The organism is Flavobacterium sp. Root935 (genome assembly GCF_001429295.1).
In the GTDB taxonomy this organism is placed as follows: domain Bacteria; phylum Bacteroidota; class Bacteroidia; order Flavobacteriales; family Flavobacteriaceae; genus Flavobacterium.
Window position 1 is genome coordinate 58,135 of record NZ_LMJL01000011.1, and the last position, 57,671, is coordinate 115,805.

57 protein-coding genes and 1 tRNA gene (2 of these 58 only partly in view) are annotated in these 57,671 nt (G+C 32.7%); 24 read left to right on the plus strand and 34 right to left on the minus strand.

What is annotated here, in order from left to right; all coding sequences use genetic code 11:
• The 7 genes from ASE40_RS14065 to ASE40_RS14095 all read right to left on the minus strand — a co-directional run.
• Window positions 1-1,651, minus strand: partial view of a TonB-dependent receptor gene (locus ASE40_RS14065; RefSeq protein ID WP_057117727.1) — the 5' portion only. 971 nt of this gene lie to the left of the window's left edge; the window shows 1,651 of its 2,622 coding nt (coding positions 1-1,651); its start codon is at window positions 1,649-1,651; the stop codon falls past the left edge of the window.
• 100 nt (window positions 1,652-1,751) lie between these two features.
• On the minus strand, window positions 1,752-2,591 hold the full coding sequence (locus tag ASE40_RS14070; protein WP_057117837.1) for a FecR family protein: 840 nt from the start codon (window positions 2,589-2,591) through the stop codon (window positions 1,752-1,754).
• Between the two features lie 11 nt (window positions 2,592-2,602).
• Window positions 2,603-2,812, minus strand: coding sequence for a hypothetical protein (locus ASE40_RS14075; protein ID WP_057117728.1), 210 nt, complete (start codon window positions 2,810-2,812; stop codon window positions 2,603-2,605).
• Between the two features lie 46 nt (window positions 2,813-2,858).
• A complete protein-coding gene (locus ASE40_RS14080; protein ID WP_057117729.1) occupies window positions 2,859-3,383 on the minus strand; it encodes an RNA polymerase sigma factor in 525 nt (174 codons plus the stop codon).
• Between the two features lie 212 nt (window positions 3,384-3,595).
• Window positions 3,596-3,853 (minus strand): hypothetical protein, encoded by a 258-nt coding sequence (locus tag ASE40_RS14085; protein WP_057117730.1) that lies wholly within the window; start codon window positions 3,851-3,853, stop codon window positions 3,596-3,598.
• Between the two features lie 71 nt (window positions 3,854-3,924).
• A complete protein-coding gene (locus tag ASE40_RS14090; protein ID WP_057117731.1) occupies window positions 3,925-4,335 on the minus strand; it encodes an ACT domain-containing protein in 411 nt (136 codons plus the stop codon).
• 76 nt (window positions 4,336-4,411) lie between these two features.
• Window positions 4,412-4,485: transfer RNA gene (locus ASE40_RS14095), tRNA-Met, on the minus strand.
• A gap of 150 nt (window positions 4,486-4,635) precedes the next feature.
• Here ASE40_RS14095 and ASE40_RS14100 point away from each other — a divergent pair.
• Both ASE40_RS14100 and ASE40_RS14105 read left to right on the plus strand, forming a co-directional pair.
• Window positions 4,636-5,028: an START-like domain-containing protein gene (locus ASE40_RS14100; protein WP_057117732.1), complete on the plus strand. Its 393-nt coding sequence runs from the start codon at window positions 4,636-4,638 to the stop codon at window positions 5,026-5,028.
• A gap of 54 nt (window positions 5,029-5,082) precedes the next feature.
• Entirely contained in the window at window positions 5,083-5,922 is an 840-nt protein-coding gene (locus tag ASE40_RS14105) for an aminotransferase class IV (RefSeq protein WP_057117733.1), read from the plus strand.
• Here the strand turns inward: ASE40_RS14105 and ASE40_RS14110 are convergent.
• The 7 genes from ASE40_RS14110 to ASE40_RS14140 all read right to left on the minus strand — a co-directional run bounded on the left by ASE40_RS14110 (window position 5,919) and on the right by ASE40_RS14140 (window position 12,405).
• On the minus strand, window positions 5,919-6,479 hold the full coding sequence (locus ASE40_RS14110) for a YqgE/AlgH family protein (protein WP_057117838.1): 561 nt from the start codon (window positions 6,477-6,479) through the stop codon (window positions 5,919-5,921). The genes ASE40_RS14105 and ASE40_RS14110 overlap by 4 nt on opposite strands.
• 128 nt (window positions 6,480-6,607) lie before the next feature.
• Window positions 6,608-6,880 (minus strand): HU family DNA-binding protein, encoded by a 273-nt coding sequence (locus ASE40_RS14115; protein ID WP_008464760.1) that lies wholly within the window; start codon window positions 6,878-6,880, stop codon window positions 6,608-6,610.
• A gap of 180 nt (window positions 6,881-7,060) precedes the next feature.
• The gene (gene fmt, locus ASE40_RS14120) at window positions 7,061-8,008 is read right to left on the minus strand and encodes a methionyl-tRNA formyltransferase (protein WP_057117734.1); all 948 of its coding nucleotides are present in this window, start codon (window positions 8,006-8,008) and stop codon (window positions 7,061-7,063) included.
• Window positions 8,008-9,903 carry an ATP-dependent DNA helicase RecQ gene (locus ASE40_RS14125; protein ID WP_057117735.1) on the minus strand — a complete coding sequence of 632 codons (1,896 nt, stop codon included), beginning with the start codon at window positions 9,901-9,903 and terminating at the stop codon, window positions 8,008-8,010. The genes fmt and ASE40_RS14125 overlap by 1 nt, the downstream gene beginning before the upstream one ends.
• A 64-nt stretch (window positions 9,904-9,967) precedes the next feature.
• Complete coding sequence (locus tag ASE40_RS14130) at window positions 9,968-10,501, minus strand: AAA family ATPase (protein WP_057117736.1); 534 nt, start codon at window positions 10,499-10,501, stop codon at window positions 9,968-9,970.
• A 347-nt stretch (window positions 10,502-10,848) separates the two neighbouring features.
• Entirely contained in the window at window positions 10,849-11,472 is a 624-nt protein-coding gene (locus ASE40_RS14135; protein ID WP_057117737.1) for a hypothetical protein, read from the minus strand.
• Between the two features lie 18 nt (window positions 11,473-11,490).
• Complete coding sequence (locus tag ASE40_RS14140; protein ID WP_057117738.1) at window positions 11,491-12,405, minus strand: alpha/beta hydrolase family protein; 915 nt, start codon at window positions 12,403-12,405, stop codon at window positions 11,491-11,493.
• Between the two features lie 272 nt (window positions 12,406-12,677).
• On the opposite strand from ASE40_RS14140, the gene ASE40_RS14145 reads away from it, so the two are divergent.
• From ASE40_RS14145 to ASE40_RS14160, 4 genes are all read left to right on the plus strand, one after another.
• Window positions 12,678-12,974 (plus strand): DUF493 family protein, encoded by a 297-nt coding sequence (locus tag ASE40_RS14145; RefSeq protein ID WP_026727611.1) that lies wholly within the window; start codon window positions 12,678-12,680, stop codon window positions 12,972-12,974.
• A 3-nt stretch (window positions 12,975-12,977) separates the two neighbouring features.
• On the plus strand, window positions 12,978-13,697 hold the full coding sequence (locus ASE40_RS14150) for a DUF4290 domain-containing protein (protein ID WP_057117739.1): 720 nt from the start codon (window positions 12,978-12,980) through the stop codon (window positions 13,695-13,697).
• Between the two features lie 97 nt (window positions 13,698-13,794).
• Window positions 13,795-15,108 carry a UDP-N-acetylglucosamine 1-carboxyvinyltransferase gene (murA, locus tag ASE40_RS14155; RefSeq protein ID WP_057117740.1) on the plus strand — a complete coding sequence of 438 codons (1,314 nt, stop codon included), beginning with the start codon at window positions 13,795-13,797 and terminating at the stop codon, window positions 15,106-15,108.
• An 87-nt stretch (window positions 15,109-15,195) separates the two neighbouring features.
• On the plus strand, window positions 15,196-16,074 hold the full coding sequence (locus ASE40_RS14160) for a cation diffusion facilitator family transporter (protein WP_057117741.1): 879 nt from the start codon (window positions 15,196-15,198) through the stop codon (window positions 16,072-16,074).
• Window positions 16,075-16,370: 296 nt separating this feature from the next.
• Here the strand turns inward: ASE40_RS14160 and ASE40_RS14165 are convergent, their stop codons facing one another.
• The 3 genes from ASE40_RS14165 to ASE40_RS14175 form a co-directional block, all read right to left on the minus strand.
• Entirely contained in the window at window positions 16,371-18,857 is a 2,487-nt protein-coding gene (locus ASE40_RS14165) for a DUF5686 and carboxypeptidase regulatory-like domain-containing protein (RefSeq protein WP_057117742.1), read from the minus strand.
• 155 nt (window positions 18,858-19,012) lie between these two features.
• Complete coding sequence (gene aroQ, locus ASE40_RS14170) at window positions 19,013-19,426, minus strand: type II 3-dehydroquinate dehydratase (RefSeq protein WP_057117743.1); 414 nt, start codon at window positions 19,424-19,426, stop codon at window positions 19,013-19,015.
• 124 nt (window positions 19,427-19,550) lie between these two features.
• Window positions 19,551-20,111, minus strand: coding sequence for a porin family protein (locus tag ASE40_RS14175; RefSeq protein WP_057117744.1), 561 nt, complete (start codon window positions 20,109-20,111; stop codon window positions 19,551-19,553).
• Window positions 20,112-20,395: 284 nt separating this feature from the next.
• On the opposite strand from ASE40_RS14175, the gene ASE40_RS14180 reads away from it, so the two are divergent.
• The 5 genes from ASE40_RS14180 (at window position 20,396) to ASE40_RS14200 (ending at window position 25,201) form a co-directional block, all read left to right on the plus strand.
• Window positions 20,396-20,995, plus strand: coding sequence for an outer membrane beta-barrel protein (locus tag ASE40_RS14180; RefSeq protein ID WP_057117745.1), 600 nt, complete (start codon window positions 20,396-20,398; stop codon window positions 20,993-20,995).
• 219 nt (window positions 20,996-21,214) lie between these two features.
• Complete coding sequence (locus ASE40_RS14185; RefSeq protein WP_057117746.1) at window positions 21,215-21,832, plus strand: porin family protein; 618 nt, start codon at window positions 21,215-21,217, stop codon at window positions 21,830-21,832.
• 143 nt (window positions 21,833-21,975) lie between these two features.
• Complete coding sequence (locus ASE40_RS14190; protein ID WP_057117747.1) at window positions 21,976-22,551, plus strand: porin family protein; 576 nt, start codon at window positions 21,976-21,978, stop codon at window positions 22,549-22,551.
• An 81-nt stretch (window positions 22,552-22,632) separates the two neighbouring features.
• A complete protein-coding gene (gene xerD / locus ASE40_RS14195; protein ID WP_057117748.1) occupies window positions 22,633-23,529 on the plus strand; it encodes a site-specific tyrosine recombinase XerD in 897 nt (298 codons plus the stop codon).
• Window positions 23,530-23,680: 151 nt separating this feature from the next.
• Entirely contained in the window at window positions 23,681-25,201 is a 1,521-nt protein-coding gene (locus tag ASE40_RS14200) for a sensor histidine kinase (RefSeq protein WP_057117749.1), read from the plus strand.
• 75 nt (window positions 25,202-25,276) lie between these two features.
• On the opposite strand, the gene rny is transcribed toward ASE40_RS14200, so the two are convergent.
• From rny to ASE40_RS14215, 3 genes are all read right to left on the minus strand, one after another.
• Window positions 25,277-26,836 (minus strand): ribonuclease Y, encoded by a 1,560-nt coding sequence (gene rny / locus ASE40_RS14205; RefSeq protein WP_057117750.1) that lies wholly within the window; start codon window positions 26,834-26,836, stop codon window positions 25,277-25,279.
• Between the two features lie 208 nt (window positions 26,837-27,044).
• Window positions 27,045-27,338 (minus strand): cell division protein ZapA, encoded by a 294-nt coding sequence (locus ASE40_RS14210; RefSeq protein WP_057117751.1) that lies wholly within the window; start codon window positions 27,336-27,338, stop codon window positions 27,045-27,047.
• A 5-nt stretch (window positions 27,339-27,343) separates the two neighbouring features.
• On the minus strand, window positions 27,344-27,634 hold the full coding sequence (locus ASE40_RS14215) for a hypothetical protein (RefSeq protein ID WP_057117752.1): 291 nt from the start codon (window positions 27,632-27,634) through the stop codon (window positions 27,344-27,346).
• A gap of 180 nt (window positions 27,635-27,814) precedes the next feature.
• On the opposite strand from ASE40_RS14215, the gene ASE40_RS14220 reads away from it, so the two are divergent.
• From ASE40_RS14220 to ASE40_RS14230, 3 genes are all read left to right on the plus strand, one after another.
• Entirely contained in the window at window positions 27,815-29,494 is a 1,680-nt protein-coding gene (locus ASE40_RS14220) for a M23 family metallopeptidase (protein ID WP_057117753.1), read from the plus strand.
• A gap of 11 nt (window positions 29,495-29,505) precedes the next feature.
• Window positions 29,506-31,971 carry a carboxypeptidase-like regulatory domain-containing protein gene (locus ASE40_RS14225; RefSeq protein WP_057117754.1) on the plus strand — a complete coding sequence of 822 codons (2,466 nt, stop codon included), beginning with the start codon at window positions 29,506-29,508 and terminating at the stop codon, window positions 31,969-31,971.
• An 89-nt stretch (window positions 31,972-32,060) separates the two neighbouring features.
• Window positions 32,061-32,780 (plus strand): hypothetical protein, encoded by a 720-nt coding sequence (locus ASE40_RS14230; protein ID WP_057117755.1) that lies wholly within the window; start codon window positions 32,061-32,063, stop codon window positions 32,778-32,780.
• Window positions 32,781-32,919: 139 nt separating this feature from the next.
• Here ASE40_RS14230 and ASE40_RS14235 read toward each other — a convergent pair whose 3' ends face one another.
• From ASE40_RS14235 to ASE40_RS14255, 5 genes are all read right to left on the minus strand, one after another.
• On the minus strand, window positions 32,920-33,621 hold the full coding sequence (locus tag ASE40_RS14235; protein ID WP_057117756.1) for a DUF2971 domain-containing protein: 702 nt from the start codon (window positions 33,619-33,621) through the stop codon (window positions 32,920-32,922).
• A 125-nt stretch (window positions 33,622-33,746) separates the two neighbouring features.
• Window positions 33,747-35,576, minus strand: coding sequence for an ABC transporter ATP-binding protein (locus ASE40_RS14240; protein ID WP_057117757.1), 1,830 nt, complete (start codon window positions 35,574-35,576; stop codon window positions 33,747-33,749).
• A 265-nt stretch (window positions 35,577-35,841) separates the two neighbouring features.
• The gene (locus ASE40_RS14245) at window positions 35,842-37,569 is read right to left on the minus strand and encodes a phospho-sugar mutase (protein WP_057117758.1); all 1,728 of its coding nucleotides are present in this window, start codon (window positions 37,567-37,569) and stop codon (window positions 35,842-35,844) included.
• Between the two features lie 86 nt (window positions 37,570-37,655).
• Entirely contained in the window at window positions 37,656-38,612 is a 957-nt protein-coding gene (locus tag ASE40_RS14250) for a glycosyltransferase family 2 protein (protein WP_057117759.1), read from the minus strand.
• An 8-nt stretch (window positions 38,613-38,620) separates the two neighbouring features.
• On the minus strand, window positions 38,621-39,151 hold the full coding sequence (locus ASE40_RS14255) for a DUF4199 domain-containing protein (RefSeq protein WP_057117760.1): 531 nt from the start codon (window positions 39,149-39,151) through the stop codon (window positions 38,621-38,623).
• A 251-nt stretch (window positions 39,152-39,402) separates the two neighbouring features.
• Here ASE40_RS14255 and ASE40_RS14260 point away from each other — a divergent pair, with 251 nt between their 5' ends.
• The 5 genes from ASE40_RS14260 (at window position 39,403) to ASE40_RS14280 (ending at window position 45,726) form a co-directional block, all read left to right on the plus strand.
• Window positions 39,403-39,657, plus strand: coding sequence for a type B 50S ribosomal protein L31 (locus tag ASE40_RS14260; protein ID WP_011921626.1), 255 nt, complete (start codon window positions 39,403-39,405; stop codon window positions 39,655-39,657).
• A gap of 160 nt (window positions 39,658-39,817) precedes the next feature.
• Window positions 39,818-40,993: a GlmU family protein gene (locus ASE40_RS14265; RefSeq protein ID WP_057117761.1), complete on the plus strand. Its 1,176-nt coding sequence runs from the start codon at window positions 39,818-39,820 to the stop codon at window positions 40,991-40,993.
• Window positions 40,994-41,255: 262 nt separating this feature from the next.
• Window positions 41,256-42,890, plus strand: a complete 1,635-nt coding sequence (gene abc-f, locus ASE40_RS14270; protein ID WP_057117762.1) for a ribosomal protection-like ABC-F family protein — start codon at window positions 41,256-41,258, stop codon at window positions 42,888-42,890.
• A gap of 226 nt (window positions 42,891-43,116) precedes the next feature.
• Entirely contained in the window at window positions 43,117-44,274 is a 1,158-nt protein-coding gene (locus ASE40_RS14275) for a porin (protein WP_057117763.1), read from the plus strand.
• Between the two features lie 21 nt (window positions 44,275-44,295).
• Window positions 44,296-45,726 carry an anion permease gene (locus tag ASE40_RS14280; protein WP_057117764.1) on the plus strand — a complete coding sequence of 477 codons (1,431 nt, stop codon included), beginning with the start codon at window positions 44,296-44,298 and terminating at the stop codon, window positions 45,724-45,726.
• On the opposite strand, the gene ASE40_RS14285 is transcribed toward ASE40_RS14280, so the two are convergent.
• A complete protein-coding gene (locus ASE40_RS14285; RefSeq protein ID WP_230406408.1) occupies window positions 45,723-46,025 on the minus strand; it encodes a GNAT family N-acetyltransferase in 303 nt (100 codons plus the stop codon). The two genes, ASE40_RS14280 and ASE40_RS14285, sit on opposite strands and share 4 nt — an antisense overlap.
• Before the next feature lie 290 nt (window positions 46,026-46,315).
• Here ASE40_RS14285 and ASE40_RS14290 point away from each other — a divergent pair, with 290 nt between their 5' ends.
• Together ASE40_RS14290 and ASE40_RS14295 are read left to right on the plus strand one after the other, a co-directional pair.
• Complete coding sequence (locus ASE40_RS14290; protein ID WP_057117765.1) at window positions 46,316-46,975, plus strand: hypothetical protein; 660 nt, start codon at window positions 46,316-46,318, stop codon at window positions 46,973-46,975.
• 166 nt (window positions 46,976-47,141) lie between these two features.
• A complete protein-coding gene (locus ASE40_RS14295) occupies window positions 47,142-47,639 on the plus strand; it encodes a hypothetical protein (RefSeq protein ID WP_057117766.1) in 498 nt (165 codons plus the stop codon).
• A gap of 62 nt (window positions 47,640-47,701) precedes the next feature.
• Here ASE40_RS14295 and ASE40_RS14300 read toward each other — a convergent pair whose 3' ends face one another.
• Window positions 47,702-48,217 carry a hypothetical protein gene (locus ASE40_RS14300; protein ID WP_057117767.1) on the minus strand — a complete coding sequence of 172 codons (516 nt, stop codon included), beginning with the start codon at window positions 48,215-48,217 and terminating at the stop codon, window positions 47,702-47,704.
• Between the two features lie 167 nt (window positions 48,218-48,384).
• Here ASE40_RS14300 and rpmH point away from each other — a divergent pair, with 167 nt between their 5' ends.
• Both rpmH and carB read left to right on the plus strand, forming a co-directional pair.
• Entirely contained in the window at window positions 48,385-48,546 is a 162-nt protein-coding gene (rpmH, locus tag ASE40_RS14305) for a 50S ribosomal protein L34 (protein WP_008464848.1), read from the plus strand.
• A 148-nt stretch (window positions 48,547-48,694) separates the two neighbouring features.
• Window positions 48,695-51,550 carry a carbamoyl-phosphate synthase large subunit gene (carB, locus tag ASE40_RS14310; protein WP_057117768.1) on the plus strand — a complete coding sequence of 952 codons (2,856 nt, stop codon included), beginning with the start codon at window positions 48,695-48,697 and terminating at the stop codon, window positions 51,548-51,550.
• Window positions 51,551-51,611: 61 nt separating this feature from the next.
• Here the strand turns inward: carB and ASE40_RS14315 are convergent, their stop codons facing one another.
• The 5 genes from ASE40_RS14315 to ASE40_RS14335 all read right to left on the minus strand — a co-directional run bounded on the left by ASE40_RS14315 (window position 51,612) and on the right by ASE40_RS14335 (window position 54,340).
• Entirely contained in the window at window positions 51,612-52,154 is a 543-nt protein-coding gene (locus tag ASE40_RS14315; protein WP_057117769.1) for a hypothetical protein, read from the minus strand.
• Between the two features lie 141 nt (window positions 52,155-52,295).
• A complete protein-coding gene (locus tag ASE40_RS14320; RefSeq protein ID WP_057117770.1) occupies window positions 52,296-52,835 on the minus strand; it encodes a DUF4252 domain-containing protein in 540 nt (179 codons plus the stop codon).
• Between the two features lies 1 nt (window position 52,836).
• Window positions 52,837-53,364 (minus strand): DUF4252 domain-containing protein, encoded by a 528-nt coding sequence (locus ASE40_RS14325; RefSeq protein WP_057117771.1) that lies wholly within the window; start codon window positions 53,362-53,364, stop codon window positions 52,837-52,839.
• 15 nt (window positions 53,365-53,379) lie between these two features.
• Window positions 53,380-53,844: a hypothetical protein gene (locus ASE40_RS14330; RefSeq protein ID WP_057117772.1), complete on the minus strand. Its 465-nt coding sequence runs from the start codon at window positions 53,842-53,844 to the stop codon at window positions 53,380-53,382.
• Window positions 53,831-54,340 carry an RNA polymerase sigma factor gene (locus ASE40_RS14335; RefSeq protein ID WP_057117773.1) on the minus strand — a complete coding sequence of 170 codons (510 nt, stop codon included), beginning with the start codon at window positions 54,338-54,340 and terminating at the stop codon, window positions 53,831-53,833. Before ASE40_RS14335 ends, ASE40_RS14330 begins: the two co-directional genes overlap by 14 nt.
• A gap of 167 nt (window positions 54,341-54,507) precedes the next feature.
• On the opposite strand from ASE40_RS14335, the gene ASE40_RS14340 reads away from it, so the two are divergent.
• Entirely contained in the window at window positions 54,508-55,965 is a 1,458-nt protein-coding gene (locus tag ASE40_RS14340; RefSeq protein WP_057117774.1) for a S41 family peptidase, read from the plus strand.
• A 79-nt stretch (window positions 55,966-56,044) separates the two neighbouring features.
• Here ASE40_RS14340 and ASE40_RS14345 read toward each other — a convergent pair whose 3' ends face one another.
• A complete protein-coding gene (locus ASE40_RS14345) occupies window positions 56,045-57,079 on the minus strand; it encodes a YncE family protein (RefSeq protein WP_057117775.1) in 1,035 nt (344 codons plus the stop codon).
• Window positions 57,080-57,082: 3 nt separating this feature from the next.
• Window positions 57,083-57,671, minus strand: partial view of a TonB-dependent receptor plug domain-containing protein gene (locus ASE40_RS14350; RefSeq protein ID WP_057117776.1) — the final stretch only. Its footprint extends 1,265 nt past the window's final position; the window shows 589 of its 1,854 coding nt (coding positions 1,266-1,854); the start codon falls outside the window, past its right edge; its stop codon occupies window positions 57,083-57,085.

Sequence of the window (57,671 nt, forward strand, 5' to 3'; positions counted from 1 at the left end):
CCTGACCATTTTCATAAGTACTGATTTCTTCGCCGCCTAAACGATAAAATGAGCTGTAACGAAGTCCGTAACGGAAATTCAGCTTTTCGGTAATTTGATTTTCAAAATCGATATAAGCAGAAGTTTCTAATGCATATTTTTTATCCAGCTGTTTGTAATTGAACTGAGAATCTGAACTTGTTGGCTGAACAACTCCTGGATTGAAGTTATAATACAAACCATCAATTCCGTAATTAATTTTGAATTTTTCTGATGTTTGGTAATTCCAAGCATATTTTAGTCCGTAACTGCTGATGCTGCTGTCCCATTCGAAATTCTCTGTAGAAAGTCCCAAATTGAATTTGTAATCGCTGTAAAAAGCAGATAAATTAGAATTTAAGTTATCTGAAAATTTATGTTTCCAGCTTAAAATGCCCATTGTACTTCCGTAAGTACTAGAAAAACGTTCATTGATATCGAATAAATCATTTCCTAAATAACCAGAAAAAGAAAGCGTATTATTTGGGTTAAAACGGTAATTGAATTTAGCATTCAAATCATAAAACATGGCAGAGTTTTTATTATCTGCCAGTTTCATGAACAAATGCGCATACGAAGCACGTCCGGAAAGGATGAACGAACTTTTCTCTTTTTGTATTGGTCCTTGAACCAAAAGGCGGCTGGAAATAATTCCGATTCCTCCGTTAACTTTATAATTTTCAAAATCGCCGGTTTGCTGTGTAACGTCTAAAACAGAAGAAACACGACCTCCAAATTTCGATGGAATTCCGCCTTTATATAAATCTAAGCCATTAACAATGTCAGCATTAAAAATCGAGAAGAATCCAAACATATGCGAATCAGCATAAACAGGAGCGCCATCTAAAAGAATCAAATTCTGATCGGCTGCACCACCGCGGACATTAAAACCCGAAGAAGCTTCTCCGGCATTCGTTACTCCAGGCAAAGTTAAGATTGACTTTAAAGGATCTGGTTCGCCCATTGCCACAGGAATCTTTTTAATTTCCTGCATCGAAAGTCTGTTCACACTCATTTGAGTGGTTTTAACGTCAACAGCTTTATTATTCATTACAATCACTTCACCTAATTGCTGGCTGTCTGATTCTATATTGAAATTTAGCGTAGTATCATCATTAATATTTATCTGTCTTTCCTTATTCTGAAAACCAACATAACTAATCGAAACGGTGTAAGTTCCATTCGGAACTTCGATGCTGTATTTTCCATTGATATCTGTTACAGTGCCGGTCTGTAATTCTGTGATATAAACGTTGGCGCCAATAACAGGTTGTTTTTCATCATCAAGAATCTGACCTTTTAGCCTGCTTTTTTTTTTGGTCGTCGCTTTAGGAGTTTGGTTTCTCTGCTTCACAAAAATATTATTGCCTGCTATAGAAAATTGTAAAGTGGCAGTTTTATTTAATTCTGCAATAAGTTTTTCGATAGTAGTCTGCTTAAAAGTATTTTTTTGAGTAAAATATTTTTTACCAGTATCGATTTGATCTGTAAAAGCAAATTTATAATCTGTTTGATTTTCAATTTGCTTGAAGAATTCTTTTAAAGTGACATTTTGATCTACAGTTATCGTAACGCTTTGAGCGAACATACATAAGCTGAATAAAAAAAAGCATGCTGAAATTATATGCTTCATGAAATTTTGTATTTTTGAATATTATTAAATGGAATAACTTCGTGTTATCCTGACTAAGAGGAGGATGTGTAGTTTCGCGGCTTACATCCTTTTTCGTTTATTATTGAAAAGTAATCTGTTTTAGATCTTCATTTATTTCAAAGTTTAGGTTATACATTTCTGCTATTAATTGTACAATTGTATTTAAATCTTCTTTTTTGTTGATTCGAATGGTAATTTTTTGATTAGAATATTCGTGGGGAATATTTACTTTATACCCATAATTTTCTTCAATATAAGTTCCTACAGCGGTTAATTTAGAATTGTCAAAATCTATGAAACGACTAAACTCGGCAACTGCAGCAATATGATTTCCGTAAGTAAATTTCTCGCCAGGTTTTAGAATCCATTTTTGGTTTTCACCGTTTACATTCATCTGGACACTTCCTTCATACAATTCAACCGTTACTTCTTTTTGATTCGATTCTTTCACTATAAAAGAAGTTCCTAAAACCGTTGTTGTCGTTTCGTTACAAAAAACCTGAAAAGGATGCTGTTTGTCTTTTTTAACTTTAAAATAAGCTTCACCATCAATTTCAATTTTTCTGTTTAAAGCAAAATTGTCTCCATAAGAAATTTTAGAATTCGGACTTAATTCTACTTTTGAATTATCTGGTAAGACTACATATTTTATTTTCTGCGTAGTATTCTCAATTACATTTCCTGCCAGAACAGCTGTTTCTGTTACAGAGTCATTATTAAAATAAATTCCAGTTCCGATAAGAACAAAAAGTAAAACAGATGCCGCTGCATAATAGCGCCAAGGTTTAATCTTTCGTTTTTTAGGAAAAGCTTTTGCTTGAAATTCTTCCCAAGAAGCTTCTTTTGTGCTTTCTGAATGAGAAGCAGGAGTTTCATTCCATAACTTTTTAAACTCTTCGTCTAAATTTTCCTTGTCCATTTTTTTTGGTGTTAGAGTTTTTGGCAATAAAATCCTTGTTTATTAAAAACACCATAAACCATTTCCTTAATGTCTCTGTTGGTTTCGATTCTTAGAATTCTTTCGCGATTTTTGAAATCAAAATATATAATACAATCGGAAATAATGAACTGCAAAAGCACCACAATTAAACTGGCATCTTTTTTAGTTCTAACATTTGTTTTATACGCTTCAATGTGCATTTTTTGTTCTTGTTTTTATATATAACAAACGAGAACAGAAAAGTTCCTAATGGTTTTCGATTTTTTTTCGAATAAATTTACTGGCGAGATAAATATGATTGGCAATGGTCTTTTCAGAAAGATCCGTGATTGCTGCAATCTCCTTATAGCTAAGGTTTTCCAGTTTGTGTAAAGTAAATATTTTTTGTTGCTGCTCCGGAAGCTGATTGATGAAGTTTTGTAGTTTTTCTTGTCTTTCTTCAAAAATTCCAGAATCGGAATCTTGTTCTTCCAAGATATCAGCTTGAAAAGTGTCAAGCTGAACTATTTTATTTTCTCTGTTAATGTGATTGAGAATAATGTTTTTGCAGATAGTGTACAATTGCTTGTCCAATAGAATATCTTCATTGAGCAGTTCTCTTTTATTGTAGAGTCGTAAAAAACTTTCTTGAACAAAGTCCTCGGGAGTAAGAACTGTCAGATTAAAACGTTTGGCAATGTTTATCAGTTTATCGTAGTAAGTGAAGTAAACCTCTTTAAAAGCGGCTTCATTCCCTTTTTTCAAACTAAGAATAAACTTTTTATTGTCCATAACGAAAATATCGCGACTTGTTTAACTAATAACAACTCATTGGTCTTACTATTATTGCATTCAAAAAACACGAATTTGATATCAAGAATGTAATAAGTTACAAAGAACCGTAATTTAATTTTATATTTTGACGCTGTTATTGGAAAATGTTACAGAAAATCGAGTTCTTTTTTATTTCTAATAAAAAGTATTGGCAGCAAGTTATTGATTACTTATTTCTCACCATCAATATCTTCGACAGCAGAAATTTGGTCCAGTATATTGGTCTGGTTAGGCGAAATGTAGTTTTTTACTTCAGCGGGAGTTTCTTTCTTAAAAAGAAGATCCAATGCATTGTAAAGTTTTAATAAAACATCTTTGTCTTCTTTTGCAATATCTAAGGCAGTATTAAAATTAAAAACATAATTATTCGAATTGCGTACTTCTACTTTGATTGTTTTAGATGTGATCTTAAATTTTACTATGTCCATATGTTATAAAATTACCTCTGCAAAATAACTATTTTAATAGCAGTTTTTATGGTTATTTTTTGATTTTTTAATTACAAAGAATTTTTATTTTTTTGTTTTAATTTTAGCAATACTTCCATTGCTTTTAGAGCGTCATTTTTATCAATAAATATATGGTCGTGTAAATAGGCAGCAACTACATTGCAGCTAATATTGGCATTTCCTAGTGCCTGAGAAAATGCAGCGGTCAAACCTACAGCAGCTAAAGAAGAATGAACTTCTAAAGTAATCCAAGAAGCGATGTAGGAGAAAGTAAGATTAAGCTCTTCTGCAAAACGCTTTTCTAGGACAACAGTAATTCCTTCTTTCTCTTTAAATAGAAACAAAATTTTTGAAAAGGCGATATGGTCTATAGAATCTACTTTTGTAAAAACATATTCTCCTGCATTAAGAACAGGATTAAGATTCTCTAGAATAGTGTTTAAATTTATTTCGCCTTCCATAAAATTAAGACTCTTTTTTTTTATAAAATAATAAAAAACCCTTAAACATTTCTGTTTAAGGGTTTTGCCTTTTTTGTAGCGAGGACGGGAGTTGAACCCGTGACCTCAGGGTTATGAATCCTGCGCTCTAACCAACTGAGCTACCTCGCCTGGACTGCTATCATGAATTCCTGATTGCGGGTGCAAAGATAGAAATAATATTAAAGCGTACAAGAATATTTTGAAGAAAAAAAAATATTTTTAAAAACGCATTGTTTTTGGACATATATTCTTATATTTCGAAAAAATTAAAAGTAGCACATGGATTCAAAAATACGTTACGAAATCGAGTTTCCGATCAATTCTTCGCCGCAATTATTGTATCAATATATATCAACTCCGTCAGGTTTATCAGAATGGTTTGCTGACAATGTTAATTCAAGAGGTGAATTTTTTACTTTCATCTGGAATGATTCGCAGGAAAAAGCACGCTTGGCTTCAAAAAAAACAGGAGAAAAAGTTAAGTTTAAATGGGTAGATGAGAGCAGTAAGGATACTGAATACTTTTTCGAACTTCATATTTTAGTCGATGAATTGACTAAAGACGTATCGCTTATGGTAGTTGATTTTGCTGATAAAGAAGAAATTGGCGAAGCTAAACAATTGTGGGAGAATCAAATCTCAGATCTAAAACATCTTATAGGATCTGTTTAGTAAAAGTCTATTTTATACCTTATATTTGCCCTGAACAAAATTCAGGGTTTTTTTATGATTAATTTTAACGGAAATATAGCGCAGGAAGATAGTAATATATTAACTCAAAACCGCGCTTTTCTATACGGTGACGGCATTTTTGAAACAGTAAAAATAATCAATGGAAAAATCTTGTTTCTTGAAGATCATTACTTTAGGTTGATGGCTTCAATGCGCGTGGTTAGAATGATGATTCCAATGAATTTTACAATGGAATATTTTGAAGAGCAAATCCTTAATTTAGTAAAAGAGCAAGGTATTTCCTCTTCGGCTAGAGCAAGAATAACTGTTTTTAGAAATGACGGAGGTTTATATCTTCCAAAAACCAATGAAATTTCTTTTTTAATCAAAGCAGCGCCACTTGAAAACACTTCCTACGCAGTTAATACAAACGAATACGAAGTAGATTTATATAAAGATTTTTATGTAACGAAACAATTATTATCGTCTCTTAAAACGACTAATAAGATGATTCATATTACGGGAAGTATTTATGCCCACGAAAATGATCTTGCTAATTGCCTTTTGCTAAATGACAGTAAAAATGTGGTAGAAGCACTTCAAGGGAATATTTTTATGGTAACAGGAAAAAAACTAATAACGCCTCCAGTTTCAGAAGGTGCTTTAAACGGAATAATGCGTAAACAAATTTTGGCATTAGCCAAGAAAGTAGAAGGCATAGAAGTTTCTGAGGAAATAATTTCACCGTTTGATCTTCAAAAAGCAGATGAATTATTCCTGACAAATGTAATCATGGGAATACAGCCGATAACCAAATATCGAAAAAAGGAGTTTAAAACTAATCTGGCTCATTTATTAGTGCAGAAATTAAATGAATCCATTTCTGAAAATTAATTCAGATATGGATTTTCCGGTGCATTAGACCAAATAAGGTAGTCGCCTCCAAGTTCAATAATCTGCTCTTTCCAAAAATGGGTAGTAGATTTACCGATAATTTTATTCTTGTAATTATTATCAGCAATAATCCAAGAGTTTCCCTGCATCTCATTTTCAAGCTGATTTTCGTCCCAGCCGGTATAGCCTAAGAAAAAACGAATATTATTTTTACTAATAGATCCGTCATTTATTAAGTCTTTGGTTGACTCAAAATCACCTCCCCAATAAATTCCATTAGAAATCTCAACACTGTTTGGGATTAATTCTGGAATATTATGAATGAAATAAAGGTTGTCTTGCTCTACAGGGCCTCCGTTATATATCTTGAAGTTGGCTTCAATTTCAGGTATTAAATCATTAATAGTATATTTTAATGGTTTATTAATGATAAAACCTATTGATCCTTCTTTGTTATGGTCTGCTAATAAAATTACCGATCTGTTAAATGATAAATCTCCAATTATTGAAGGCTCGGCAATAAGCAGGTGTCCTTTTTTTAATTTTTCTGAAATCATACGGTTACAATTTTTATTAAATTTAATCATAAAAAAATTAAAATCACAAAAAAAATCGTTAAACCGCATAAAAAAACCTTCCACAAGGAAGGTTTTAATTATATTATAAGTTTAGAGAACTTTCTTACTTAGTTCACTGCACCTTCTAATTCAGCACCAGCTTTGAATTTTACAACATTTTTAGCTGCGATCTTGATAGTTTTTCCTGTTTGAGGGTTTCTACCGTCTCTAGCAGCTCTTGAAGATACTGACCATGATCCAAAACCTACTAATGAAACTCTTCCACCTTTTTTCAAAGTAGTTCCTACATTACCTAAAAAAGACTCTAAAGCTAATTTCGCCGCAGCTTTTGTGATTCCTGCATCAGCAGCGATAGCATCGATTAATTCTGATTTGTTCATAATAATTAGTTATTAATTGTTGGTTAAAAAAAATTGTTAATACACAAATTTAGTAGGAAATCCGTTGCGTGCAAGTGTTTTCTTTAATTTTAGCAAAAATTGTTGATAACTTGCTTTTTTTGTTCATAAAGAGTGTTGTTTATCGATCAAAAACAGGTGCAAACCCCTGTTTTACTGACCTTAATACACTTTTGCAACATCTGAAAAACTGACTCCATTTAATATCTCTGAAGCTAGCATTCTCTTTTTTCCTGGAAATTGTAGACTTAATAACTGAATAAAGCCATCTTTTATTGCAATCTTGATTTCTTTTTTAGTACTAATTAATTTTCCAACCTCGTAAGAATGGGCTTCCGAAATCAATTTTGCCTCATATATTTTAATGTTCAGTTCTTCATTTTGGTCTTTTAAAAAACACCAAGAAGCAGGATACGGGCTCAAGCCTCGAATTAGATTATTGATTTCTGCTCCAGATTTTGTCCAATCTATTTTGCAGTTTTCTTTATTCAATTTATAAGCAGTTTTGATTTCTGCATTATCTTCTTGAATAGTAGTAGTTACATTTCCGTTTTCAATAACTTTCAAAGTATCAATTACGGTAGAACTTCCTAAATGCATTAATCTATCGTGCAATTGTCCGGCATTTTCTTCTGGTTCAATTGCGATTTCAGAATTTAAAATCATGGCGCCAGTATCAATTTTGTCATCAATAAAGAAAGTTGTAACACCAGTTTTAGTTTCTCCATTAATAATCGCCCAGTTAATAGGAGCAGCACCACGATAATTTGGAAGTAAGGAAGCGTGAAGATTAAATGTTCCTAAGCTTGGCATTTCCCAAACTACTTTTGGCAGCATTCTAAACGCAACTACAATTTGTAAATTGGCATTTAAAGCTTTCAATTCTGCTAAGAAATTTTCGTCTTTTAAATTAGTTGGCTGTAATAAGTTCAAATTGTTGGCAAGCGCATATTCTTTTACAGCCGAATATTTTATTTTTTGTCCGCGTCCTGCTGGTTTATCTGCAGCTGTTATTACGCCGACAACATCATAGTTGTTTTTTATAATGGTATCCAAAATGCCTACAGCAAATTCTGGAGTTCCCATAAATATAATTCTCAATTTCTCCATTATGATTTTAAAGTGTATTTATTATTCGCTTGTATGATAATATGATTGTTTTCGAGTAATTCCTGAAGAGCCGAAATAATGTCTTTGGTGTCCATTTTTATTTGGTTTTCAATTTCTCTCGAAGTCAAAGAAGCAGTTTTGAGTAAAGATAGAATCTTATCAGCAATCGAATCGGCTTCTGTTATTTTTCCTTTTTGGGTAATGCAGTACGAGCAAATACCGCAGTTTTCATTCGTTTCTTCACCAAAATAATCCAAAACCAATCTGTTTTTACAGGTTTTAGAATCTTTTATATAATGCAAAACAGACAAAAGCTGTTCTTTTTTAACTTGATTTTGCTTCTCTAAATATTTCGAAACTCTATTTATAGTATGATCGTCTTCGCGGACTTCATTAAATAATATAGTAGCGTCGTTGTTTTTAGACTTGTATTCTATAATTTCTTTTTCTTTTAATTTTTCTAAAAGTGCTGTAACCTGCTCTTCAGAGCGATTCGATTTTTTAGCAATCAATCCCAGATTCAGGTTTGTTTTTACCTCATATACTCCTGGATAAGTTCGCAAAATTGCCAATATAATTTCCTCGTCATTAGGATTCAAACTCATGTATCGAATAACTTCTTTGGATTCAATCAAAAACTGAATATTGATTTTTTCCGAGAATTCCTGAGACATGGTAATAATTCCCTGCTGATTCAAAAATTGTAAAGCATTGTATGTTTTAAGGGTAGGGAAGTCGTACTTATTACAAAAATGATTCAGTTTAAACGAAAAAGAATCATCTAAACCTTCTCCGTAAGCAATTTGAAAATAGTTGCAAAGTTTGACATACATTGTTTTTAGAAACTTCTTGTCGGGAAGAATGCTTAAAAACTGCTGCTCCGTTTGTGTTGCATCAGAATTATTGTAGAGTAAAACCGAAAAAGCTTTTTCGCCATTTCGTCCCGCTCTTCCAGATTCTTGGTAATAATTTTCTAAATTTTCTGGAAGCTGGGTATGTATAACGGTTTTAACATTGTCTTTGTCAATTCCCATTCCAAAAGCATTTGTAGCCACGATAACCTGTGCTTGCTCCGACATCCACAACTGCATGTTTTTGTCTTTTTCTTTAGACGAAAGTCCGCCGTGATAATACGTCGCCGTAAAACCTAAAGATTGCAATTGCGAAGAAATATTCAAACAAGACTTTCGGTTTCGGACATATATTATAGAAGGCTGCGGATTTTTTTTCAGAATTTGTTCCGTGCGGTATAATTTATCTTCGACTTCAAAAACCATGTAAGCAATATTTTTTCGCTCAAAAGATTGTTGAAAATGTCTCGGATTTTTTAATTCTAACTGCGTTCTAATATCTTCAATAACCCTAGGAGTTGCTGTCGCCGTTAAAGCTAAAAAAGGAATCTTCGGAAAGAATTTCTTCAATTCCGAGATTTTAAGATAGGCGGGTCTAAAATCATGTCCCCATTGCGAAACACAATGTGCCTCGTCAATAGCGATTAAATTTATAGGAAGATTTTTAATTCGCTCCAAAATCCAATCCGACTGTAAACGCTCTGGCGAAAGATAAAGGAATTTATAATTACCAAACTGGCAGTTGTCCAAAAGATCTATGATTTCTTCTGTATGGATACCTCCTGTAAGAGCAATCGCTTTAATTTCCCGCTTCTGCAAATTCATTACCTGATCTTTCATCAATGCAATAAGAGGAGAAATTACCAAGCAGATTCCTTCCTGCATCATCGCGGGCACCTGAAAACAAATCGATTTTCCGCCACCCGTCGGAAGTACGGCAAAAGTATCCTGTCCTTCAAGAACCGAATCGATAATTTCTTTTTGCAACGGTCTAAAACTGTCGTGTTTCCAGTATTTTAGAAGAATATCCTGTGCTCCGAGCATTGCTTTAGTTTTAAAGTTAAAAATTCAGAAAACAGGTTCTAGTTTTACAGCTAAAAACGCGTCGCTAAATTTTATCTAAGATATAAAGAATTCTGTTTTCAACCGTATCTTTTGGAACTTCAATCAATTCGTAACCATATTTTTTATAGGTTTCAATAAGATGTTCCTGAATTTTAACCGCTTGTTCAAAATTTTCGTAACGCTCTGTATCGCTTTGGTAAATTTCTTCCCAAGGCGGCAAAATAAAAGTTTTAGAATATTTATAATCCTCACAAGCCTTTGTAAAACGCTCTGGATATTCATCTCCAATATAATCCATGTAGGCTACAACATCGGGAATTCCTCTGTCTATAAAAACTACATTATCAGGTTCTTCAAGAGCATTTTGGTATTGTTCGATGCGGCCTTCCAGAAGCATTTCGCTAAACAAAAGCGGTTGTTCTAAAAACAGTTGTTCGATACCTTCCTGCTGCGCTTTCATGGTCACCTGTCTAGAGATTTCAGGATAGCAGCAAAAGCCACGAGCTACCAATTCGTTAATAAGTGTTGATTTTCCTGTACCAGGACCGCCAAGTAAGACTATGATTTCTTTTTGCACTATTCTAAAAATAAAGCGCAAATTTACCTAAACTTATTCGTAATTAAAAAGAATATTTATCAGAAACGAAAGATTTGATATTTTGATAAACAAAAGTTCTTATTTTTAAAGTCCCGATAGGTACGATATATTTATAGAAAAAATATACACGATAAATATAAAGCTCCAGCGGAGCGACATAATTTAAATAGTTTATATGTCGCTCCGCTGGAGCTTTTGATTGGTGGGAAAATTGAATTTTCTATACATGTTTTGCTCCGCTGGAGCAATTTTGGAATAAATTAAATTGATTTATGAATTGCCGTTGGTTTTAACCAACGAATTTAAAGGCTTTTTATATTTTGGCTTTAGCCAAATATTTGCCACCATTTTCTTTTGACTTTAGGAAGAACGACTCTTTGGTTGTCTTCAATTTGTTTTCCATTAAAATCGAGAACATATTCGTTCGATTCAAAATCAATTAGACGTATTTTATCACTTTCAATATTAAAAGGGTTTTTGCCTTCAAGATTTACCCAGATATCTCTTCCTCCGAAGCGCCAAACTATTTCTCCTTCTTTTGTAATTCTAAATATTTCTACCTCGCCATAAATAATAAAATCCTTTTCTAATTTGTAAATACCAAAGTTTGTGGCAAAATCAAATTCTTTATGCCAGACAATTTCAAGTGAAGGAATTTGTAAACAATATAATGTATTACAAACGCGAATCCATATTTTTTTATCTTCAATAATAAATGAATTCTCATAAATTCCGGTTGCTCCTCCAGTTGCGCATATTATTGCGCTTGAAATTTCTGCTTCATTTTTTTTAATAACAATTGCATGCTTGCTGGTTGAGTAAAAATTTTTCTCTTGATATTTTCCTTCGAAATAAACTTTTTGATAATGAAATGAATTTTCTGGTGAATTCAAAGTGTAATTTTGGTCGTCAAAAACTTCTATTTCAAAATTATTATAATCAATTTTCATATTTTGGTTTAAAATTAATTACTCACAAAACAAATACTTCCCAGAACCTTTTCCTTTTTTAGAAGGAACAATCAAATGCGATTGAAACTTTTTACCGTTTAAAACATCATTCACAAAATCAAGAACATACTGCTGTCCTTCATGGAAAAGATAACCGGAGAATTCATGTCCGCCCCCGCAAAAAGTAATTAGTTCAACATCTTTATGTAAATCCTGCATATGATTGTAAACGGCATAAGAACCAAAAAGAATCAGCCAGCCCGAAGCATTTGTCGGGCAAGAGCGATGCGAACCAGCATTATACGGAACTGTATCGTCATTACTTCCATGCGCTAATAACATCGGAATTGCTTTTTCTTTCGTAATCAAATTGATGTCCTGAATAGCTCCCGAACCTCCAATAAAACCTTTGTATTTAAAATTTTCAGGCAGATTGTTTTTATACAAATTCATTAATTTATAATCCCAGAACGAAGCATGAAAACCAATTTCTGCACCCGCGCTGATTCCAGAAATAAATATTTTAGAATTATCCAGATTGTATTTGTCTGCATTTTCGATTAGATATGAAGTTGCCTGCCACATATCGCTCACGCCAATCTGGATTGCTTTTATTTTTTCGGTTAAAGTTCCTTTGCATCCAAAATCTTTTCCTTTCATATATAAACTGTACGAAATGCTAGCAACGGCATAACCATTTTGTGCCATAAATTTCCCGAACTCTTTTTCGCTTGTGCGTTCTCCTCCAGAAAATCCGCCGCCAAAAGCGAATAGGATCAACGGAATTTTTTCATTAGATTTTTTCTTCGGCAGATATAAATCTAAGTCTAGCTTTAAAGTATCGTTCTGGAAATAAGTCAGCGTTTTGACTTCTTGCGCTTGGCTATTGTAAAAAGTACAGATTGTAAAAAGTAAAAAGATAATTTTTTTCATTGTAAGGTATTTTAATTTTGCAAAGTCGAAGAATTGCGAAATATTTCAAATATAAAGTTTTGTCAAGAATTTTGCGAATTTTTGCGAATTTAAATTGTAAAAGCAGTCAAAAACTAGTGCGATTTAATCAAGAGATTTGCAATAATATAATTAGTGTAAATTAGTGAATTTGGTGGCGAAAAAACAGCTGTCTTTACAATAGAAAAAATCTAAAATCTAAAATCTATTATCTGAAATCAAAAACGTATATTTGCGTTTATTTTTAATTACGAATGGAGAACGATAAAGAAAAAAATACCGCCGAATTTTACGAAAGATTAAAATTAGAGCTAGATAACGCAAACACTTGGCCAGCAGAATATTTGTATAAATTTATTGTGCCATCTGTTGCGGATAATGTGGAGCGAGTTGAAAAAGCTTTTGATAGAATGGGAGCGGTTATTAAAACAACAAAATCTAAAACGGGTAAATTTACCAGCGTTTCTGTAGATGTTACTATGAACAGTTCAGATGATGTGATTAGTAAATACAAAGAAGTTTCTACAATAGAAGGTATAGTTTCATTATAACTTATGGTCGAAAAATATAAAAAAGAAGTCGCAAATGACGTTGTTTTTAACTTAGAATATAATTCTGAAAGACAGCGTTTGATTATTCCGGAATATGGTCGTCATTTACAAAAATTGATCGATCAGGCTACCGCAATAGAAGATGATGAAACACGCAATAAAGCGGCGAAATATATCATTCAGGTTATGGGAAGTTTGAATCCGCATTTGCGCGATGTACCAGATTTTCAGCATAAACTTTGGGATCAGCTTTTCATAATGTCTGATTTTAAATTGAATGTGGAATCGCCATATCCAATTCCGTCAAGAGAAGTTTTGGAGCTAAAACCAGATGTGTTGCAATATCCGCAGAACTTTCCAAAATACAGATTTTATGGTAACAATATCAAATACATGATCGATGTTGCTAATAAATGGGAAGATGGAGAAATGAAAAATGCATTGGTTATGGTAATTGCCAACCACATGAAAAAATCTTTTTTAAGCTGGAACAAAGACACTGTGAAAGATGATGTGATTTTTGAGCATTTATATGAATTGTCTGGTGGAAAAATAAACTTGCTTCACAGCACAGAAGAATTGTTGAACACAACAGATTTAATGCGTACCAACAAACGCATGTCTAATAAAACAGCATCTGTTGGACAGCCAAAAATTCAAAACAACAAAAACAATAAAGGAGGCCAAAAAAAAACATTTCAAAAAAACAATAATCAAAAATAGAAGAAGTTGCTAAGATACTAAGCGTCTAAGTTGCTAAGATTTTAGCTAAACCTTAGAACCTCAGAATCTCAGAACCTTAGAACCTTAAAAAAAATCTATGGGAATTTTTAAAATCGAAGGAGGAACTCCTTTAAAAGGAGAAATCACTCCGCAAGGAGCAAAAAACGAGGCATTACAAATTTTATGTGCCGTGCTTCTAACGGGGGATAAAGTAAAAATTAATAATATTCCCGATATTATTGACATCAATAAATTAATCACTTTATTGGGTAATTTAGGGGTTAAAATTCAACGTAACGAACCAGGTTCTATCACATTTCAAGCTGATGAAGTTAATGTTGGATATTTAGAAACCGAAGCTTTCAAAAAAGAAGGTGGAGCACTTCGTGGTTCTATTATGATTGTTGGACCACTTTTGGCTCGTTTCGGAAAAGGTTATATTCCAAAACCAGGAGGAGATAAAATTGGCCGTCGTAGATTAGATACACACTTTGAAGGTTTTATTAACCTTGGAGCAAAATTCAGATATAACAGAGAAGATCATTTTTACGGAGTAGAAACTCCAGAAGGAGGACTTCAGGGAACAGATATGCTTTTAGACGAGGCTTCTGTAACCGGAACGGCAAACATTGTAATGGCTGCTGTTTTAGCAAAAGGACAAACTACAGTTTACAATGCTGCCTGCGAACCCTATTTACAGCAGTTATGTAAAATGCTAAACTCTATGGGAGCAAAAATCACTGGAGTTGGTTCTAACTTATTAACTATTGAAGGTGTTGAAAGTCTTGGAGGATGCGAACACACTATTCTTCCGGATATGATCGAAATTGGTTCTTGGATTGGTCTTGCGGCTATGACAAAAAGTGAAATCACGATCAAAAATGTAAGCTGGGAAAATTTAGGTTTGATTCCGAATACATTTAGAAAATTAGGAATTACAATTGAAAAACGTAACGACGATATTTACATTCCAGCTCACAAAGATGGCTATGAAGTAAAAACAGATATCGACGGTTCTATTTTAACAATTGCAGATGCACCTTGGCCAGGATTTACGCCTGACTTATTAAGTATCGTTTTGGTTGTGGCAACTCAGGCAAAAGGAGATGTTTTAATTCACCAAAAAATGTTTGAAAGCCGTTTGTTCTTTGTGGACAAATTAATCGATATGGGAGCAAAAATCATGTTATGTGACCCGCATAGAGCTGTGGTTATGGGGCATAATTTTGAATCTCAATTGAAAGCAACAACTATGTCATCTCCTGATATTCGTGCGGGAATTTCATTATTGATTGCGGCGCTTTCTGCAAAAGGAACAAGTACGATTCAAAATATAGAACAAATTGACCGTGGATACGAGCGTATCGACGAGCGTTTAAGAGCAATCGGTGCAAAAATCGTGAGAGCTTAAAAAGAAAGTTAGCCGCAAATTCACGAATTTAAATCTTCAAAAGATTATCAAAATATTCTTGAATTAGCGGCGAAAAAAATAGTCTAAATGACAAATGAACAAAAAGCTATAAAAGCTACTCTATTTAGTATAGCTGGAAATACCTGCCTGGCCCTAGTAAAAGGTCTCGCAGGTTTTTTTGGCAATTCATACGCCTTGATTGCAGATGCCATCGAATCGACTACGGATATATTTTCCTCTTGTCTGGTGTTATTCGGAATCAAATATTCTAATAAACCGGCAGATGAAAATCATCCTTACGGTCACGGTCGTGCAGAACCTTTAATTACATTTTTGGTTGTTGGATTTTTAATTACTTCGGCAACAATTATTGGTTATGAAAGTATTGCCAATATTGGCACTTCACACGATTTACCTAAATCTTGGACATTATATGTTTTAGGAGCCATTATTGTGTGGAAAGAATATTCTTTTCGTTTGGTAATGAAACGAAGCAGACAAACCAATAGTTCGTCATTGGCTGCTGATGCTTGGCATCATAGAAGTGACGCTATAACTTCTGTAGCCGCGTTTATCGGAATTTCGATTGCGCTTATTATGGGAAAAGGCTACGAATCTGCAGATGATTGGGCAGCACTTTTTGCGGCGTTTTTTATTCTGTATAACAGTTATAAAATTTTCAGACCTGCGCTTGGCGAAATCATGGATGAAAACCTAAATGATGATTTAGTAGAAGAGATTCGTGTAGTATCTTTGACAGTTCCCGGCATCTTGGGAACAGAAAAGTGTTTTATTCGTAAAGCAGGAATGCGCTATCACGTAGATTTGCACGCAATAGTTTCAGCTGCAATTTCAGTAAAAGAAGGACATGATTTATCACACCAATTACAAGATACATTAAAGGAGCAAATTCCACAGTTAGGAAATGTTTTAATCCATATAGAGCCAGATGATTATCATTGTTAAAAGGTTCAAAGTTGCAGAGGCGCAAAGGTTCAAAGGTTTTGCTTCTAAGATAAAATTTTAAAAATCCGTTTATTCTGTAAAAGAGTCAATGGATTTTTTTATGCGCGTTACCTTCGGCCGGGCTATCCGCTATATCTTTTTGTTTTAAAAAAAAAACAAAAAGGATATCGCTCCTATCCCTAACGCAATCTCTGGTAGTAATAAATTTTTTGTAATAAAATAGTTGTCGGTTCAAACGTCCCGCGAAATTCTCAAAGTAAATACCTTTGTACCTCTGAACCTTTGCAGCTTTGCACCTAATCTAAAACATTCAAAATCTTCAATCCAAACACAACACCATTTTGTTGAATGCCTCCTTGATAAGAATGTACGTAATCCACTCTAAATAATTTAAATTTACCGAAACCTAAATTATCCAAACCAACAGTGAATTCCGTATAAGGTTTTCGATCTGGAATCGCCAGTGAGTGAAAACCAATATTCATCGTAGATTTTAACAGATTTAGTAATGGAATCTTATTCATAATAAATCCTGTGTCATTGTGCTCTAGATGCATTTCAAAATAACTGTCATTTGTGCTATTGGCGTAGTATGGCATTAAATTAAAAACATTTAAGTAGCGGCCGCTTTTACCGATATGAGTTTGGTTTCCGTTGAAATGTCTGTAATCTATAAAAGAAATATTTTCGGCATTAAAGAATTTCCCAGCTCTAAAATTAGTGCCTAAAAGACCTTTATTTCCAAGTCGTAAATCATATTGTACAGAAGCGCCGATTCTTTCAAATTCGTATTTCTTTTCGCTTGCAGCAAAAGCTTTTTCGAAACCTAAAACTACAGTCGGATATTTATCATCTTTAAAATTATATCTTCCGTCAGGTCTTGAAATATATTTATTTCCAAAGTTAATTCTGGCATTGAGACCAACTTTAAACAAATTATGCTGTTCAAATGGCGCCGTAGTAAAATCATTTGGTGCAAGAGGATTGTTTGAAGAATATAGATCATCCCTTTTAAAGAAAGAATAATCAGTTGTATTGAAAAGAGGTTTTCGCTGTTCATAAGCCACTTTTGCAAACAGATTAACGCCATTTAAAACGTCTTGCGAATAATTTACCTGTGCATATTCTAAGTTATACAACTTCATATAATTGTCTTTAAAAAATAAAGAACTTATAGAATTGACCAATTTAGTAATAGGTTCCGCACTGTTAAACTGCGCAACTTTTGTTCCTCCCGTAACTCCCAATGTTGCATAATTTATATTGTTGAATTTATGACTAAATTGTCCAACAACTCTAAATCGCTGATCTGAAAAACCATAATTAAAAGTGGTACCAAGAGAGGTTGTTTTTCCTTCTTCTTCATTTTCTTTTTTAAATGAAAAACCAGAATCCAAATTAAATCCCTGAACGGTATTAAAACTCAAAGAGGAAATATTCAGTAAACCTTGATAATTGAAAGAATATTTTTTGAACGTATTTTTATAGTCATAGCCCATTAAAATATCCCAAACTTTAAACTTATTATTTTTAGCATCAGTAGAATCCGTATATTTTTTTGATTTTCGAATTACTAAGAGGCTGTCTTTTTTACTATAATCAGTGCTTTCTTCAATAGTTAACGGAATTGGTCTGATTTCGTTCCAGAATGCGTCATCTTTTTTATTGGCATTTGCTTCAAAAGAAACAATTTCATTTCCAAAAGTTTTCTTCTCGAAAGAAGATGGAAATTCATAATTAGAATAAACATAATTGAAGTTCCCAGAAAATTTTACTCCAAAAATACCCGCATTAAACGAAAGTGTCTGTGCATTTTTAGACCAGATTTTATTTTTTACATTATAGCTGAAACTCTGTTTTAGATTCATTACTTCGGTAAACTCATTTTTCATGCGATAGCCTTTAATTTCTAGGTTTATAGCATAAATAGCAAAACTGTCATCAACAATACAAATGTAACCCTCAAACACAGGTTCTTTGTCGCGTTTTGGAGTCACTTTAATTTTATAAATCTGCTGTTTATTGTCGTCGTAAAAACTACTTTCGAGTTTGTATTTGTAGTAATTAAAAGCATTGTCTGCAATAGGAGAAATCATTTTAACATCAAAGTCGAGTGTATTATCATAAAAATCGTAAGTTGATAAAGCAGCAGTATTGTAGCTGTATCCACGATTGTTTCCTGAAATTTTCGAAGCTATAATTCTCTCCTTTAACTTCTCAGGTTTTTCAAAAGTAATTTTAGAAACAGTTTCAGATAAATATAAAATTCCTGTTCCGGTAGAATCTAAATTGGATGCCATGTCCTCACCAAGATCAACTTTTTGACCTAAGATTTTTTTAGGAAGATCTTTAACCTTAAACATTCCTTTAGAATAAAAGTCGGCTGTATATCTTCCTGTTTTATCGGAGTTTTCTTTTTTGTTGGTAATTGCACTTTTTATAATGGCATTTGCGGGATTGTTTTTAGGATCAATCACAACTTCATTTAGAGAGAAGCTTTCTTCCTCCATTTTTATATCTAAAGTTGTATTTGAATCTGGAGAAATTGTGATTTTCTGTGTTTTAAAACCTAAATACTGAAAGACAATTCGGTTTTTACCAATTTCTTTAACCTGCAATTGGTATTTGCCTTGTTCATTCGAAGTGGTTCCTCGATAAGTCCCTTCTTCAAAAATAGAAACAAACGGGAGTGGATTTCCCTTTTCATCGGTTACAGTTCCTTTGATTTGGGCAAAATTGGAAATTGAAAAAATTAAAAAGGCAAATAATGTAAAGTTTTTCATGTAAGTGGTTTCTCTTACAAAAATAAAATAACTTGAAAATGAGCTTATTAATAATATGTTAAATTAAAGAGATTCAATTTTGTTTGCACTGTCAGGCTGAGCGGAGTCGAAACCAGTTTCCTATACCATACTGTGGTGATGATGTTTAGTTTAAATTATAAAAACGACTGAATTGCCAACTCATAACTTTTCAAGCCAAAACCTAAAATAACACCTTTAGCATTTCCAGATAAATAAGATTGATGTCTGAAACTTTCGCGAGCATAAGTATTAGAAATATGAACTTCGATTACAGGAGTTGTCACAGCTTTCATGGCATCCCCTAAACCAATTGAGGTATGAGTGTAAGCGCCCGCATTTAAAATAATTCCGTCGTATGTAAAACCGCATTCTTGAATTTTTCCAATCAATTCTCCTTCAATATTACTTTGGTAATATGAAAGTTCAATATTTGGAAACTTTTGTTGCAGCGTCTCAAAATAATCTTCAAAAGTCTGGCTTCCGTAAACTTCTGGTTCGCGTTTTCCTAAAAGATTCAAATTGGGTCCGTTGATAATGCAGATTTTCATATTTATTTTTTTGTGTAATTATGTGTTGACATTGCCATTGATTTGCCATTGCCATTGAACTTTGTAAAAATAAAAAAACCGCTCCAATTAATAGAGCGGTTTTTATAAAAGTATGTGATATATTTTAGAACATGTATCCAGCTGAAAGTTGGAATACAGAGTTTTTAAAATCAGCTTCTTCTGAAATCTCAGTCAAACCTATTCCGTAGCGAGCTTGAACAAAAAGACCTCCAACAACTTTTAATCCTAAACCTGCGTTAAGAGAAAAGTCAAATGTTTTTGGATCTGCAACGTCAAATTCCTTTTTATTAGATACAAGGAATGAAGCTTGCGGGCCAAGTTCTAAACTAAGTGATTTAGTCATGTAGATTTTCGCCATTACAGGAATAGCGATATATCCCATTTCGTTTTTAAATTCTGAAACAGCATTTTTATAGGTAGCACCTTGTGTAGTGTACAAAAGCTCTGGCTGAATTGAGAATTTTTCTAATAATTTAAGTTCTGCTACAAGACCTGCATGGTAACTTGTAATACCTTCTTTGTCAACAGAAATTCCATCAAAGTCAGAACCTCCAGTTTGGTTCGCAAAGTTAACCCCTGCTTTAACCCCGATTTGTACAAATTGAGCGTTGATTGTAGCTGATGTTGCAATGAACAAAACAGCCGCTAAAAGTATTTTTTTCATAAAAAATGTTTTTAAAGTTTGGTATTTTAAACGTTATTTAAAATTCAAAACTACATATTTAGCATTTTATTGCCTTATATTTTGGATTAAATAATTAATAAAATTCCCACCGAAACTCATTTTTCTTAACAAAAAAACATTGAAAAGTCTTTTAGATACTTGATTATCAGATTTCTATTTAGTCCTTTTTTTCTGTCTTATTCTGTTACTTTTTAAACTTATTGTGGATTAGATTTTGTAAGTCTAATCTTAGTTTTGTGTTTTGTAATTAAAAAATATAAAACATGAAAAAATTAATTTTAGCTGCTATTGCAGTAATGGGATTTAGCGCTGCTAATGCACAAGATTCTGGGTCATATGGATTTTCTAAAGGAAACATTCTTTTAGAAGGTAATTTAGGTTTTTCAACAAACAATGACAAAAACACAGATGTTAAAACTAATTCTTTTGAATTTAATCCAAAGGCTGGTTATTTTTTAACAGATAAATTTGCTCTTGGACTTGATTTAGGGATTGGTTCTGATAAGAAAAAAGTAGCTGGAACAGATGCTGATAAAAACTCAAATTTCAATGTTGGAGTTTTTGGACGTTATTATTTCCTAGATCTTGGTCAAAGATTTAAAACTTATGCGGAAGCTGGTGTTGGATTAAATACCGGAAAAGAGGGTGAAGCTAAATATTCAGGAGTTGGAATTAATGCAGGATTGGGAATCAATTATTTTGTATCTAACAGTTTTGCGATTAATTTTGGATTAACTGATATTTTGGATTATGGTACTAATAAGTATAAAGGAGGTAAAGCGGTTTCTGATTTTAATGCAAATTTAAATGTTTTCAACAACTTCTTCAGTACTGCTACATTTGGTTTGACATACAAATTCTAATAAAAAATAATAAGTTAGTTTTTTTAAAGCCTTTCTCATTTTGAGAGAGGCTTTTTTTATCTAATAAAGCTTCATATTAATTCAGGAAGTAGTTTATTGTTTAATAAGTTTATTAAATCCTTTTTCTGTCTTATTTTACTGTTTTTTAAGCTTATTGAGGATTGTCTTTTTGTAAGGCTGACCTTATTTTTGGTTTTTGTAATTAAAATATGTAAAAACATGAAAAAGATTATTTTAACTGCTATTGCAATAATGGCATTTGGATTTGTGAATGCGCAAAAATTTGGAGTTAAAGGAGGAGCTAATTTATCAACTTTAATAGGGAATATTGAAAATGAAACTCCAAAGTTTGGTTTCAATTTAGGAGGTTTTGTTGAATTTAAGATTGGAAATAAATTTTTTATTCAACCAGAACTCTTGTATTCTACTCAAGGAGGGAAATATGAACAATCTAGTGTTGATTATTTGTATAAACAAGAAATTAAGTCAAGTTACCTTAATGTGCCAGTAATGTTTAAGTATTATGTTATGGAAAAATTAAGTGTCGAGGCTGGACCTCAAGTCGGTTTTTTATTAACGGCTAAAGGTAAGTATGAAATAAAAAATGAAGTAGACTTTTTTTCTTCTGGATACAGAAGTGTTAAAGATATATATCAACCACAAAATATTGGTTTAAATATTGGAGCTGGTTATGATTTAACAAAAAATCTATCAGCTGGAATAAGATATCAATTAGGGATGTCGAATGAAGTTAGATATTATTCTAGTGTTGGAGATTTAAAACAAATAAGAATGCGTGATGACGTTCTTTCTGTTTCTGTTGGATACAAGTTCTAAAAAAGAATAATAAGTTAGTTTTTTAAGCCTTCCTTTTGGAAGGTTTTTTTTTTNAATACTATTTTATTTGTTAAATTCCAAATTAGTTTTTATGAAGAATATTTTTATATTTGATCATTAAAATTTAACCAAAACAAATTAAAATGAAGAAAATTATTTTAGCTGCTATAGCGGTAATGGCATTTGGATTTACGAATGCACAAGAAACAAGATTTGGGATAAAGGGAGGTGTTAACCTTTCTACTTTAACAGGCGAATATGAAGATGACACTAAATCATTAGTAGGTTTTACTGTTGGTGGTTTTGCTGAAATTAAGGTTATCGAACGACTAGCAATTCAACCTGAGCTTTTATATTCGGCTCAAGGTGCTAGATTTGAAGATGCTTTTGGAAAATATGATGCAAAACTTAATTATTTGAATATTCCTGTGCTTGCTAAGTTCTATATTACTAAGCAATTTACAGTTGAAGCTGGTCCTCAGATCGGTTTTTTATTGTCTGCTAAAATTGATGGAGAAGATGCAAAAGATTTTTATAAATCTGCTGATTTTGGATTTAATTTTGGAGCTGGTTATAATTTTACTGATAATTTTTCTGCTGGTATCAGATATACAGTTGGTCTTTCAGGGGTTTACGATAATGATAATGATGATCTTGAAGAATATATTGATAGCTCAAAAAACAGTAATTTATCGATTTATGCAGCTTATAAATTCTAATATTTCAAAATAAAAATATTTCAAAAACCTTCCTGATTCAGGAAGGTTTTTTTATGCAGAAAAATCACTTACTTTGTAAATATGAATTGGAGCAGATACATAAAAGATTATCAGTCGTATTTGAGGATAGAAAGAGGTTTGTCGAAAAATACAATTGAAAACTACGGATTTGATATTGAGCGGTTATGCCTTTTTTTAGAAACCAATCAAATTGATGTTTCTCCAATAAAAATTTCAGACGAAACATTACAGCAGTTTATATATTCTGTAGCAAAGGAAGTAAATCCGAGATCGCAGGCACGTATCATTTCGGGATTAAAAAGCTTCTTTAATTATCTTGTTTTTGAGGATTATCGAAATGATAATCCGTTAGAGTTAATTGAAGCGCCAAAGACTGGTCGTAAATTACCTGATACTTTATCACTTCAAGAAATCGATGCGCTTATTGAAACTATAGATTTGAGCAGTAATGAAGGTGAAAGAAATAGAGCAATGCTTGAAACTCTTTACGGATGCGGACTTAGGGTTTCTGAGTTGATCTCGCTTAAAATTTCTGATTTGTTTTTTGATGAAGGTTTTATTAAAATTACCGGGAAAGGAAATAAAGAAAGATTTGTTCCAATTGGTCCATTGACTCAAAAATATATTGATATTTATAAAAATGCTGTTCGTTCGAATTTAAATATTAAAAAAGGAGCAGAAGATACTTTGTTCTTGAATAGAAGAGGAAATCAATTGACTAGAGCTATGGTTTTTACAATTATTAAAGATCTAGCTCTGAAAATGGGATTAAAGAAAAATATCAGTCCGCATACATTACGTCATTCCTTTGCAACACATCTACTAGAAAACGGAGCAGATTTAAGATCTATTCAATTAATGCTGGGTCACGAATCAATCACAACAACAGAAATTTATGTTCATTTAGATCGCAGCTTTTTAAAAGAAGTGATGCATAGTTTTCATCCTAGAAAATAATTTTATCATTATTGCGTTTATTTTGTCGTAAAAATTAATATATTGTGTTAAATTTTTGTTTTAATAAAAACAATTTAGCCTTATTTTGTGATTTTAATTTGTTTTTTTAGAATAAAAAGTATGAATATTTTATTTACATAAAAAGAAGTATATGGTTTTTGATTTATATGGAAATGACGATTGCTTAGAGGTAAATAATTTTTATAAGAAATTGTTGGCCGAAATGCCTGACTTGCTTTTTCAGTTTATTATTGATGCTGATAATAATTATTCATTTCCTCTTGTAAGTAAGTCAGCTGATGAAATATTTGAACTTTCTGCATTAGATTTTACTGATGATATAAAATTTATAATTTACGATCGAATTGTACCACAAGACCGTGATTATTTTTTTCAGTCTTTGGTCAAAGCTAGGAGAGAAATAAAACCATGGGAAATTGAGTTTAGAGCAGTTTTGCCTAAAAAAGGAATTCGCTGGTTTAAAATAACTTCGAAAACAGAATCGACTATAGATGGTAAAGTGATCTTTTATGGTCATGTTTCGGATATTACAGAGTTAAAAGATAAAGAAGAAAAACTTCGCATATCTGAAGAACGCTTTCAATTTGCTCTCGATGCTTCAACTGCGGGCATTTGGGATTGGGATATGGTTACTAATAGTGTTTTTTATTCTTCCCTTTCACTTAAAATTTTAGAGTTAGAATCTACCGATATCTTTGATGATCCGGAACGCTGGGATAAAATTGTGCACCCTGATGACCTTCCGAAATATTACTCGGATATTCAGGAACATTTTGATAATAAGATTCCGTATTATGAAAATTACCATCGCGTAATGACTTCAAGTGGTAATTACAAATGGATTTTAGACCGCGGGAAAGTGATTAAAAGGGATGAAAATGGAAAACCGTTGCGTGTAATTGGAACACATACGGATGTTTCTGCTCAAAAAGAAAAGGAGCTAGAACTAATAAAAACGATGAAACTATACAGCGACCAAAATAGTCGTTTGTTGAATTTTTCGCATATTGTTTCACACAATTTAAATACTCAGGCTGGAAATATAAAATCGATCCTGGATTTTATTGATGCCGATGTAAATAAACAAACTGTCGAAGAAATGCTGGAGCATTTGCGTACTGTTTCTAATGATTTGAATGAAACAATTTCAAATCTTACACAAATTGTAAAAACGCAGAGCAACATCAATATTGCAGTTGTACCGCTAATGTTGTGTGAGTATATCGAAAAAACAATTTCGACTATTAAAGGTTATGATAAACAGCGTAAAGTGACAATTATTAACAATGTGCCGAAATATTTGACGATTAATTTTAATCCGGCTTACATGGAAAGTGTTTTATTGAACTTTACAACAAATGCAATTAAATATGCGCATCCAGATCGTGATCCAGTAATAACTTTTGATTTTGCTATAGAGCCAGAAGGGTTTAAATCTCTTAAAATTACAGATAACGGACTTGGAATTGATTTAAAGTTATACGGAGATTTATTGTTTGGAATGTATAAAACTTTTCACAAACATGACGAAGCACGTGGAATTGGACTTTATATTACAAGAAATCAAATAGAAGCGATGAAAGGAACAGTTTTAGTAGAAAGTGAAGTTGGAGTAGGAACGAGCTTTAAAATTGTTTTTAATGATGTTTAAAATTGAAATAAATGATAAAAAAGAAAGGCTGTCGTAATCGACAGCCTTTCTTTTTTATATAATCTTTCTTTTCTATTATTTCGCAATATTTACAGCCCTAGTTTCTCTAATAACTGTAACTTTTACTTGGCCAGGATAAGTCATTTCTGTTTGGATTTTTTGTGAAATCTCGAAAGATAAGTTTGCCGCATTATCGTCTGAAACTTTTTCACTTTCTACAATTACACGAAGCTCTCTACCTGCTTGAATTGCATAAGCGTTTTTAACACCGCTGAATCCGTAAGCTACATCTTCAAGATCTTTCAAACGTTGGATGTAAGAATCTAATACCTGACGTCTTGCACCTGGTCTTGCTCCAGAAATAGCATCACAAACTTGGATAATCGGCGATAATAAAGATTTCATTTCGATCTCGTCGTGGTGAGCTCCAATCGCATTACATACTTCTTCTTTTTCACCATATTTTTCAGCCCACTGCATACCTAAAAGTGCGTGTGGTAAATCGCTTTCTGTATCTGGCACTTTTCCAATATCGTGTAGTAAACCTGCTCTTTTAGCTAGTTTTACATTCAATCCTAATTCTGCAGCCATTATACCGCAAAGTTTAGAAACCTCTCTCGAGTGTTGTAGTAAGTTTTGTCCGTAAGAAGAACGGTATTTCATTCTACCCACAACTTTGATTAATTCTGGGTGTAAACCGTGAATCCCTAAGTCGATTACTGTACGTTTTCCAACTTCAATAATTTCGTCGTCGATTTGTTTTGCTGTTTTAGCAACAACTTCTTCGATTCTCGCTGGGTGAATACGTCCGTCAGTTACTAATTTGTGCAATGACAAACGAGCAATTTCTCTACGCACAGGATCAAAACAAGAAAGGATAATAGCTTCTGGTGTATCGTCAACAATGATTTCAACTCCAGTTGCAGCTTCAAGAGCTCTAATATTACGTCCTTCACGACCAATAATTCTACCTTTTACATCATCAGATTCGATATTGAAAACAGAAACGCAATTTTCAACTGCTTCTTCAGTTCCAACTCTTTGGATAGTGTTGATGATAATTTTCTTAGCTTCTTGTTGTGCAGTAAGTTTAGCCTCTTCAATTGTTTCTTGAATATGAGACATTGCTTTAGTTTTAGCTTCAGCTTTTAAACCTTCAACTAATTGTTCTTTTGCTTCTTCAGCAGAAAGACCAGAAATTACTTCAAGCTGCTGTAATTGGCTTTTGTGAAGTTTATCTACTTCAGCTTGTTTTTTGTCTAAAATTTCAATTTTATTATTGTACTCAGCAGTTTTAGCTTCAAAGTCATCGTTTACTTTTTTAGCTTTAGAAAGTTCATTTGAAACTTGAGATTCTTTATCACGTACGCGTTTTTCTACTTCAGCAACTTTTTTATCTCTTGCTAAAATAACTTGTTCGTGTTCTGATTTTAATTCGATAAAGCGTTCTTTTGCCTGAAGAATTTTATCTTTTTTAATATTTTCAGCTTCTAAATTAGCGTCTTTTAAAATTGAAGCTGCTTCTTTTTTAGCGTTTTTAATTAGGTTTGAAATATTACTTTTCTCGATAATTTTAGCTATTGCGAATCCTGCTGCAATACCTACAATACCAATGATGATCGTTATGATGTCCATGTTTTTAGGGTTTATATATAAAAAAAGCCTACATTAATTGCTTGAATAAACTCGTAAAGACAAGTTTTGAGCTAACTCACTGTTCAAGTTTCCCGGTCAAAGCTGGGCATACTATAGTAGCGACGATTTGCTCATTCTAAATTGTTAGTGTTGAGTTTACCAATTGTGAACTAATGTAGGCAGTATCTTAGTTTCTTGTAAAGAACGTTTAATTTTCGAGATATTGATCTAAAAGCAGATTTAATTTTTTAATTCGCTCAATGGTTTCTTCTCCATCGATTGCGTTATCAATTTGTTTTTGTTCTACTTGCGATGCAAATTGCAATGCGCACATAGCTAGAACATCTTGTTTGTCACGAACTGCGTAATTTTCTTCGAACTGCTTAATCATAGCATCAATTTTTTTAGAAGCGCTTCTAAGGCCTTCTTCCTGAGCTGGTTCAACCGTTAACGGGTAAACGCGGTCGGCAATTGATATTTTTATTTTAAGCTTTCCGTCCATATTTACTAATCTGATAATTGCGCTATACAGTAATCGATTTCGCGAATTAATGAATTTATTTTAAGCTTTGTCTCTCTCTTGTTATTGTCGCTGCCAAGCAACGAATTGGCTATCTTAAGTGTTTCATTTTGCTTCTTCAAAGCTTCAATTTCTTCAGATTGTTTCTGGATAATTCGCGCAGCTTTGGCTAGTTCTAATCGTAGTGCTTGATTATTTTTCTCCAAACCTTTTGATTTTTCAAAAAGCTTTTCGACTTTATATTCAAGAGTATCAATTATTTCTGCAATTACACTCATTATACATCCTATTCATTACTTAATCCTACAAAGTTAGTATTCCTTTTTATTAATGCAATTTTTTATCGAATTTTTTACATTAAAAAGAGACAAATAAATGAAATTCAGTATATTGTGTTATAATGTTTGTTTTTTAGGTTTTTACCTGTTAATTTTTTATTTTAGCAAAAATATTTTTATATGAAATTATCTATACTTGCCCTTTTATCCTGTCATTTTCTATTTGCCCAAACACAATATCCTAAAGATTATTTTCGTGCCCCGCTCGATATTCCAATGCAGCTTTCTGGGAATTTTGGGGAGTTAAGACCCAATCATTTTCATGCGGGTTTTGATTTAAAAACAAATCAAAGAGAAGGATTGAGTGTTCATGCAATTGCAGATGGTTATGTATCGAGAATTAAAATTTCGACTTTTGGAAACGGAAAATGCATTTACATTACACATCCAAACGGTTATACTTCTGTTTATGGTCATTTACAAATTCCTGTAGGTCCAATTTTGGATTATGTAAAAAATACACATTACAAAGAAAAAGCATATGAAATTGAAATGTTTCCAAAGCCAGATGAACTTCCTGTTACAAAAGGAGAAATAATTGGACTTTCTGGTAATACTGGCTCTTCAGAAGGACCACATCTTCATTTTGAAATTCGCGATACTAAAACGGAATTCGTAATCAATCCGATTTTCTTTGGCTTTGACCAAAATATAAAAGATTCTAAAAAACCTACTTTGTCAAGTTTGTATGTTTATCCGCTGGATAATGCAACTGTTAATCAGTCCAAACAGCCTTTGTTGCTTAGCATGGCGCTGCAAAAAGATGGAACTTATCTGGCTTCAAAAGTAAAAGCAAACGGAAAAATTGGTTTCGGAATCAATGCAACAGATACTGATGATGTTTCATTTAATAAAAATGGAGTTTTTAATGTTTCAACTTTTTTAAACGGAAATCCGAATTACAATTATCAGTTTAATACGTATTCGTTTGATGAAATGCGTTATATCAATGCTTTTATCGATTATGCGAGGTATAAAAAAACAAGTCAGAGAGTTCAGAAGCTCTTTATGAAAACGCCTTTCGCTTTAAGTATAATTAAAACAGATTCGCAGTACGGAGTTATCACGCCAGAACCAAACTTGGCTTCGAATTACAGAATTGAAGTTTCGGATTATTTTGGAAATTTAAATTCGATAACAGTGCCAATTGAATACGACACGGCTACACCGCTCGTGCAGGCAGAACCTGTTGCAGGACCTTATTTTTTGCGATATAATAAAGATTCTAATTTCGAAAAAGATAATATGTCTGTGTTTTTTCCTGCGGGAACTTTCTATGAAGATTTTAATATGAATTTCGATGTTAGAAATAATAAGATTTATATTCACGACGATACGGTTCCAGTTCATTCAAACTTTACGATTACGATAAAAGACGATTCTTATCCTGAAAATTTACGTGATAAACTTTACATAGGAAAAGGAAATAGTTATAATGGAACTATTAGAAAAGGAGATGTTTTTACAGCAAAAGCAAAAATATTGGGACAATATGGCTTGGTTCTGGACACAATTGCTCCAGTTGTAAAAATCACAAAACCAGTTGAAGGAAAATGGATTAGTGACCAGAAAAAAATTGAATTTGTAATTGGTGATTCTTTATCTGGAATTAAGTCCTATAATGGCTATTTAAACGGAAGCTGGGTTTTGTTTGAATATGAAAATAAAAACAGAAAAATTACACACACTTTTGATGATCAATATTTGACAGAAGGCGAGAACTTTTTAAAAATAGAAGTTGTTGATAATGTAGGAAATACTACTATCTTTGAAACTCATTTTTTTAGAAGTCAAAAATAAAACCGTAATCTTTGAATAACTATAGGTTTATATTCGCTTTTCTTTTTTTATTCTTCAGCTGTATTTCATTAGCTCAAAATGCTTTTGTTAAAGGTGTAATTTTAGATACAGAAAAACATCCTGTTCCAAGCGTAAATATTTCTTGGCAGGGAAATTCAGTGCAATCAGATTCAAGTGGTTTTTTTGAAATCGAAATTCCTTCAAACAAAAAAGTTTCGTTGATATTTACCCACGTTTCTTTAAAGACGATGAGTTTAACGGTTAGTTTAAAAACCAATGAAGTTTTTATTTTTAATCCGATAATGAATAATTCGCAGGAACAAATGGGAGAGGTTTTTGTTTCTTCGGGAAATAGAAAACGTGTTCAGGGAATTGCAACGATTGATACCGAAACCATAAAAAAAATTCCTGGTGCAAATGCAGGAATTGAAAATATTTTAAAAACGCTTCCAGGTGTCAATTCGAATAACGAATTAAGCACGCAGTACATGGTTCGAGGCGGGAATTATGATGAAAATCTGGTTTATGTAAACGAGGTCGAAGTCTATCGTCCGTTTTTAATTCGTTCGGGTCAGCAGGAAGGATTAAGTTTTACAAATACAGATCTGGTTCAAAATGTTGATTTTTCTGCAGGCGGATTTCAGGCCAAATTTGGAGATAAATTATCGTCCGTTTTAGATATTACTTATAGAAAGCCAACACAGTTTGGCGCTTCTTTTGAAGCGAGTTTTCTTGGCGGAAGCGCTTCTGTAGATTTGGTGTCTAAAAACAAAAAATGGTCTGCAGTTACTGGAGTTCGTTACCGAAACAATAGTCTGCTCGTCAATAGTCAAGATACACAAACGAATTATACGCCAACTTTTGCAGATGTTCAGACGAATATTAATTATGATATTTCTGAAAAATGGCAGATGAGTTTTTTAGGGAATATTTCGCAGAATAAATATTTATATCAGCCATTAACCCGTGAAACAAAATTTGGTACCGTCGATCAGCCAATGGCGCTTGCTGTTTATTATCAAGGTCAGGAAAAAGACCAATATGATACTTATTTCGGTGCTTTAAAAACAACTTATAAAGTTTCTCCGTCGCTGACTTTAAAATTAATTGGATCTTTATTTCATACAACAGAAAAAGAGCATTTTGATATTCTAGCACAATACCGTTTAGGAAATGTTGATGCTGAAGATCCTGCAAATCCATCGACTATTGATTTTACACGCGGAATTGGTTCGCAGTTAAATCATGCCCGTAACGATCTGGATGCGTTAATTGCAAATATCGAGTTGAAAGGTTCAAAAGACTGGAGAGATAGTCAATTAGAATTTGGTTTGAAATATACTAGAGAATCTATACGAGATAGAGTAGTAGAGTGGGAGATAATTGACTCAGCAGGGTTTTCTATAAACCCGCCGTTGGTTATTCTGCCAGAAAACAATCAGCCATACACTCCTTATACTGGTCCTCTTTTGCCGTATCAGGATATTCGTGCGACAAATTTTAATACTATCAATCGCTTTTCTGGATATGCGCAATGGAATAAACAATCTGAAATTGGTTCCAGTAGAATTTGGTATCATTTAGGAGCGCGTTTTCAAAGCTGGAATGTTTCAGGAGCTGTAGAAGAAGGGAAAAATCAGGTTGTTGTTAGTCCGCGTGCGCAATTTGCCATAAAACCAGATTGGGATCGAGATATGGTTTTTAGAATTTCGGGTGGATTGTATCATCAGCCGCCATTTTATAGAGAACTTCGCGATTTGGATGGCGTTGTGAATCCCAATGTGAAAGCTCAAGAAGCTGTTCATGTGGTTTTGGGGAATGATTATAATTTTAAGATGTGGAATCGACCTTTTAAATGGGTTACAGAAGTTTATTATAAATCGCTTTCTGATGTCAATGTGTATTCGATTGACAATGTTAGAATTCGATATGTTGCCAATAATAATGCGAAAGCATACGCGCAAGGTCTTGATTTTAGGTTGAATGGAGAATTCGTGCCGGGAACAGAATCTTGGGTAAGTTTCGGATACATGAAAACTGAAGAAAACTACGAAAACAAAGGTTATATCGCCCGCCCGACAGACCAGCGTTTAAAGTTTGCAATGTTGTTTCAGGATTATATGCCGAATATTCCAAGTGTAAAAGTATATCTGAATTTGGTTTACAATACGGGTCTGCCAGGCGGCGCGCCGTCATACACGGATCCTTATTTGTACCAAAACCGATTAAACGATTATAGAAGAGCGGATATTGGTTTTGCAAAAGTTTTCGTAGACAGCAGTACGCAGAATACTAAAACAAGCTGGCTGAAAAACTTCAAAGAATTAGCAGTAGGATTAGAAATTTTCAATCTCTTTAATAATCAAAATGCAATTACAAATACTTGGGTTCGTGATGTGTATTCTAAAAATCAATATGCGATTCCAAATTATATGACTTCTAGGGTTTTTAACGTTAAGATTAATGCGAGACTGTAAAGTCTTTTCTAATTTTTTAGTAAAATTCAATAAAAACCAAAATTACAATCAAAAATAGTATATTTGATAATCGAATATAATCCGCCTAGATGAAAAAGTATTTTAAATATATAGCCTTGGTAATCGTTGGAACAGTTATAAGCTGCCGCGAAGAAGTTAAAAAACCAAAAGTAAGTTACGACGTATCAAATAAGGTAAGTGTCACGAAAGCCGATTCTACGCAGGTAGAAGTTGCAGATCTGCCTATTCAAATGCAGGGGACGGATTATTTAATTCACCCAGTTGGAGATTTAAGAGTGTATGAAAAAGGTTCTAAAGCAAGATTTGGTTCCTCAACTGTAAACGACGTTAGTTTTACTATTTCGAACTTAGGTGAATATGAAATCACGGGTTATTTGCAAAATTTGAAATTTCAAAAAGTAGATTCAGATTCTATTCGTCCTTTATCAGATAAACCAATTTTGATTTTAACTGCCACTTATTTAAAAACTGTTGCAGATAAAACCCATAATAATGTTATGGTTTACACGCTGACAGATTCAGATACAAACAAAGATGGAAAAATAGATACCAGCGATATTAAAACTTTATATTTAAGCGATATCAGCGGAGAAAACTTTACAAAAGTTTCTGCTGATCTTCAAGAGTTGGTAGATTGGAATTTAATTGAATCGAAAAACCGTTTGTATTTTAGAACTATTGAAGATACCAACCAAAACGGACAATTCGATAAAAATGATGTACTACATTATAATTATATAGATTTGACTTCTAAAAAATGGGAAGTTAAAAGTTATAAACCGATCTAAGTTGCTAAGGTTCTGAGGTGCTAAGATTCTAAGGTTTTATAAAAAGCCGTTTAAAAATTATTGAAATAATTTTTAAACGGCTTTTTTGTTCAGTAAGAAAAAAAACTTAGAATCTTAGCGCCTCAGAATCTTAGCACCTTCATATCAATATATCACTTTCCAAATCAGATTTTTCAATTTCAAAACCAAAATCTAGACGTTCGACCAATTCGATAACTAGTTTTTTATACCAGTTTTCAGATTTTGGATGAATGTATATTTTCTCAATTAATTGATTGATGTCAACATTGATTTTTAATCCGTCGTTTAGTTTTATGTCGCTTTTTGAAGTATCAGTAATAATTCGGACTTCGCGTTCGTATTGAAAACTTTTTCTTTTGAATAAAAAGGGAAAAAATAAATCATCAAACGGAATATATTCTTTTTTGTAATCGATATAATTTACCTCGCCAATATATTGGTCAAAATTATTCTCTGGTTTTAAAGCTTTTTGTAATCTTCCAATAGTAGACTGAATCGCTAAACCTTCGCTGTTTTGTGTAAAAATCTGCCACATGGCAAACGATTCATATTCATTAATATGCCAGCTGCTTATAGCAACTTGTTCTCGTTGAGTTTTGTAGTATTTTAAAAAGTCAGGATTGTTTATTGCAAGCTTTTTAATCTCTTCGTAAGTAGGTTCGCTGAAAGTGCCTTCGTATTGATCTTCAAATTTGTCTGAACGAGACATAAATAATTTCTTAGAAAGTAATAAGTCTAAGAACTTAGATAAGTCAAGATATTTCCAAACTATAGTGTCAGGATCTTGAGGAAGTGTAATGTTCGGATGGTTAAGATACATTTTATGGAGATTAAAATTTATTCTTTAACTCACCTAAAGTTATAAAAATAAACACAGATTAAAGAAATTAAACTGAGTTTTAATATTTCCTTAATCTGTGTAGATTATTTAATTGTATGTGTGTCTTAAGATTCGAAAGACTGCATGGTTACCAATTTGTTGTAAGTTCCATTTTTTGCAATTAGTTCTTCGTGAGTTCCTTGTTCTACAATTTTTCCTTTTTGCATCACCACAATTATATCTGCTTTTTGAATTGTCGAAAGTCTGTGGGCAATTACAATAGAAGTTCTATTCTGCATCATGTTTTCTAGTGCAACTTGAACAAATTTTTCGCTTTCTGTGTCCAATGCAGATGTTGCTTCATCCAGAATCATAATTGGTGGATTTTTCAATACTGCTCTCGCAATAGATAAACGCTGTTTTTGGCCGCCAGAAAGCTTGTTTCCGCTGTCGCCAATATTGGTGTAAATACCAGCTGGCAGATCTTTTACAAATTCGTATGCGTTTGCGATTTTCAAAGCTTCAATGATTTCGTCGTCTGTAGCATCTAGTTTTCCTAATGCAATGTTGGCTTTTATCGTGTCATTAAATAAAATGCTGTCTTGAGTTACCAAGCCCATTAGACCTCGAAGAGACTTCAGGTTCATGTCTTTAATATTAATTCCGTCAATAGAAATTGATCCGTCATTAACATCGTAAAAACGAGTTAACAAATTGGCGATGGTACTTTTTCCGCTTCCAGATTGTCCAACAAGAGCAACAGTTTGTCCTTTTTTAATTTGAAGAGAAAAGTCTTTTAAAACGGTTTCCTCTTCATATTTAAAGTTGATATTTTGAACAGATATAGTATCGTCAAAAGTTGTTTTTTCAATTGCGTCCGTTTTACTTGTAATAGGATTTTCCTGATCTAAAATCTCTAAAACACGTTCTGCTGCGGCGTTTCCTTTTTTTACTCCGTATGAAGCTTTAGAAATTGCTTTTGCAGGGGTTAAAATATTATAAGCCAATCCCATATAGGCAATAAACGAAGCGCCTTCTAGAGTTTTGTCAATTAAAACCATTTGACCTCCGTACCAAAGTAATATGGCAATAACGGTAATTCCCATAAACTCACTAGCAGGAGATGCAAGATTCTGACGATTGCCAATGCTGTTTGATAAAGAGAAAAAGCGTTCAGTAGAGCCTGTGAAGATTTTATTAAAATAATTTTCGGCATTATATCCCTTTACTACTTTTAGACCGCCAATAGTTTCTTCAATTGTAGACAAGAAAGCGCCTTGTTCTTCCTGTGCTTTTGTAGATTGTTTTTTAAGCTGTTTTCCGATTAGAGAAATAATGTATCCAGAAACCGGAATAAAGATAAAAACGAATAATGTTAGCTTCGAACTAATGATCAACATTGCGATTATTGTAAATAGAATTGTCAAAGGTTCTTTTACGATAAGCTCCAGAATTGCTAAAAAAGAAGTTTGTACCTCATTTACATCACCGGATATTCTTGAAATTACATCTCCTTTTCTTTTTTCAGAATAAAAAGATAGAGGCAGTTCCAGTGTTTTTTTGTAAAGTGCATTTCGCATGTCTCTCAAAACACCATTTCTTAAGAAGTTAATGAAAAACATTGCCAGGTAATCAGCCAAATTTTTTAATAAAAAAATCGAAATAATTACACCTACCATTATTGAAAGTATAAAGCCAGGATTGTTTGGGTCATTATGTGTTGTGATATAATAGTTGACATAATTTTCTCCGTACTCTTTTATATGCGTAATTCCTTCAAAAGATGGCATTTTGGTAATCTTCTCGCCTTTGCCAAATAAAACCTGTAACATTGGAATCAATGACATAAAAGTAAGTGTGCTGAAAAGCGCATACAGTATATTAAAGAAAATATTTAAGAAAGCGTATTTTTTATATGGGTATATAAAAGGAACTATTTTTTTAAAATTACTCATTTATTTTTGGATGTTATTTTTTTTGCTTGGTTATGCTTGCTTGAGTTTTAGCATTATATTTTTTTGTTACAATAAATTCGCGTTAACGAATTTTTACTGCACAAAATTAATCCAATTGGATTGTTTTCAATTTCTTTTAGGTTTTTTTTATAAAAAAAAACTCTGATTTGCATTCTTAAAGATGCAAATCAGAGTTTTAAATATTGGACTCCTTGTTTTTAAAGACTATTTGCAAATGGCAATATTTTCAAAAAAAAGAATTTATTTATTTCAATTGCATATCTGCAATGATATTCTGTATTTTTTGATCTAAGAAACTTTCGGCAGCATCAAAATCTTGAACAGATTCTAATTCGGCATTTACGCTGATGTAGAATTTAATTTTTGGTTCTGTTCCGCTTGGTCTTGCGCAAATTTTAGAACCGTCTTCTGTATAATAAATTAGTACATTCGATTTCGGCATATCCATCGTAGATTCTTCATTGGTTAACAAATTCAATGCAGTAGATGATTGATAATCTTCAACCATAATCACACGCTGACCATTGATTTCTTTCAAAGGATTTTTGCGTAAATCAATCATCATCTGATTAATTTCTTGTAAACCTTCCATTCCTTTTTTAGTCAATGAAACTAAAAATTCTTTGTAAAAACCATTTTCAACATAAAGTTGTAAAAGTTCTTTGTAAACAGAGCTTCCGGCAGCTTTTGCCTGTGCAGCAACTTCGCATATTAATAACGTCGCAGCAACTGCATCTTTATCTCTAACAGCATCGCCAACCATAAATCCGAAACTTTCTTCACCACCACCGATAAATTCAAGTTCAGGAAAATCTTTGATCATTTTTGCGATCCATTTAAATCCTGTTAAACCAACTTTACATTCAACACCATAACTTGTAGCCAATTCCATAATCATTGGAGTGGAAACGATTGTTGAACCAACGAATTGTTTTCCGTTTATTTTACCTGCTTTTTTCCATTGTTTCAAAAGGAAAGAAGTCATTAAAACCATAGTTTGATTTCCGTTAAGCAAAATCATTTTGCCGTCATTATTTCTAACGGCAACACCCAAACGGTCACAATCAGGATCTGTTCCTACAACAATATCAGAATTTGTTTTATCTGCTAATGCCAAAGCCATTGTTAAAGCTTCTGGCTCTTCTGGGTTTGGTGATTTTACAGTTGGGAAATCTCCGTCTGGAACTGCCTGTTCAGGTACAATATGAACATTTTTGTAGCCAGCCTGAGATAAAGTATCTGGAATTGATTTTATTGAAGTTCCGTGCAATGAAGTAAAAACAATATGAAGATTGTCCTTAGCTTCTGCAGGAGTATTAAAACTTGCGTTTTCGATAGATGACTTAATAAATGCTTTATCAATATCAGTATCAATGTACTCGATCAAGCTTTCGTTTGCGTTGAATTTAATTTTATCGTAATCTAGATTTTCAATTACATTAATAATTGCTGCATCTTGTGGAGGTACAATTTGTCCGCCATCCTGCCAATACACTTTATATCCGTTATATTCTGGCGGATTGTGAGAAGCTGTAAGAACGATTCCGCATTGACACCCTAGGTATTTAAGTGCAAAAGATAATTCTGGAGTTGGTCTTAAGTCAGAAAACAAATAAACGTGAATTCCGTTTGCAGAGAAAACATCTGCAACCACTTTTGCCAAAGTATTACTGTTATGACGGCAGTCGTAAGCAATAACAACTTTTAGAGGTTCGTTTGGAAAAACTTCGTGTAAATAATCAGATAAACCCTGAGTATTTTTTCCAAGCGTATATTTGTTAATTCTGTTGTTTCCAACGCCCATAACGCCACGCATACCTCCAGTTCCAAATTCTAAGTTTTTATAAAAACTTTCTTCAAGTTCTTTTGGTGAAGTAGTCATTAATTCTTTAACAGCAGCTTGTGTTTCTTGATCGAATGTTGGTGTCAGCCATTCATTTACAGCATTTAAAATATTAGGTGCTATATTCATGTAAATTTTCTTTTATGTTTTAAATAAAGGTAGTTTTTCTTCAAAAATTAATTTGACTCAAAAAGATTTTTTTTTCCTGATTTGTGTCAAAAATTTACTTCACGTGCTACTTTATATCTTTCTTCATTGTTTTTGGTTCTTAAAATAATTTCACCTAAAAATCCAGCTAAGAAAAGCTGAGTTCCTAAAATCATTGTGGTCAAAGCAATATAGAACCACGGATTATTTGTAACCAAAGTATATTTCATTCCGTTATACATATGGTATAGTTTTGAAACGCCTATATATCCAGCAGACAAAAATCCGATTATAAACATTATTGATCCCATTGCGCCAAATAAGTGCATTGGTCTTTTTCCAAAACGCGATAAAAACCAAATCGTAATCAAATCAAGAAATCCGTTAATAAAACGTTCCATTCCAAATTTGGTCTCCCCATATTTTCTAGCTTGGTGAATTACCACTTTTTCGCCAATTTTTCCGAAACCGGCATTTTTAGCCAATACAGGAATATAACGGTGCATTTCGCCAGAAACTTCAATGTTTTTGACAACAACATTTTTATATGCTTTTAATCCGCAGTTAAAATCGTTTAACTCAACACCAGAAGTTTTTCTGGCAGCCCAGTTAAATAATTTTGAAGGAAGATTTTTTGCTACAACAGAATCGTAACGTTTCTTTTTCCAGCCTGAAACCAAATCGTATTTCTGAGCTGTAATCATTTCGTACAATTCAGGAATTTCATCTGGACTGTCTTGCAGGTCGGCATCCATTGTAATAATAACGTCGCCTTTTGCTTTAGCAAAACCAGCATGTAAAGCCTGTGATTTTCCAAAGTTTTTCATGAAACGAATGCCTTTTACATTCGGATTTTCATTAGAAAAACCTTCAATTATCTGCCAAGAATTATCTGTACTACCATCATCTACAAAAATGATTTCATAAGAGTAATTGTTAGATTGCATCACTTTAATGATCCAAGTATAGAGTTCTTTAAGTGATTCCTCCTCGTTTAGAAGCGGTATAAGTATAGATAAATTCATTTATATTTTTATTCTTGTGTAGTTTTGCTTTTAAAAAATGCAGCGAAAATCAATCCAAAAATGGCACTGATAACAATTGCAAAAACAGATCCTTTTGCTAGTTCTATAGTAGAGTACGGACTACTTTCTTTCATTTTAGCAACTGCTTCGTTAATACCTGAAGCTGGAGCACCAAATTTCTGCATCATATTTACAGTGTATTTGATCATAATTTCGCTTAAAGTGTCTTTAGCTCCTGGATCAATTACGTTAAATAGAATAATATTAAAAGTTGTAGAAATCAAAATACCGATTACTGCAGCTATAAAATAAGTGGTAAAAGCATCTTTGAAAGTAAAAACGCCATTTAATTCCTTCTTTGTTTTAGAAAGCAAAATAATACTTATTGTAAGACTTATTGCTATTCCAATTATACCCATCCACCAAGCTGTAAAGAGGTTTAAATCAATAGCATATATCGTTGCAGTAACCAAAGCAGATGCAATACCAATCATTACACCATAAGTAATACCGTTCTTTTTTATAACTTCATTAATCATATTTCTATATGTTTTAAAATTAATCCACAAATATAGTAATTCCCACTATAATCGGAGATAAAAAAAGCTTTTCGAAATAAACTAAAAAAAAGTGGGCTAAGTATTTGTTTATTAAAAAAGAATTGTAAATTTGCACACTCAAAAATAATTAAAAGTTTTTAAACAAAAAGAGTATCATTTGTTTACACCTTTTTCTAACCATGAAAAAGCTTCAAAATAAAAATACTCCAAACAATAAATAAAAGATAAAGATGAAAAAAGGAATTCACCCAGAAAATTACAGATTAGTTGCATTTAAAGACATGTCAAATGATGACGTTTTTATCACTAAATCTACTGCAGATACAAAAGAAACAATTGAAGTTGACGGAGTTGAGTATCCAGTTGTAAAAATGGAGATTTCTAGAACATCTCACCCTTTTTATACTGGTAAATCTAAACTTATCGATACTGCAGGACGTATTGATAAATTCAAAACTAAATACGCTAAACACGCTAAAAAATAATAGCTGTTTTACATTATACAAAAGCCTTCCAGATCTGGAAGGCTTTTTTTATGCGTTAAATATTACTTTTCGTTAAAGTGGTTTTTTAGTAAACCCGTAAAATATTTGTAACTTTGGGGTCAGGTAACCAAATCAAATTTTAACAAACACTCAATTATTTATGAACTACATTCTTTTCGACGGGCCCGTTCGGAATGCGTTATTACCCTTTACCTTTACGAGGCCTGTGGCTGATATTTTGGTCGGAATTATGACCATCCGTCAAAAATGGGAAAAACGTTTAGGTTCAACAATTACCACTATTACCGAAGAATATTTATCGGAAAAATTTCCAATGGTTGAAATGGAAGAAAATGTAATGATCAATGCAGCGTATTTGCCAAATTATACACTCGTAGAGATGATTTCTGACTTAACCGAAAATCAGGCCATTTTTAAAGGAGAAGATGTAATTGCATTTTTTGCAACCGAAAACCAAGAAGAAGTCGATTTTGATTCTTATGAAATTATTCAGTACAATGATGACTGTATAACTATTGAACATACTTGGGATATTTTTTCTAAAAATGATGCAGCGATCCGTCAGGATTTTAATTATTTGACAGAAGATCGAAAATCGCAGCCAATTCCAAAAAGCGTTAATGTAATTGCACCCGAAAATATATTTATTGAAGAAGGAGCCAAATTGGAGTTTGTAACTTTAAATGCTTCAAATGGTCCTATATATATAGGTGCGAATTCGGAGATCATGGAAGGAACTGTAATTCGAGGACCTTTTGCTTTATGCGAAAATGCAATAGTAAAAATGTCTGCCAAAGTTTACGGAGCGACAACTGTAGGGCCGGGATCTAGAATTGGAGGAGAGGTTAAGAACTCTGTACTTTTTGCAAATTCGAATAAAGGACATGAAGGATTTTTAGGAGATTCTGTTTTAGGCGAATGGTGTAATATAGGGGCCGATTCTAATAATTCAAACCTGAAAAATAACTACGAAGAGGTTAAGTTGTGGAGTTATGAAACAGAAGGTTTTGCAAAAACAGGACTTCAGTTTTGTGGTTTAATGATGGGAGATCACAGTAAATGTGGTATCAATACAATGTTTAATACCGGAACTGTTGTTGGAGTAAGTGCCAATATCTTCGGATCTGGTTTTCCTCGTAATTTTGTGCCAAGTTTTTCTTGGGGAGGCGCAGCGGGTTTTACAACTTATGTAACCAAAAAAGCTTTTGAAACAGCCAAACTGGTTATGGGACGCAGAAACATTGAGTTTGATGAAACTGAAGCCGCAATCTTAGAACACATTTTTGAAGAAACCAAAAAATGGAGAAAAGACTGATTTATTTAGTTAATTAGTCAATTTGAAAATGAGATAATTTTTAGCAAACCCGACTGGTTTTTGAAACCTGTCGGGTTTTGTTTTGTTGTGAATTTTGAAAATGACACATTTTCAAATTAAACAAATGATCTAATTATCAAATTGTCACATTTTCTAATTCCCTAATTGGTACATTATACAATTAAAATCTATCTTTGCGCTTTCAAAAAAATACTTGCTTAGAAATCTAAAAATCTAAGCAGTCTAAAATCTAAAAATCTAAATGATTACAGTTAACGATATTTCGGTTCAGTTTGGTGGAACTACACTTTTTAGCGATGTTTCTTTTGCTATCAATGAAAATGATAAAATTGCCCTTATGGGTAAAAATGGTGCGGGAAAATCGACACTTTTAAAAATAATTGCTGGTGTAAATAAACCTTCAACTGGAAGTATTTCTGCTCCAAAAGAAGCGGTAATTGCTTATTTGCCGCAGCATTTACTTACTGAAGATGGCGCGACTGTTATGGAAGAAGCATCTAAAGCTTTTAGTGAGATTTTTAAAATGAAATCTGAAATAGACGAAATCAATGAACAGTTAACGGTTCGTACAGATTATGAAAGTGACGAATACATGAAATTGATCGAGAGAGTTTCTGACTTAAGCGAAAAATTTTACGCTATTGAAGAAGTAAATTACGAAGCTGAAGTTGAAAAAATATTAGTTGGTTTAGGTTTTGAGCGCGAAGATTTTACACGTCAGACTTCTGAATTTTCTGGAGGATGGAGAATGCGTATCGAACTGGCTAAAATTTTATTGAGAAAACCAGATTTAATTTTACTGGATGAGCCAACGAACCACATGGATATTGAAAGTATTCAATGGTTAGAAGATTTCTTGTTGAACCAAGCCAAAGCTGTTGTAGTGATCTCGCACGATAGAGCGTTTGTAGATAATATTACAAATCGTACTATTGAGGTTACAATGGGAAGAATTTACGATTACAAAGCAAAATATACTCACTATTTAGAATTAAGAAAAGACCGTCGTATCCATCAGCAGAAAGCATATGATGAACAGCAAAAAATGATTGCAGAAAATCGTGCTTTTATTGATCGTTTTAAAGGAACATTTTCTAAAACAGATGCTGTGCAGTCTCGTGTAAAAATGCTGGAGAAACTTGAAATTGTTCAGGTTGATGAAGTAGATACTTCAGCATTGCGTTTAAAATTCCCGCCTGCAGCGCGTTCTGGACAATATCCTGTTATTGTAAAAGAAATGTCTAAATCTTACGGAGATCATGTTGTTTTTAAAGATGCAAATATTGTAATCGAACGTGGTCAGAAAGTAGCATTTGTTGGGAAAAATGGTGAAGGAAAATCGACCATGATCAAAGCGATTATGAAAGAAATTGGTGTTGATTCTGGAAGTGTTGAAATCGGTCACAATGCACAAATTGGATATTTTGCTCAAAATCAAGCGGCTTTACTAGATGAAAACGCAACGATTTTTGAAACAATTGACAGTATTGCAGTTGGAGATATTAGAACACAAATTAAAAATATTTTAGGTGCTTTCATGTTCCAAGGTGATGACATTACCAAAAAAGTAAAAGTGCTTTCAGGAGGAGAAAAAACACGTTTGGCAATGATAAAATTATTGTTGGAACCTGTAAACTTATTGATTCTGGATGAGCCTTCGAATCATTTGGATATGAAAACGAAAGATATTATCAAAGATGCGCTTCGTGATTTTGACGGAACTTTAATCTTAGTTTCTCACGACCGTGATTTCCTTGACGGTTTAGCAACTAAAGTTTTTGAGTTCGGAAATAAAAGAGTAAAAGAACACTTTGAAGATGTTGCAGGTTTCCTTGCTCATAAGAAAATGGACTCTATGAGAGAGATCGAAAAATAAATCAAAATAGATTCAAATTAAAAGCACAAGTTAATTCTTGTGCTTTTTTTATTTTTAATAACATTATTTTAATGCAACTTTTTTTACAAGAGATGTGTTTTTTTGCTATTTTAGTAGTCCCATTTCGTTTTAGCTGTAAGTAGTTAGCTTTTTGGTTTTCAAAAAGCATAATTCTGATTTGAATTCAGTTGTATAAAAAAACTAATATTTTATCTATTTGAAGTCTATGAATAAAATTCTACTATTTCCAATTGTTTTTTTCTTCTTTTTAACTCCGCTTTTGCTACAAGCCCAAGACGATGTAAATGAAAGTGGAAAAACTGAAAAGCCAGAAAACGAGGTAAAATATCCACAATACCAAATCAAAGGTCTTTTGCAGGCAAGATATCTAGAAAGTTTTGGCGATAATGTTGATGTTTTAGGGGTTCACCACTCTACTGGTGATGTTACACAGCAGTCTTTTGATATTAAAAGAATGCGTGTTGGTTTAAATACCAAATTAAGTGAAGCAACAGAAGTTGTGATCCTAGTCAATTTAGCTGATTTTAAATCGGATACAAAAGGTAAAGTTTTGGAAAATGCCTATGGAAAGTATACTTTTAGTAAATACATTGCTCTAACAGGAGGGCAATTCCGTCCTGCATTTGGTATAGAAGAGCTTGTTCCGGTGGATATTATAAAATCTTTTGACTTTTCAAATCAATATTACGAATTCGGAAAAAATGGATGGACCAGCTTTCAGATAGGAGCTTCCGCAACTGGAGCTTTCGATATCGGAAAAATTCCAGTCAATTACGCTGTTTCTGTATTAAATGGAAATGGAAAAAATGTAGAAATGGATAAGGATAACGGAAAACAATATTCTACAAGATGGGTTTTCGAATTATCAAAAGAACACAAAATTAATCTGGGTTTAAACGGAGGTTTCGGAAAAGTGTTTAAAGAAGATGTTTTTGCAATTGGTGCAGATATAACCAGTGATTTTAAACTTACAGACAGATTTACTTTCGATCTTCAAATCGAATACAAACAAGGAACAAATCATAACTTATATTTTTCTCTGCCAGTAGAAAGCAGAACAGATAATGTTGCTGATTATCAAATGCGAGGGATTTATTTTCTGCCAAATCTGAGATATGTTGTAAACTACAAAAAATTGACTGCTTTAGAATTATCATGTCGTTACGAAACATTTGATCCTAGTTATAAGGTCAATTCAAATGTAAGGCAGACCTATACGCCAATGGTAAGTTTGGAATTTGGAAAAGCCTATACGGGTCGAATAGAATTAGGATTTGAAATTGATCGATTTGATAGAAGTATTCCAGATACATCAACCTATAATGATGATTTATTCTTAATTCAATTACAACTACGACTTTAATTCACCTAAATTTTGTTTTTTATGAAAGAAGTAAAAATTCCTCAGACCCTGATAACGCTGGCAATTGGAATTGCAATTTGGTTTATTCCTGCACCAAATGGCGTTGTCATAGAAGCTTGGCATTTATTTGCCATTTTCGTAGCTACAATTTTAGGAATTATCTTGAAAGCAGCTCCTATGGGGACTATGTGTATGATTGCAATTGCATTAACGGCAATGTCACAGGTTTTGGCTCCAGGCGATCCAGGAAAATCGATTACTTTGGCCTTGAGAGGTTTTGGAGATAAAGTAATTTGGTTAATTGGAATTTCATTCTTTATAGCCAGAGGTTTTATCAAAACAGGTTTAGGAAATAGAATTGCTTTTTTATTCATTAAAATATTCGGAAAAAGTTCTTTAGGATTGGCTTATGGTTTAGGACTAGCTGATTTAGTATTAGCACCAGCTGTACCGAGTAATACGGCTAGAGGAGGAGGAATTATTTATCCGATCATGAAGTCCATGGCTATGAGTTTTGGCTCAATGCCTGATCAGCCCGAGACACACAGAAAGCTGGGTTCGTATTTGACTTTAAATAGTTATAATATGAATTTGATAGCATCTTCAATGTTTCTAACAGGTACGGCAAGTAATCCGATGTGTCAAAAATTTGCGCTTAATTTAGGAATAAAAATAACTTGGATGTCGTGGGCAGCTGCGGCGATTGTTCCAGGTTTATGTGCATTTTTTGTCATTCCGTTTGTGTTGTATAAAATTTATCCTCCAGAATTGAAAAAAACAGCCGATGCGCCGCAGATTGCATCTCAGAAATTAAAAGAAATGGGAGCAATAACCCGAAACGAATGGATGATGCTGCTGACGTTTTTTATACTTCTTTTTCTTTGGATGACTGGAGATTTATTTTCTATTGATGCGACAACAACAGCATTTATAGGATTAGTAATTTTATTGCTGACTTCGGTTTTAACTTGGGATGATGTAAAAGCCGAAAAAGGAGCTTGGGATACAATTGTTTGGTTTTCTGTTTTAGTAATGATGGCCAGTTCGCTCAATGAATTAGGCTTCATTGCGTGGTTTAGTGATCTTGTAAAAGCAGAAATTGGTGGATTAAGCTGGCAAATGGCTTTCCCGATTATTGTGCTTGTATACTTTTTTAGTCATTACCTTTTTGCAAGTGCAACAGCACACGTAGCGGCAATGTATGCGGCATTGCTTGGCGTAGGAGTTTCGCTTGGAATTCCAGGACTGCTGCTTGCTTTTATGCTTGGTTTTATAGGTTCGCTTTACGGAACATTAACGCATTATGGTCATGGTCCGGCACCCGTTTTCTTTGGGAGCGGCTACGTCGATTTAAAGAGCTGGTGGGTCAAAGGACTTATAACTGGTTTAGTTATGCTCTTTATTTATATGGTAATTGGAGGATTGTGGCTCCGAATTATTGGATATTTTTAGATTCTAATTCCAGGAGGAAGCAGTTCTTTATATCTAGGATTTTTTTTGAAAAAAGAAACAATCTTTGGATGAATTGGAACAACTCTGTAATTTTTTTCAGAGCTTAATTCTAAAATGTTTTTAAGTAAAGCGTTAATAGCTTCTTCATTTTGATACGAATCTGGTGTGTTGATTTTGGTTAAGAAGATTTTTTTTTCCTGAAATGAGTATTCAACTGCCAGCATTCCTTCAGGTACGACAGTTTCAAATTGGCGTGCAAAAGTGTTGTCTTTGATTTCCATAGTTACAAAAGTTTCCATAGTAATTTCTTTTAAGGTTATGTTTATAAATTGAATTTGGGAATTGAAATAGTATTGACAGAAAATTCTTTATAAGATTTTAAAGCCAAAAAATATTTCAAATACAAAGGTAATCATTTGATTTTCAATATTAAATTATTTTTTGAAGAGATAAAGTTTAAGTAATTGTTTCTAAGTTTATTTTTTTAAGTTGAAGTAATAATATGGAGCGAAATTTGATTAAGATGATATTAAAAAGTAACTTTATTTTTTTTAAAATAAATGTCACAAGGTAATTTCATTTTAATAGTATGAGTAAAATTCCAGTTTATTTTATGCCGGGCCTGGCAGCAAGTTCATCTATTTTTGAAAGAATACAATTAGATGAAGATGTTTTTGAAATGTGTCTTTTAGAATGGGAAATCCCAAAACCTAAAGAAACACTAGCCGATTATGCACTTCGAATCAGTAAAAATATAAAACATGAAAATCCTGTTTTAATTGGAGTTTCTTTTGGCGGGATTTTAGTTCAGGAAATGGCGAAATATATCAAAACTCGAAAAGTTATTATTATATCGAGTGTGAGAAGCAATGTTGAATTTCCTAGAAGAATGAAAATAGGGAAAACCACAAAAGCATACAAGCTAATTCCGATGCAGTTGATTTTAAATATTGAAAAACTAGCTAAATTTTCATTTGGCGAAAAAGTCAATAAGAGAATTAAACTCTATGAGAAGTTTTTATCTGTACGTGATTTGGGTTATCTGCAATGGGCTGTAGAAAGTGTGATTCGCTGGGACAGAAATCAAATTGATGAAAATGTAGTTCACATTCACGGAGATCAAGACGAGGTTTTTCCAATCAAATACATTAATAAGTGTATTATCGTAAAAGGCGGAACACATATTATGATTCTCAATAAGTATAAATGGCTGAATGAGAATTTGCCTTCGATTATATTGGAAGACTAAAAGAGTTAAATTCCAAATTCCAAGTTGAATGTTTTAAGTTTTCAGGCTTTGTCAAAATTTTGATAGAGGTTTTGTCATGAAGATTATCCGCAATCTTATCATTTCGATCCCGAGGTTTCGGGAGAGAAATCTCCGCAAGTAAATCTATAAAGAGAATTAATAAAATATGAGAATATTGATAATTGTTTTGGGGCTAATTTTAGTTGGCTGTGAATCTCCAAAGAAAGATTATGATTTTACTTTTTTCAAATGGAATATTCATGAATCTTATTATTTGAAGTTTAATTCTTCAGATACGCTCTATTGTGTAGGTGCTTATGGAATTAAACAAGAGACTTCTTTTGCAATTTTAAATAAAGAGCAAAAAGAAAGAATTCAAAATTTATTAGATACTCTAACTTTTCCAAAGAATCAAGTTTTTAATGATTTAGTTAATGATGGAGAAACTAATGTTTTTCTATTGAATAAGGGTGAACAGACTAGAAAGCTTAAAATTCATGGTATTTCAGGTCCTAAACAATTTTGGCTTTTTGGAGAAACATTAGATAGGCTTAAGCGCCAACTGCAATTTGCTCAAATAAATAAAAAAATAGATTTCAAAGAAATTAATAAAATGGTTATTTCTCAAATGAAATTTGTACCTCGTAAGGATACTTTGCAATAAAAAAAAATCCCAAACACCAGTAAATTGGAATTTGGGATTTAAATATTGAAATTTAAAAATCGTTAGATTTTCTTCATTTGTTCTTTCATCATAGAAATTTGTTCTTTCAGCATTCCTTGTTTGTCTAATTTTTTAGCTTCGTTTAATAAATTAGTTGCTTCAAGTTTTCTTCTGCGTGACATTGCGACTCCTGCAAGGTTCAATTTAGCTACAGCCAAATCCATATCCATTGATAGTCCAAGTTCGATAGCTTTTTTGAAATGTTTCTCTGCTTGGTTGATATTTGTTTGAGACAACATGATTCCTTGTAAGTAATTTAAGTAACCTTGCTGCTTTCTTACTAATGCCCCTTCTGGATTTTTAATATATGATAACCATTTTTTAGCTCCTTCAAAGTCTTGTTTTCTTAATTTTAGGAAAGCTAAAAGGATAAATTCGTTTTTAAAATAAAGAAAAATTGGAATCGCAGTTAGTAAAATAAGGAAAATACCATTTCCGATATTACTTTCTGTAAATTGCCAAATGCCAGCTACAACAAGAAGTCCGGCCAAAATAAGTTTAATATTTTTGTGAAACATAATTAATGTAAATTTGTGATTGCAAAGATAGTAAAAGGAATTAAAAATATTTTTATAAAACTACTTGCCAGAAAAAAAAGTCTTTGTATATTTGCACTCGGTTTTTGAGCAACGATATCGAAAACTAGAAAAAGAGATATTAGATACCATTTTAAAGATACAAAACAATGAGCAAAAGAACATTTCAACCATCGAAAAGAAAAAGAAGAAATAAGCACGGATTTATGGACAGAATGGCTTCTGCGAATGGAAGAAAAGTTCTAGCGCGTAGAAGAGCAAAAGGAAGACATAAATTAACTGTTTCTAGCGAACCTAGACACAAAAAATAATGTTTGTATAAACATACATAAGGCGATTACTTTTTTAGTATCGCCTTTTTTTATACCTTGTCGGTAAAATTTTTTACAACATTCTAGTTTAGAATAGACTACGAATGTTTTTTAGAAGTACTTTATATAACTACACAATACATACAAAATGCCTAAAGACACATCAATTAAATCCGTTTTAATAATAGGTTCGGGACCTATTGTTATTGGTCAAGCTTGCGAATTCGACTATGCAGGTTCTCAATCTGCACGTTCTATTCGTGAAGAAGGAATTGAAGTTATCTTGATTAACTCAAATCCAGCGACGATTATGACCGACCCATCTATGGCCGATCATATTTATTTGAAACCATTAACGACAAAATCGATTATTGAGATTCTTAAGGAACATCCACAAATTGATGCTGTTTTACCAACAATGGGAGGACAAACAGCTTTGAACTTGTGTTTGGAAGCGGAAGAAAAAGGAATCTGGCAGGATTTCGGGGTAAGATTAATTGGAGTTGACGTAAACGCAATTAATATTACAGAAGACAGAGAGCAGTTTAAACAGCTTTTAGAAAAAATCAATGTACCAACTGCACCTGCAAAAACGGCTACTTCATATTTAGAAGGAAAAGAAATTGCTCAGGAATTTGGTTTTCCACTTGTAATTCGTCCATCGTTTACACTTGGAGGAACAGGAGCTGCAGTAGTTTACAAAAAAGAAGATTTTGATGAGCTTTTAACAAGAGGTCTTGAAGCTTCTCCAATTCACGAAGTTTTAATTGATAAAGCTTTGATGGGATGGAAAGAATACGAATTAGAACTTTTAAGAGATAAAAACGATAATGTTGTAATTATCTGTTCAATCGAAAATATGGACCCAATGGGAATCCATACTGGAGATTCGATTACAGTTGCACCTGCAATGACTTTATCTGATACAACTTTCCAAAAACTGAGAGATTACGCAATCTTGATGATGAGAAGTATCGGAAACTTTGCTGGAGGATGTAACGTACAATTCGCAGTTTCGCCAGACGAAAAAGAAGATATCGTAGCAATCGAGATTAACCCTCGTGTTTCTCGTTCTTCTGCATTAGCATCAAAAGCAACTGGTTATCCAATTGCTAAAATTGCTTCTAAACTGGCTTTAGGATACAACTTAGATGAATTACAAAATCAAATTACAAAATCGACTTCGGCTCTTTTTGAACCAACTTTAGATTATGTAATCGTAAAAATACCACGTTGGAACTTTGATAAATTTGAAGGATCTGACAGAACTTTAGGTCTTCAGATGAAATCTGTAGGTGAAGTTATGGGAATCGGGCGTTCTTTTCAGGAGGCGCTTCACAAAGCAACTCAATCTTTAGAAATTAAAAGAAATGGGTTAGGGGCTGACGGAAAAGGATATAAAGATTACGAGCAGATTATCGAAAAGCTTACATACGCAAGCTGGGATAGAGTATTTGTAATTTATGATGCAATCGCAATGGGAATTCCGTTGAGCAGAATTCATGAAATTACAAGAATCGATATGTGGTTCTTAAAACAATACGAAGAACTTTATGTTTTAGAGAAAGAAATTTCAAACTATAAAGTTTCTAATCTTCCTAAAGAATTATTACTTGAAGCAAAACAAAAAGGTTTTGCAGACAGACAAATTGCTCACATGATGAATTGTCTAGAAAGTGAAGTACATTCTTTACGTATGGAGCAAAACATTAACCGTGTGTTTAAACTAGTTGATACTTGTGCCGCTGAGTTTAAAGCGCTGACTCCTTACTACTATTCAACTTTTGAAGCTGAAATCGAAAAAGCAAACGGAGAACGTTTTGTTGATAACGAAAGTATTGTTACAGATAAAAAGAAAGTTATTGTTCTAGGTTCTGGACCAAACAGAATTGGTCAGGGAATTGAGTTTGATTATTCTTGTGTGCATGGAGTTTTAGCAGCAAAAGAATGCGGCTACGAAACAATCATGATTAACTGTAACCCTGAAACGGTTTCTACAGATTTTGATACTGCTGATAAATTATACTTTGAGCCAGTTTTTTGGGAACATATTTACGATATCATCCAGCACGAAAAACCAGAAGGTGTAATCGTACAGCTTGGTGGACAAACAGCTCTTAAATTAGCAGACAAATTATCTAAATATGGTGTAAAAATCATAGGAACTAGTTTTGATGCACTTGATTTAGCTGAAGATAGAGGACGTTTCTCAGACTTATTAACTGAATTAAATATTCCTTTCCCAAGATTCGGAATCGCTGAAACGGCAGACGAAGCTTCGAACTTAGCTGATAGTTTAGATTTCCCACTTTTAATTCGTCCTTCTTATGTATTAGGAGGTCAGGGAATGAAAATTGTAATCAACAAAAAAGAACTTGAAGAACACGTTATCGATTTGTTGAAAACAATTCCAGGAAACAAATTACTTCTCGATCACTATTTAGCTGGAGCAATCGAAGCTGAAGCTGATGCCATTTGTGATGCTGATGGAAATGTTTACATCATTGGTATTATGGAGCACATTGAGCCTTGTGGAGTTCACTCTGGAGATAGTAACGCGACATTACCTCCTTTTAACTTAGGAGAATTTGTAATGCAGCAAATTAAAGATCATACACATAAAATTGCGAGAGCTTTAAAAACTGTAGGTCTAATTAATATTCAGTTTGCGATAAAAGACGATACAGTTTACATTATCGAGGCAAATCCAAGAGCTTCTAGAACGGTTCCATTTATTGCAAAAGCTTACGGAGAACCTTATGTAAACTACGCTACAAAAGTAATGTTAGGCCACAACAAAGTAACTGACTTTGATTTCAATCCGCAATTAAAAGGATATGCAATTAAGCAACCAGTTTTCTCTTTCAGCAAGTTCCCGAACGTAAACAAGGCGTTAGGACCAGAAATGAAATCTACAGGAGAAAGCATCTTGTTTATTGATGACTTAAAAGACGATCAATTCTACGAATTGTACTCTAGAAGAAAAATGTATTTGAGTAAATAATCTCAAATTCTGATATAAAAAAAGCTCCAATGAAAATTGGAGCTTTTTTGTTTTTTGTTACTTAGTAGGCAACATCATATTTATAATTAAAAGTACCATCTGTAACTTGTGTTGTAACTGGATTATTTGCACCAATTGGCTTTGAATAATCTTCAACGCAATTAAAAGAAAAGGTTCCTGCGACGATTTTTGTATTTAAATCAATCGAAGTTATAGACAAAGTTCCTTTGGCGACATATTGGTTTTTTGGTTTTGTATTAAAGATAAATTGAATTTGTGTTTTTGAGGCATCATAAGTTTCTGACGTGATAGGATAAGTGCCAATTTTTAGATCGCTTCTTTTAATATATAAAATTATTTCATCTACACCTTTTCTCCCCTGTAATTGAATATATTCAGCTGTGGGATAGTAGGTGTATAATGGTTTTGTTGCAAAATTTGAATTGAACGGATTGTTCATTTCCCACAAAGTTCCATCAATTTTAGCATTCATTGCAAATTTTGATGTTGGAGCGGTTGGATCTTCTGAATTTTCACTGTTATCGCTTGAACAGCTGTTTAGAACTAAAACTAAAAAAAGAAAGAGAATTTTTGGTGTTTTCATTAGTGGTATTTAAAGGTTATGTTGGATGTAAATGTAGAAAAATATTTGTTAATATTGTAATTTTGTAAAAGCCTTGTTATTAACGGGCTATAAAAAAAGCTCCAATTTATTGGAGCTTCTTTTGGTTTAAAAAGTAAGACGTTATTTTTTAATAAGTTGTTCTAATGGTTTCAATTGATCCATATCAATTTTAGATTTTTGTAAAACAGACATTAAAGTCATAATATTATTCGGATTCATATCTTCACCTAAAACACGAACTACAGCAAAGCCAGTTTCTTTTCGATTAAGGAATATGACAAATTCTTTAATGTTGTCTTCAGATCCTACATAACTAATAGAAGCTCCGTCTTTACCAGATCCAAATTTCATTAATTGTTCATATTTTGGATTTTTTAATATGGCATTGACTTTTGTTCTTTCTGTCTCAAACTGCGCCTGATTTTTATCATTTGCTTTAAAAGCCAGAATATTCATTTTTTCGAAAGAATTTACCGCTTCAGTTTGTTCTGCTGAAAGTTTCGTTTTTTCAAGATTTAAAATATTAGGTGAAATATCCAATGCTATAAAATCTTTGTTTTCTGTGTTTTCAACAAAATACTTTTGTAATGTTGGTTCAGAGTTACAGCTTCCTAAAGTTAGCAAAGCTATAAGTGCTAAGGTGAAAATAGTTGTCTTCATTTTATTTTTTGCCTTTAGAAGCTTTCTTTAAATCAGAACCTCCTGGAAGCTGCATTTTATCTGTTAATACTGAGATTTCGTTTAGATCAAAATTACCAGTTAAAGATAATAAAACAGTCTCATCGTTTTTAGCACCGTCAACATACATTAACAATTCTCTTATCTGCGTATCTGATGCGCCAGATTTTACCATGATTCTAACATTTTTACCGCTGTCATTTACACGCATCAATTCTTCAAGGCCTGCAGTTTTAATGTATTTGTCTGCTGAAGCTTTCATTTCTGCTTCAATTTTTGGATTTTTAGTGGTAAACACTTTTAAATAATCTAATTTTTTAATTAAAGCAATGTATTGTTGTGTCTGTTTATCAGAAGCATCAACTTTTACCTTGCTCATTAAATCGAACATTTTTTTGTTTACAATTACAGAGGTTACATCGTCTTGACCATCAAATTTGTCAAAAGCACCTTGTGCATAAAAAACGTTTGTAACAAATGCGAAAACTAGAGTTATGATGAAATTTTTCATTTGATTTAAATTTAATTACTGTTTAAAAATTTTGTTTTTTGATTGTTCGTATTCTTTAATGTACTGTACACTTTCAATACCTACATTAACATTGTTTGATAATAAAGCCAAAGCTTTTTGTGTCGCTTTTAGCGCCTCTTCGGGATCATCGTAGGTTCCTAATTCTGTTTTAGAAGCTACGGCAGTAGTAGTAGTACTTTGTTCGCTTGCAAAATAATAGGTTCCAATTCCCAGCAAAATCACAGCTGAAGCCGCAATCGATAACCACGCCACATTTCGTTTTTTAGTTTGTAGTGGAATTTCATACGTCGATTTCTGTTCTTTTGCTAGAGAGAAATAGCCAAACATAGACTTGTACTGCTCCAAATGCTGCGCAACATTTGGTGAAGAAAAGTATTCTCTTAATTCTTTTTCTTCGGCAATCGTTGTTTCTCCCTGAAAGTATTTTTCTAATAGATTTTCTATTTTATTTAGTTCCATAAAGGTGTGTATTTGTCATTGATTCTCTAATTTTTTTTCTCGCTCTCGAAAGTGCCACTCGTATTGCAGTTTCGTTCATATTGACAATTTTCGCTATTTCGTCAAATTCATATTGTTCAACATCCCGAAGCTGAATCAGCAGCTGCATTTGTTCTGGAAGCTGATTTATAATTTTTTCAACCCATTCTAGACTATTTTCATCTTCCAGCTTTTTGTCTAACTGCGGTTCCCTGTCGGTAAAATTATTATGAACAATCTGCAGATTACTGGCTCTTTTAGATTTTAATTGGTCGAGACAATAATTTTTAGTCATTGTCATAGCTAAAGCTTCGACGCTGTTATAGTTTTCCAGATTTTCTTTTTTATTCCATAATTTTACCATTACTTCCTGAGTGGCGTCTTCGGCCTCTTCAGTACTTGTAAGCAATCTTTTTGCCAGACGAAAAACTTTGTCTTTAAAAGGATTTATTAATTCTATAAATACAACTTGGTTCATTAAACTGATGGTTAATCGTTAGCTTATATAGTCAAGACGAGGTACAATTATATTTGTTACAACAAAAAATAAATATTTTTTTTACGTAAAAAAAATACTGCTTTTTTGACGAAGCTAAAACTAAAGATACTACTTTTACGTTTATACCACTAAGAAACCCAATTGATATGAAAACACCTTTAAAGAGTATTCTCTTTCTTTTTTTGCTAGCTTTTTCTTTGCAGTCTTGTGAAGATCAAGATGACGTTGCAGCTCCAGCAGACTTACAAGTTAATAATTTTATATGGAGAGGATTAAATGAAGTTTATTTATGGCAGGCAGATGTGCCTAATTTAGCTGATGGACGTAATCTTCAACCTGATTTCGATACTTTTTTAAGAGGTTATTCTAAGCCGGAAGATTTGTTTGAAGATTTATTGAATAAACCAGAAAGTAAATACCCGAACGGAGGGGCTATTGACCGTTTCAGCTGGATTGTTGATGACTATACTGTTTTGGAACAAGAATTAAGCGGTATTACCAAAAATAACGGAGTCGATTTTAGACTAAGCCTTATTTCTTCTGGGTCAAATGATGTTGTTGGATATGTTCGTTATATTATACCAAATTCTGATGCTTCTACAAAAGCAATTAAAAGAGGCGATTTGTTTACAAGCGTGAACGGAACAAAACTTACTGTTTCTAATTACCAGCAATTGTTATTGAATCAAGATAGCTATACTTTAAATCTAGCAGATTATAACGGAAGTACTTTTGTTTTGAATGGTAAATCGGTTGCTTTAACGAAAACAGTTTTAGAAGAAAATCCAATTTTCATCAATAAAGTGATTACTTCAGGAAGTCATAAAATTGGTTATTTAATGTATAATGGTTTTTATTCTGAATACGATGATAAATTAAATCAAGCTTTTGGCGAATTAAAAGCACAAGGGGTAACAGATTTAGTTTTAGATCTTCGTTATAATGGAGGAGGAGCTATTACATCTTCAACTAGACTTGCAAGTATGATTACGGGACAGTTTCCAGGGCAGATTTTTTCAAAAATGACGTTTAATGCTAAACAAATGGAAGGTCTAAGCGGTGATGACTTAGAAAGTCTGAATGAAAGATTCGTTAATAATATTGATGGAAAATCATTAAACAGTTTAAATTTAAACACGGTTTATATTATTACAACAGAAAGTACAGCTTCTGCAAGTGAATTAGTGATAAATGGGTTAAAACCTTATATCAATGTTGTTCAAATTGGAGAAATTACAACTGGAAAGAATGTAGGTTCATTTACAGTTTATGATTCAGAAACTTTGACTAAAAAGAACGTAAATCCGAATCATAAATACGCAATGCAGCCTTTGGTTTTAAAGATTACAAATTCAGCAAATTTTGGAGATTATACTCAAGGTTTACAGCCAACATACGAGCAGAACGAACAAGTTAGCACTTATGGCGTTTTAGGAGAAACATCTGAGCCGTTACTTAGTTTAGCTATTTCGAAAATTACGGGCGCAACTGCTAAAAGAACTTTTAATGATTTGGAACCGAAGTTTCCTTACGTAACAGATTCAAAAATCATTAACGGATTGAAACATGGTATGTATCTTAAAACTGCACCAAAACTATATTAAATAAAATTCAAATAATAAAAAAGGCTTTCAGAAATGAAAGCCTTTTTCGTAAAAAAAACAAAAACTAATTCTAAATAGTTTAATCGTTAAAGTAAAAACCGTTTGATCCTGCACCGGTTGCTAATTCTTTTTGAAGATTTCCAGCTAAGTCGTAAATGAATGCTTTACTATCTTTATCGAATTTTGCATCTGCAACATAAATACGATTGTTTTCTACTGCAAATCCGTATATATAACTATCAGCTATCGTAACAATTGCTGTTGTAGAAGGCGCTGTTGCGTTAATGCCCATTGCATAAACAGAAGTTCCTGCTGTGTAGTAAATTTTGTTGTCTTCAATATCCATAAGACCAACTCCAGCTAAACTGTCTGGGAATCCAATTTTAGAAACGGATTTGTCTGATAATTTAACTTTTACTAATTCACCATTACCGGAAAATGGTGCTCTAAGAATATATAAATTACCATTTTCTTCTTCGATACAATCTGCACTATATCCAATTTCTAAAGTTTCAACTGCTTTTGTAGCAATATTTACAATTAAAAGTTTACTGCTGCTGTTTGGTTCAGTGATGTATAATTTACCATCTTCTAGAACTAATCTGTTTGCAGTTGCGTTTAATTCAATTTTTGACTCTACTTTATTAGTAGCTAAGTTAATAACAGCAACAAAATCATCAGTATCTCCTGTTGCTGGATTAATGTACGAATACGTATTTGCGTTGGTAACATAAGCTTTTCCATCTTTCACAACACCATATCTTGGAGTTGCAAGACCTGAATCAATTTTTGCAATCAATTTAAAAGTATATCTGTTTACAACATTGATCACATTGGAACCACCTGCAATGATATAAGCTTTATCTCCGTCAAAAAAGATATTCTGTAAATATCCTCCAACCAAATCATTTCCATTTTCAGCTTTATAAGCATCTTTTGTAAACAAACTAAAATCATTGCTAGAGAATGAAACACTTCCAACACTTGAACTTCCTTCATTCAAAATAAAAAAACCATTGTCATAAGCGCCTTTTGGAGTATCGTCATCATCGCTTGAACAAGAAACGAATAACGAAATGCTTAACGCTATTAAAAGTAATTTACTGAACTTCATATATTAAAATTTTAAGGTTAAATACACATTGAAATTGCGACCTGGCATTGGTCTGTTTTCTAGGCTTTCATAGTCTTTATTTAAAAGATTTAAAACCTGAAAACCTATTTTAAAAGAATCTAAAAATTTAAGATCATAATCGATTCCGATATTTGAAATTAAATAATCGTTTATAATTTCATCCTTACTATTATCGGCGGTTGTATAAACAAAACCATTGTAAAGAATTTGATAGTAAGCGCTTACTTTATTTCTTGAGTAGGAAACTGCTCCAGTTGCTTTATTAAAAGGAACAAAAAAGATTTGGTTTTTGGTTTTTTCATCTTGAGATATGGTATAAGCATACGTTGCATTTACTGCAAAATTGTTTTTACCATAATTTTTTCTCCAGCTTAATAAAGTTTCAGTTCCATAACTGTTGACTTTATCCTGGTTTTGCGGTGTCCAAATACCACCAGTTCCAGGCACCCATTGCAGCATGTCTTTTATTTTTATATAATAAAAATTCTGCGTCCAAGTGAAATTTTTAAATGTAAACACATTGCCAATTTCTCCCTGATAAGAGTTTTCTGGTTTCAAGTTCGGATTTCCT

Coding starts and splice junctions, on each gene's coding strand:
- ASE40_RS14070 (WP_057117837.1), bottom strand. CDS start 2,591: ATGGACAAGGAAAATTTAGACGAAGAGTTTAAAAAGTTATGGAATGAA.
- ASE40_RS14075 (WP_057117728.1), bottom strand. CDS start 2,812: ATGCACATTGAAGCGTATAAAACAAATGTTAGAACTAAAAAAGATGCC.
- ASE40_RS14080 (WP_057117729.1), bottom strand. CDS start 3,383: ATGGACAATAAAAAGTTTATTCTTAGTTTGAAAAAAGGGAATGAAGCC.
- ASE40_RS14085 (WP_057117730.1), bottom strand. CDS start 3,853: ATGGACATAGTAAAATTTAAGATCACATCTAAAACAATCAAAGTAGAA.
- ASE40_RS14090 (WP_057117731.1), bottom strand. CDS start 4,335: ATGGAAGGCGAAATAAATTTAAACACTATTCTAGAGAATCTTAATCCT.
- ASE40_RS14100 (WP_057117732.1), top strand. CDS start 4,636: ATGGATTCAAAAATACGTTACGAAATCGAGTTTCCGATCAATTCTTCG.
- ASE40_RS14105 (WP_057117733.1), top strand. CDS start 5,083: ATGATTAATTTTAACGGAAATATAGCGCAGGAAGATAGTAATATATTA.
- ASE40_RS14110 (WP_057117838.1), bottom strand. CDS start 6,479: ATGATTTCAGAAAAATTAAAAAAAGGACACCTGCTTATTGCCGAGCCT.
- ASE40_RS14115 (WP_008464760.1), bottom strand. CDS start 6,880: ATGAACAAATCAGAATTAATCGATGCTATCGCTGCTGATGCAGGAATC.
- fmt (WP_057117734.1), bottom strand. CDS start 8,008: ATGGAGAAATTGAGAATTATATTTATGGGAACTCCAGAATTTGCTGTA.
- ASE40_RS14125 (WP_057117735.1), bottom strand. CDS start 9,903: ATGCTCGGAGCACAGGATATTCTTCTAAAATACTGGAAACACGACAGT.
- ASE40_RS14135 (WP_057117737.1), bottom strand. CDS start 11,472: ATGAAAATTGATTATAATAATTTTGAAATAGAAGTTTTTGACGACCAA.
- ASE40_RS14140 (WP_057117738.1), bottom strand. CDS start 12,405: ATGAAAAAAATTATCTTTTTACTTTTTACAATCTGTACTTTTTACAAT.
- ASE40_RS14145 (WP_026727611.1), top strand. CDS start 12,678: ATGGAGAACGATAAAGAAAAAAATACCGCCGAATTTTACGAAAGATTA.
- ASE40_RS14150 (WP_057117739.1), top strand. CDS start 12,978: ATGGTCGAAAAATATAAAAAAGAAGTCGCAAATGACGTTGTTTTTAAC.
- murA (WP_057117740.1), top strand. CDS start 13,795: ATGGGAATTTTTAAAATCGAAGGAGGAACTCCTTTAAAAGGAGAAATC.
- ASE40_RS14160 (WP_057117741.1), top strand. CDS start 15,196: ATGACAAATGAACAAAAAGCTATAAAAGCTACTCTATTTAGTATAGCT.
- ASE40_RS14165 (WP_057117742.1), bottom strand. CDS start 18,857: ATGAAAAACTTTACATTATTTGCCTTTTTAATTTTTTCAATTTCCAAT.
- aroQ (WP_057117743.1), bottom strand. CDS start 19,426: ATGAAAATCTGCATTATCAACGGACCCAATTTGAATCTTTTAGGAAAA.
- ASE40_RS14175 (WP_057117744.1), bottom strand. CDS start 20,111: ATGAAAAAAATACTTTTAGCGGCTGTTTTGTTCATTGCAACATCAGCT.
- ASE40_RS14180 (WP_057117745.1), top strand. CDS start 20,396: ATGAAAAAATTAATTTTAGCTGCTATTGCAGTAATGGGATTTAGCGCT.
- ASE40_RS14185 (WP_057117746.1), top strand. CDS start 21,215: ATGAAAAAGATTATTTTAACTGCTATTGCAATAATGGCATTTGGATTT.
- ASE40_RS14190 (WP_057117747.1), top strand. CDS start 21,976: ATGAAGAAAATTATTTTAGCTGCTATAGCGGTAATGGCATTTGGATTT.
- xerD (WP_057117748.1), top strand. CDS start 22,633: ATGAATTGGAGCAGATACATAAAAGATTATCAGTCGTATTTGAGGATA.
- ASE40_RS14200 (WP_057117749.1), top strand. CDS start 23,681: ATGGTTTTTGATTTATATGGAAATGACGATTGCTTAGAGGTAAATAAT.
- rny (WP_057117750.1), bottom strand. CDS start 26,836: ATGGACATCATAACGATCATCATTGGTATTGTAGGTATTGCAGCAGGA.
- ASE40_RS14210 (WP_057117751.1), bottom strand. CDS start 27,338: ATGGACGGAAAGCTTAAAATAAAAATATCAATTGCCGACCGCGTTTAC.
- ASE40_RS14215 (WP_057117752.1), bottom strand. CDS start 27,634: ATGAGTGTAATTGCAGAAATAATTGATACTCTTGAATATAAAGTCGAA.
- ASE40_RS14220 (WP_057117753.1), top strand. CDS start 27,815: ATGAAATTATCTATACTTGCCCTTTTATCCTGTCATTTTCTATTTGCC.
- ASE40_RS14230 (WP_057117755.1), top strand. CDS start 32,061: ATGAAAAAGTATTTTAAATATATAGCCTTGGTAATCGTTGGAACAGTT.
- ASE40_RS14235 (WP_057117756.1), bottom strand. CDS start 33,621: ATGTATCTTAACCATCCGAACATTACACTTCCTCAAGATCCTGACACT.
- ASE40_RS14240 (WP_057117757.1), bottom strand. CDS start 35,576: ATGAGTAATTTTAAAAAAATAGTTCCTTTTATATACCCATATAAAAAA.
- ASE40_RS14245 (WP_057117758.1), bottom strand. CDS start 37,569: ATGAATATAGCACCTAATATTTTAAATGCTGTAAATGAATGGCTGACA.
- ASE40_RS14250 (WP_057117759.1), bottom strand. CDS start 38,612: ATGAATTTATCTATACTTATACCGCTTCTAAACGAGGAGGAATCACTT.
- ASE40_RS14255 (WP_057117760.1), bottom strand. CDS start 39,151: ATGATTAATGAAGTTATAAAAAAGAACGGTATTACTTATGGTGTAATG.
- ASE40_RS14260 (WP_011921626.1), top strand. CDS start 39,403: ATGAAAAAAGGAATTCACCCAGAAAATTACAGATTAGTTGCATTTAAA.
- ASE40_RS14265 (WP_057117761.1), top strand. CDS start 39,818: ATGAACTACATTCTTTTCGACGGGCCCGTTCGGAATGCGTTATTACCC.
- abc-f (WP_057117762.1), top strand. CDS start 41,256: ATGATTACAGTTAACGATATTTCGGTTCAGTTTGGTGGAACTACACTT.
- ASE40_RS14275 (WP_057117763.1), top strand. CDS start 43,117: ATGAATAAAATTCTACTATTTCCAATTGTTTTTTTCTTCTTTTTAACT.
- ASE40_RS14280 (WP_057117764.1), top strand. CDS start 44,296: ATGAAAGAAGTAAAAATTCCTCAGACCCTGATAACGCTGGCAATTGGA.
- ASE40_RS14285 (WP_230406408.1), bottom strand. CDS start 46,025: ATGGAAACTTTTGTAACTATGGAAATCAAAGACAACACTTTTGCACGC.
- ASE40_RS14290 (WP_057117765.1), top strand. CDS start 46,316: ATGAGTAAAATTCCAGTTTATTTTATGCCGGGCCTGGCAGCAAGTTCA.
- ASE40_RS14295 (WP_057117766.1), top strand. CDS start 47,142: ATGAGAATATTGATAATTGTTTTGGGGCTAATTTTAGTTGGCTGTGAA.
- ASE40_RS14300 (WP_057117767.1), bottom strand. CDS start 48,217: ATGTTTCACAAAAATATTAAACTTATTTTGGCCGGACTTCTTGTTGTA.
- rpmH (WP_008464848.1), top strand. CDS start 48,385: ATGAGCAAAAGAACATTTCAACCATCGAAAAGAAAAAGAAGAAATAAG.
- carB (WP_057117768.1), top strand. CDS start 48,695: ATGCCTAAAGACACATCAATTAAATCCGTTTTAATAATAGGTTCGGGA.
- ASE40_RS14315 (WP_057117769.1), bottom strand. CDS start 52,154: ATGAAAACACCAAAAATTCTCTTTCTTTTTTTAGTTTTAGTTCTAAAC.
- ASE40_RS14320 (WP_057117770.1), bottom strand. CDS start 52,835: ATGAAGACAACTATTTTCACCTTAGCACTTATAGCTTTGCTAACTTTA.
- ASE40_RS14325 (WP_057117771.1), bottom strand. CDS start 53,364: ATGAAAAATTTCATCATAACTCTAGTTTTCGCATTTGTTACAAACGTT.
- ASE40_RS14330 (WP_057117772.1), bottom strand. CDS start 53,844: ATGGAACTAAATAAAATAGAAAATCTATTAGAAAAATACTTTCAGGGA.
- ASE40_RS14335 (WP_057117773.1), bottom strand. CDS start 54,340: ATGAACCAAGTTGTATTTATAGAATTAATAAATCCTTTTAAAGACAAA.
- ASE40_RS14340 (WP_057117774.1), top strand. CDS start 54,508: ATGAAAACACCTTTAAAGAGTATTCTCTTTCTTTTTTTGCTAGCTTTT.
- ASE40_RS14345 (WP_057117775.1), bottom strand. CDS start 57,079: ATGAAGTTCAGTAAATTACTTTTAATAGCGTTAAGCATTTCGTTATTC.